Consider the following 57,671-nt stretch of genomic DNA (forward strand, 5'->3'; position numbering starts at 1 on the left):
AGTGGATTTGGACGGGTTACCACCTGACTATATCCATTATAAAGGACTTTTTCTTTGGATAACAGTAAATTAACGAAAATTTTGCCCATTCCTAATTTTTAGTTTTAATTAATGCAATGCTAGTGATTTCCAATGTTCGTAACAAATGTCGTGACTCTTAGAATTTGATCAGCATATGCCTGTGCCAGATAATCACAGTATATAGACGCTAAAATAAAACTGAATGAAGCACTGCGCTCCGGATAAACCGCTTTAAAAAACTTTGTTCTGGCTTCTTCAAAATATTGAAAATGACGGGTATTGTTGACATGCCCTAATGCATCTGTATCACAGAAACGCACGTACGTTTCAATTTCATGTATCTTTCCCATAGCACACCTCCATCCAGGGGATCTGATTACAGCACTCACCCTTTTTTATGTACTCACAGGGCACTCCATATCCATTATCTTTAACTGGAGTGCATAGGTATCCGTGTTATTTAATTCCGTTCAATAATCATTGCAATTCCCTGACCGCCACCGATACAAGCAGTAATCAAAGCGTGTTTCCCTTCCATTCTTTGCAGTTCATATACTGCTTTGGTAAGGAGAATGGCCCCTGTAGCACCGAGTGGATGGCCATGGGCGATGGCGCCGCCATTCACATTCAGTATTTCCGAATTAAAGTTTAATTCTCGGTCACAGGCGATGACCTGTGCTGCAAATGCTTCATTCAGCTCAATAAGGTCCATGTCATTCAAGTCAAGACCGTAATTCCCCATTACCTTCTTAATGGCTGGCACCGGCCCTATCCCCATTATATTAGGATCGATTCCTCCCACTGCGCTCTCTCTGATAAACGCTAAAGGCGCTAAACCCAATTCTTCAGCTTTCTCCTTTGACATAATAACCAATGCAGAAGCTGCGTCGTTAAGACCGGAGCTATTCCCGGCGGTGACGGATCCGTCTGCTGCAAAGGCAGGCTTCAGTTTCGCCAATCCTTTCATGCTGGACTGGGGACGCGGATGCTCATCCTTTTCAAAAATAACCGGCTCTCCTTTCCGTTGAGGGATGGAGATCGGAACAATTTGTTCATTAAAACGTCCTGCTTCCATAGCTGCCGCCATTTTTTGCTGGCTCGCAAGGGCAAACTCATCCTGCTCCTCCCTGGAAATGTTATATTTCTTTGCCAGATTTTCTGCTGTGATTCCCATCGGAGGGTTTCCAATTCTCTCCGGTGACAATTGAGATTTCCGGAATTTTGGAAGAGCCGCATCATACGGCCGTTCAGCACGGTCCATCAGGTAGGGAGCCCGGCTCATGCTTTCAATCCCGCCTGCGATGTATACATCTCCTGCTCCGGATTTAACAGCCTGTGCAGCCAGCATAGCTGCATTTATTCCTGAACCGCACTGGCGGTCCACCGTCAATCCCGGAAAATTCAGAGATAATTCTGTCTCTAAAGCTGTTAACCTTGCAATATTTCCCCCTCCGCTCAAAACGTTTCCAAATATCACATCATCGATCATTTCCGGTTCAAGATTTGATCTGTTTACTACTTCCTTTATTACTTCCGCTCCAAAAACGTGAGCCGGAACACTGGCCAGTGCTCCACCCTGTCTTCCAATCGCTGTCCGTGCCCCTGCAACGATCACTGCCTCTCTCTCCATCTCCATTCCTCCTTGGCTTCATTTACCCTTTAAGATCAGGTTTTTTATAGATTAATATTTTAGAAATCTTATTTTCCCCTTGATTACTTCTTTTTCATGCTGGTTTACCGCTCTCACCTGGAATTCGAAAATATGGTTATCCGTTTTCTCCAATTCCGCCTGCAATGTGATGACATCTTCCAGAAAAACCATGCCGGCAAAACGGATCTGGTAATCCTGAATAAATCCTTCACTGTAATATGGGGTGAAGAGTTTTGCCAGGTTACCCATTGTCCACATGCCATGCGCTATAATACCGGGAAGACCTGCTTTTTCCGCTTCTTCATCAATCGTATGAATTGGGTTAAAATCTCCTGAAGCACCTGCATAACGTATAAGATCCAATCTGCTTACCGGATCCAGCGTTACTTCCAATAATTCATTTTCCTTCAGTTCCGACATACTGTTCATGCTTGCATGGCCTCCCTTACTTTCTCATTAATAATAATCGTGGATTCCTCTGTGAAAATGACATCGCCATCTGTGCTTTCACCGAACCGCTGAATCACAAGAAAACTCATCAGCCCGTTTTTACCTTCCTTTTCAAAGTAATCTTTCACGCGGGTGCAGCAATAAACTTCTTCCCCTACCAAAAGAGGTCTTTCATAATGATAGTTTTGCTCCCCATGGATTAGACCCTTGTCGGGTAGTTGCAACCCCTCTACGGCACCAAAATCGAACGTTCTCGGGAAAGTAGGCGGCGCCACGTTTGCACCATACCTTGACTGTTTTCCTGTTTCTTCATCGATGAAGATCGGGTGCGGATCCCCGATCGCTTCCGCAAATCGTCTTACGAGCGTGCGTTCCACAGCGTTCTTCACTTTATCTGATTGCTTGCCAATCATATTCTTGTACATCATTACTGTCCTCCCATCCTGCTTAATCTTTCGGTCCTCCGGCAACATAAATAACCTGACCGCTCACAAAAGAAGATCTTTCATCTGCGAAAAATGCAACGGCATTCGCAATATCTTCAGGCTTGCCGCTTCTGGCAACCGGAATTTTACTTATTGCCCCTTGAATAAATTGATCAAAAGGAACACCTACCCGCTCTGCCGTAGCTTTCGTCATTTCTGTTTCTATAAAGCCCGGCGCTACAGCATTTGCAGTAATTCCAAACTTACCAAGTTCAATTGACAAGGTCTTGGTAAATCCTTGCAGTCCTGCCTTAACCGTTGAATAATTTGCCTGTCCTCTGTTCCCTTGAGCAGATGTGGATGAAATATTAATAATACGGCCGTATTTTTGATCAACCATATACTTCTGCACAGCCCGTGTTGCGTAAAAAGAGCCTTTTAAGTGAACATCCATTACCTGCTGCCAGTCATCATCCGTCATTTTAAATAATAAATTATCACGGATAATACCGGCATTATTAACTAGAATGTCTATTCTTCCATACTTATTGGCAATGTCCTTCACTGCTGCTTCTACTTCATCAGCCTGGGTAACATTTGCTTTTTTTGTAAAAATCTCATACCCTTTTGCTTCAAACGCTGTCTGAACTTCATTTAATGCTTCATCATTAATATCAATTACCGCTATTTTTGCGCCTTCCTCCGCAAACCTTAATGCAATTCCTTTGCCGATGCCACGGCTGCCGCCTGTAATAAAAGCTACTCTTCCTTCATAATTTCCTGCCATTATTTTTTCCTCCCTGTTATTTCTATATATATTGCCCTATTTTGACATTGTCTTTGATCAGATTTCTTGAGATGATCAATCTCTGAATTTCATCTGTTCCATCATAAATCCTCCACAGCCTGGCCTCCCTGTACCACCGTTCAATCGGGAGTTCTCTTGTATAGCCCATGCCACCATGAATCTGTAACACCCTGTCAATCACCCGGTTACCCATATTAGCCCCGTACAATTTAGCCATGGAAGACAGATGTCTGTTGTCTTCTCCTTGATCAAGGGTGAAGGCTGCATTAAGAACGAGCCATTTTGCTGCTTCAATTTCCACTGCAGAGTCAGCTATTTGCCATTGGATAGCCTGCCTGTCAGCAATTGGTCTCCCAAAGGTTTCCCGTTCATTTGCGTAATCAATAGCCATTTGCAAAAGTCGCTCCGCTGACCCTACTGCACGTGCTCCTACAATCCATCTTGCAAATCCGATCCATTCCAGTCCCAACTGATACCCCTGGTGCAATTCACCTAAAATGTTCTCTTCAGGAACTCTTGTGTTATCAAAAAACAGACTAGCCGGCCCCCATTCCCCCATGGTATAAATATATTCGGAGGTCCAGCCCATATCGCGGTCAGCTATGAAACAAGTAACACCTTCCCGGCCATTTGTTTTTTTATGTAATTTTTTATCGGTAATGGCAATAACCATGACAAATTCTGCTTCATTTCCTCCAGTGATGAAGGTTTTCTCTCCATTTAAAATCCAATCGTCACCATCTCTAACCGCTGTCATTTTTATATTTTGTGTATCCGAACCTGCCCCTGGTTCTGTCATGGCAAAGCAGGACTTTTTATCTCCATTAATTGTCGGGATTAAATATTTTTCTGTTTGTTCCTCGTTTGCATAGTACAAAATATTATCTGCTGTGCCGCCAAATTTAAAAGGGACAAAGGTTTTGGAAACTTCCATCGTAATGATGGCCTGCATCATCTGTCCCAAATCAGCTCCTCCATACGCTGCCGGTGTATTAATCCCCCAAAACCCGGATTCCTTTGCTTTTCTTGTTAATTCTTCCTGTTTTTCTACCGGCAGACTTGGCTTGCCTTCTATTTCATTCCGAAGCACTTCATTTTCAAGCGGTATTAATTCTTTTTCCACGAATTTTCGTATCGTTTCCTGAACCATTTTCTGTTCTTCCGTCAGACGTAAATGCATATATGATCTCTCCTGTTTCACTATTTTTCAAATTTCGGCTGAAAGAGTTGGACTGGATGCTCCAATTTTTTTAAGATAAATTGATTCATAGATATTGCATTCTCTCATAAAAGTAAATTAATTTGCTGATAACGCTCCATCTAGTTTGTCTTTTCTTTTTCTATCAGCATCCGCTTCAATATTTTGCCTACCGTATTTCTGGGCAGCTCATCAATTACCTCAAATTCCTTTGGCACCTTATATGGGGTAAGATTACGGTAACACAGCCCCTTCACCTCTTCCGTGTCCAATATAGCTCCATCTTTGGGCACCAGATAAGCTTTTAACACTTCTCCTTTTTCCGGGTGGGGAATGCCAGCTACAGCACACTCCTTAATATTCGGGTGTTCATAAAGCACGTTTTCCACTTCCTGCGGATACACATTAAAGCCACCGTTAATTACCATCTCTTTTTTTCTTCCGACGATATAAAAGTAGCCATCTTCATCCTGTTTTGCCAGATCACCTGTATACAGCCAGCCGTTTTTCAATGCGCGATCTGTTTCTTCATTATTTTGCCAGTATCCTTTCATCACCTGCGGCCCTTTAATAATCAGTTCTCCAACTGTCCCAGCAGGTACCTCTGCATGCTCATCATCCACGATTTTGCAATCTGTCAATGGAAAAGGGATACCGATGCTGCCTGCCTTTCGCTTGCCTCCGGGCGGATTGCGGTGGGTGGAGGGAGATGCTTCCGATAAACCAAACCCCTCCCCGATCACAGCACCCGTAATTCCTTCAAATCTCCTGATCACTTCCACAGGTAGCGGCGCAGATCCACAGGAGCAGAGTTTCAAGCTGTCAAGTCCGTATGCCTCCACATTTTCATGGTTGACAAAAGCATTATACATCCTGGGCACTCCGGGGAAAAAAGTAGGCTGATATCTTTCTATTTTTTCCAGCACCTTTTCTGTCTCAAATTTTTTGATAAGTAATACTGTTGCACCTATATAAATACCTAAATTCATTGCACTGGTCATCGCATATACATGATAAAGGGGCGTAACAGTCAACACGACTTCCTTACCAAATTCCATTTCCTCTCCATACATCGCATAGCTTTGATACACATTTGCAACTAGGTTATTATGCGTCAGCATGGCTCCTTTCATCACCCCGGTTGTGCCGCCGGTATACTGGATCACCGCCACATCTTCTTTTGGCCTGATATCTATGCTGCCATTATATGGAGATGCTGTCTTTATCAGTCCTTCGATACTTCGATATTTTTCGGATTCTTCATACGTTACAAAAACATGTTCTACTTGAAACATATCCTCAATCTTTATAAATGTAGCCATACTTCTTTTTTCCACCACCATGCTTTTTACGTTGGAATCATTAACAATCTGTATTAATTCCCTCGTGGTGTAAAGAGGGTTTATTTGCACTACAATTAAACCCAGCTTCATGGCAGCATAATAAGCGATAATGTAGCAGGGCTGATTGGAAACCATCAGCCCCACTCTATCTTCTTTTCTTAAACCTGATTGAACCCAGACATTTGCCAATCGATCTGCCCTGTCCTTTAATTCTTCATAGGAAATGCCTTTATCTTCATAAAGTATCGCCGTTCGATTGCCATTCCTTTCTGCGGTAGTTTCCAATAAATTGTATACAGGTATCTCAGGAATCTCCAAGCTTTCTTTCACGTTTTCCGGATATGCGTGATACCATTTGCGGTTTGCCAATCGACTCACTCTAATTCTCCTCTCTGCTTAGATATTATTCCAGCATACCTTCTTCTTCATAATATCTCTTTGCTCCTGGATGAAGATCCTCTTCATTAATTCCATTTAGAGCTGTATCCAGGCTGAAGTCTTTCGCCCTTTCCGGTACTTGCTGTTCAAACAAATCCTGGTTTTCCCAGAAAAATTTAGTAAGATTATAGACATAGTCTTCATCCAAATCAGCTCTTACTGTGATCATCGTCTCCATAATATAAGTTGATATGTCATCGGGGTTTTCGTCATATGTTCCTCCCGGCAGTGCTCCTCCGGTAATTCCCATATCTTTACTTTCAATACTATCAAGTTTGTCTTCATCTATAGACAGCACTTTTATCGGAGAAGTTACCTCCATCTCCTGCAGGGCTGGTACAAAAGGCGCTCCGCCAGCCAAATAAACATCAACATTGTTGTCCTGAAGCATAGAAGCACCATCAGAATAATTTCCATAAGAGATTTGACCGCCTGCTTCTTCAATCGTTTGCTGGTCAATACCGTATTCGGCCATCATATTCCAGAACGCTACCGGACCTCCCCCACCTTGGGGACCAAGAAAAATATGCTTATCCACAATATCTTCTATTGATTGAATGTCAGTATTATTTGCTCTAGTGGCGATTGTTTGATATACCGGATAAATAGCAGCGATAGCAGCAATCTCCTCTATCGGCTCCTCAAAACCATCTTCACCGTTCAAGGCGGCGTTAAAGTCCGGCGTATAGTTCAGGCCCATTTGAATATCGCCTACTTCAAGGGAGTTTAGATTAGAGGTGGAACCGCCCTCCTGCTGCGTTGCATTTAAGCCATTAAACTCTTCAGCGTAAAGTTCCGTCATCGTCGTAGTAATCGGGTACCAGCCAGATCCCATCGGTCCGGAACCAATTGTTAAAAATTGATCAGGCGCGTCGGGCTTATCCGAATCTCCTGACACTTCCTCATCTTCGCCGCATGCCGCCAAGAGTCCAATTAGAAGAGCAGCAACACCAAATACCCATATTATTTTTTTCATATCCATCACCTTTCCAATTCTATTTTTTGATTAGCTTCTTCTATAACATTTCCGTTTTTTCTCTTTTGCCAGATGATCAAACCTATTGCCATCGCTATACCTATAATGTCACCGGCAAAACCAGGCGTAACCAATAATATTGCTACAATAAACATTAGTAACCGTATTACGGGACCAAGCTGTCCAAATAGATGGTCTTCCAATGTAGCTGCAAAGAAAACACAACTCAAGAAAGCAGTTACAATCGCTATTGTAATTTGCACTGTATCTCCACCCTGCATAAGTAATACAGGGTTATAGGCAAATATAAATGGTACGAAGAACCCTCCCAAACCTATCTTCATTGCATAAGCAGCTGTTTTGAAAGGATCCGATCCTGCTATTCCGGCGGTCGTGTAAGCGGTAATCGCCACAGGAGGAGTAAGACCTGACATCACACCGAAGTAAAATACAAACATATGTGCAGCCACTTCATTTACGCCCATTTGAATTAATGCCGGAGCACCTAAAACAGCCAGAATGACATATGCCGAAACAGTTGGCATTCCCATCCCCATGATTATGGAAGCAATCCCAATAAATACAAGAAGAAGAAACAGATTTCCGCCTGCCAGATCAATGACAAATCTGGAAAAAGTAATACCCAGTCCAGTCAGTGAGACCGCGCCCACAATAATCCCGGCAGTAGCACAGGCTGCAATTACAGTTAAAGCACTTCTGGCCCCATTTTCCAAAGCCGCCAATACACCAAGCAGCTTCATCCGGGTTGCTTTTCGGATCCAGCTCAGTACGAGCGCAAAAAGGATTCCATAAAATCCAGCTTTCATCGGACTGTAACCATACAGCAGCAATCCTATAATCAGCAGTATTGGCAAGAACAGATAACCCTGCCTTAATAAAACCCGCCTTACACTTGGCAGTTGTTCTTTTGGAATACCTGCCATATTTAAACGTTTGGCATGAAAATACACAACCATTCCTGCGATAAAGAAATAAATTACAGCCGGTATCAATGCATAAATTGCCAGCTGTATATACGGAATTCCCAGTGTTTCTGCCATGATGAAAACCGAGGCTCCCATGATTGGCGGCATAATTTGACCACCCTGAGATGCAACCGCTTCCACTGAAGCCGAAAATCTTTTGCTGTACCCGAGTTTTTTCATTAAAGGAATTGTAAATGACCCTGTAATTGCAGCATTTGCGGCTCCGTTTCCCGTTATTGTACCTACCAGTGAACTGGATCCAACAGCAGATAATGCCGGTCCCCCCGTCTTATTTCCAAGCAGCCCAAAGGCAAAATCGGTAAAAAACTGGCCACCTCCGGAACGCATTAGGAAAGCACCAAAGATAACAAACAGGATAAGCACAGTGGAACTCACATAAATTGGTTCGCTGAAAATACCCAATGTACCGCTGAACATATGATCAACCATTCGTTCATACCTGATGCCCGGATGGGCAAGAGCTCCAGGGAAATACTGGCCAAAAAGGATATAAACCAAAAAGAATAATCCTATTCCGGCCATCAGAATCCCGTTGGTTCTCCTTGTAGCGTCAAGCACAAGCCCAATAAACAGGGTGCCAAACACAGCATCCACGGTACTAATATTTCCCTGCCTGCTTTGAATTCCTTCTGCATCAATGATCATGTATCCTGCTGTTGATATCGCTATCAGAATAATGATCACATCAATAAAACTGAATTGCTTCCCTTTCCTGAATGGAAACAGCAGAAAAATCAACATAATCGCCCATAATACGTGAATACTTCTGTGCAGCCAGGATGATAAGGTGCCAAATCCGGCAGTGTATACATGAAATATCGAAAGACCTATGGCCAATAAGGAAATAATGGTTAATAGCATTCTTGATTTGCTCCATTTTTCCTTTCTGCTATCCCAGATTTGTTCCACATATGCTTGCTTTTCCACAACTTTTGTATCAATTTTCTTGGTTGCTGCTTGCTCTCCCATTTGTCTACCACCATCCTTTCTTTACATCTTTTAATGCAGCCAGCCAATTACAAAGCTGCAGGACACCCATTAGCAGGTAAAACAGATTCTCACCTCAGCCTAATTCTCATCCAACACTTTTCTAGCTATAATCAGACGCTGTATTTCACTGGTTCCTTCATATATTTTTGTGATTCTTGCATCCCGGTAAAAATGCTCCACAGCGTATTCTCCGATGTAGCCTATGCCGCCATGAATCTGCACAGCTTTATCAGCCACTTTATTAAAGACTTCCGAGGCAAATAATTTTGCCATGGCAGCTTCTTTTATCACCTTTTCTCCTGCATCTATTTTTTCAGCTGCCATCATAGTTAATGTACGGGCTGCTTCTGTTTCTGTAGCCATATCTGCAAGCATCCATTGAATTCCCTGGTTTGAAGCAATTGGTTTTCCGAATTGCACTCGCTCTTTGGAATAGCTCGCCGACAATTCTATTAATTTATCACAGGAACCAACTGCACGGGCAGCAAGTCCGACGCGGCCCTCTCCTAATATTTTCAATGCACTCATATAACCCATGCCAACTTCGCCTATCACGTTTTCCCTAGGTACCTGGCAATTTTCAAAAATCACCTGAGAAGTATAAGAGCCGCGGAGCCCCATTTTTTTGTCCTTTTTACCTATAATAAGTCCAGGAAAATCCCTTTCCACCAAAAACGCTGTAATTCCACCTTTTGCTCCTTTTTCCTTGTCAGTGACAGCAAATACGGTAAACAAATCTGCTATTGGCGCATTGGTGATAAAATGCTTCGTGCCATTGAGAACCCAGTAGTCGCTATCTCTTTCTGCATAAGTTGACAGATTGGTAGCATCGGAACCTGCGCCCGGTTCTGATAATGCAAATGCACCCATTTTGTTGCCACTGGCCATATCCGGCAAGTATTTCTTTTTGAGGTAATCGGATGCAAGTTTTACAAGGCCTGTGCTCCCTATTCCTGTATGTGCGCTGATCAGGGAAACAAACCCATTATGTGTTCTGCCCAATTGCTCAAGAACCACTGCTTTCCCGACGGCATTCAGACCTATCCCCCCATACTCCTCCGGTATACTGATGCCAAACAGACCCAATTCTTTTGCTTTTTCAATTAAATGCTGTGGAATGGCATCTTCATCTTCTATTTGCTGTGCACAAGGGTCTACCTCGTTATCCACAAAATTTTTAATCATTGTTTTCATTTGCTGAAGTTCATCAGCGATGACTGTTGACATGAAAAATCCTCCCAATTTGATGAATTTTATTAAATGTATCCTTACTAATGCAAAGGCCATGCCAACTTTTCAAATGGGAGAAACCAAGATCGGAAAAACTTTTAGAGCAAGCCTAAACACATAAAAAAAAGAAACATTCATTAAAACAAGATTGAATTTTTTTATTCATTTAATTCATCATTGAATCAAGAACGAGGTAAAGCAGAAATCTTCTCGATTCATTTTTGAATCAACAATTTACTTTTGAATTAAAAAACCTTTAGTCCTAAAATCAACTAAAGGTTTTCTTATCAATTGCTGATATGATGGAAGTGATGATGTGAAGGGAATCCCATTCGCCGTTGGATATGTCTGTAATAGCATATTTTATTGGAAATAAACGTTCACGGATTTCTGGTTCTGTGTAGCCCTGCTTATATAAAACTGCAACTTCACCGGACAGATATTCCAAATAATCCAATTTAGATGCCAGCTTTGTTCTGCCCTCCTCAATGAAGCCTGCATGCGAGCAAAATATGGAATGAAATTCATATGTCAATAATTTTCTGATAGAATTTATAGTTTGTGGGATGGATTCACTATCCATAATCACCTGAGGCTTTGAGGTGACAAACAAATCGCCTGTAAAAATGCACCGTGTCTGTTTCTGGTAAAAAGCAACATGGTCACCAGCATGGCCGGGAGTGTAAATAACTTCCCATTCCTCTTCCATGGAATTCACTTTTTTATCGAGTGGCAAAGGATTAAACTTTCCCTCATCCCCCAGGTATCTTGTCTGTATATAGGGTAGGGAGATTGCTGCCGGCAGATTTCCAAACCTTTCCCATGCACAAATATGGGAATCTGCAGATTACTTTCTATCCACGCTGCATTGCCTGAAAGATCTTCATGACTATGTGTCAGCACCACAAATTTTATTTGCGATGCATGTTCTTTAAAAAATGGGATCAGTTCCTTTTCATGCTTTTGCGGGCCCGTGTCAATCAGCATGCCATCAACAAGAAAAAGGTAAACAGGCCTTCCTTTGCCATCCGAACGCATGACTTCCGATCTTGCACAGATTACATCCTCTTTCTTCCGTATTTCTAAAATAATGGATTCGTCCTTTCTTTTTTATTTTTTTACTTCCTGCATTAAAGCCGCTTGTGTATTCATAAAGGTCAAAATGTTGTACAGCGTTTCTATAACCGGAACAGGAATATCCACTTCCTCTGCTTTTCGCATGACATGCCCGCACATGGCCTCTACTTCCATTTGCTTATTATTCAGCCTGTCCTGCAGCATGGAAGTCCGGTGTCCCCTGGCACGCTCTGCATTTTTAAACATGGTGTCCAATATTTTTTCCCTGTCTGTGGAAATACCCTCTTGAATCGCTACTTCCATCGCTTCTCTACATACAGACTCGGCAGTTCGACGCAATGTTTTTTGATCAAGAATATCTCCAATCCCCGCATTTGAGACGGCAGATAAAGGATTAAAGGTAATATTCCAAAGAAACTTCCGCCATTTTTTTTCAAGGATGCTGCTTGTATGCTTTGCATCAATTCCTGATTTTTGAAAAACCTGAACAATTTCTGCACATGTTTCCCTTGCATCAACAATAAGTTCTCCTATGACTAAAGTTACCCTTCCATCCTGCTGGACGATGCCGGGGGCTGTAATGGCAGATTGTATGTAGGTTGCACAGGAAAAAGTGCGTCTTGCTCCGAATATTTCCATTAATTTTCCCTCATTATCGACCCCGTTTTGCATCGTCATTATGAGTGAATCCTTGCTTATGTACTGATCCAGTTCCTTTGCAATTTGTTTCGTATCATGAGACTTTACGCAGAATAAAATAAGCTGTGAATCTGCCAAATCTTTCAGCTGATCTGTAAATGAGCTCTGCAAAGTGAAAGTATCTTCTTCTTTTTTCACGGTCAGTCCTTTTTCTTTCATTTTCCTCAGATGCTGTCCTCTAGCAAGAAAAGTTACTTCGTTTCCTCCTTCTTCAAGCATTGCCCCAAAAAAACTTCCTACTGCTCCCGCGCCAACCACACCGATTTTCATTCTATCATCCTCCAATATCAATGTTATATTTCTTTAATTTCCTGACAACTGTCGGCTGGCTGGATTTCAATGCCTCAGCTATTTCATACGTGTTATTATATCTTTCTGCAGCCAGGCGCAGTACGTTTTTCTCCGCCATTTCCACCGTTTCCTTCAAAGAGTTAATCTTTTTTTCTGTTTCATTCTGTTGTGGCCGATATTCTAAAGGTAGATCTTCCATAGTAATAGTATCCTTCCGGGCTGTCACCACAAGCCTTTCTATTAAATTCGATAATTCCCTGATATTCCCTGGCCAGTCATAAGAAATAAAGAAGCTTTTTAACCCCTGGTCAAAATCTTTATCCATTTGATATTTTTCAATAAATTTATCCAGATAAAAGTTCATCAAAGGAATAACGTCACTACTTCTGTCCCTCAAGGGTGGGATGCGGATTGGAATAACATTAATCCGGTAATACAAATCCTCACGAAAATCTCCATTCTCTACCATTTGCTGGAGATTCCGGTTGGTTGCAGCAATAACCCGCACATTCACTTTCTTGCGCCGGGTGCCGCCGACACGCTGAATCTCCCCTTCCTGCAAAACCCGCAGCAGTTTGACCTGTAAAGTGAGGGATAATTCTCCGATTTCATCCAGAAAAAGAATGCCATTGTCCGCAAGTTCAAACAAACCGGGCTTTCCTTTATTGCTTGCCCCGGTAAAGGCACCCCCTTCATAGCCGAATAGTTCCGATTCCAGCAATTCAGCAGGGATTGCCCCGCAGTTGACCTTAATTAATTCACCTTCCGTGGACCTTCTGCCGTTGGAAAAAATATAGTTTGAAAGAACATCCTTTCCCACCCCTGTTTCGCCCAGTACCAATACAGTAGCATCAATGTCGGATATTCTCTTGGCGGTATCAAATACTACCTGCATTTCTTCGCTTTCGGCAATAATATCATTCGATTTATCCGAGTTATTTTTTAATAGCTGTAATTCTCGTTTATATTTCCTGTTCAATTCATTCATTTTTGCCAGTTCTGCCTGCAATTCATTTAAATCCGATAAATCCCGTATATTGGTCACAATTTTATCTATTTCCCCATTTTCATTATAAATGGGGCTTCCTGTCAGCAGTGTTTCATTACCCCGGTAATTTTTTTGCACAACAGAAACCATCCGTTTATGTTCCAATACTTTTTTCGTTACGGAACTTTTCAGGATACCTCTCTTGATGAGATCGTTTACATTCTTTCCAATGTAATACTTCTTTGGTATCCCTGTAATTCTCTCAATGGCAGAATTGGTTTTCAGCGTTACACCATTCTTGTCCGTAATATAGATGCCGTCATAGGAATTTTCAATGGTTGTATCCAATTCCTGATTCAGTGTCTTTAATTTATTATTTTCTTTCTTGAGCACACTTAAGGCAACTGACTCAATGCCAAGCAATTCCTTATATTCTTTCTGATGATGTTTTCCGGCAATAAAAATGAAAGCACACTTCTCATATTCCGCATGAATTAATTTGCCGCAATCATAAGATTTCCAGACCGAAAATACAGAGTTGATTTTTTTTCCTGTTGCACCCTTGCCGAGAAGAGAGATAAATGCGTCATTGGATTCTACAATCCGGTTCTCTTCATTTAGCATAATGAAAATAAACGGAGTATGTTTCGATAGAGATTTATTTATGCTACTATTCATCGGGAACAGCTCCTTTATGACTATGTTCAATATACTATTATACGCAATATTATTAATTCGTCTAATTATTTTTAATATAATGTCGGATAGGAAACCTTTGAAACTATTATATGTAAAACTGGCATTTCGGTAATATAAAGAAAAAACTGTATGCACATAAGCCTTAAGAACCCCATCCGCATACAGTTTATTTTTATAATATTAACTCGCCAACTTCCTCATCTCCTCCGTCAACATCGGCACAATCTCAAACAAATCCCCAACAAGGCCATAATCCGCCACATTAAAGATATTCGACTCCGCATCTTTATTGATCGCCACAATTACTTTCGAGTTGGACATCCCGGCAAGATGCTGAATCGCCCCGGAAATACCGACGGCAATATACAAATCAGGTGTAACTACTTTCCCTGTCTGGCCGATTTGCAGGGAGTAATCGCAGTATTCCGCGTCACATGCCCCGCGGGAAGCACCTACTGCGCCGCCCAGCACGTCTGCCAATTCATACAGCTGATCAAAACCTTCCTTGCTTTTCACACCGCGGCCGCCTGCAATAATGACATTTGCCTCGGAAAGATCCACCCCTTCAGAAGCTTTGCGGATCACATCCTTAATCACAGTACGGATGTCCGCTACATCCACTTCCTTGGAAGTAACCTCTCCGGAACGGGATTCATCTTTTTCCGGGGCCGGAATATTATTTGGACGAATCGTGAAAAAGGCGATGCCATCTGTCACGATTTTCTTCTCAAAGGCTTTTCCGGAATAGATCGGTCTTGTGAACACTGCCTTATCTTCATCCACATCAATGTCGACCACATCGGATACAAGTCCGCTTCCCAGTTTGCTTGCCAGTTTAGGAGTCAGGTCTTTCCCGATGGATGTATGACCCATAACAATACCGTCTGGGGATTCATCGTTAATCACAGCCATCACTGCCTGGCCATAGCCTTCCGAAGTATAATTTTTCAAGTTATCATGCTTAACAGTGACGACTTTGTCCGCACCGTATTTTATCATTTCTTCTCCCTGTCCGTCCGGGTCTTCTGCACCCAGTACCACACCTACTACTTCATCTGCATTTATCTTTTTTGCTGCTGTGATTGCTTCAAAAGTTACATTCCGCAGTTCACCGTCTTTTAATTCGCCTATTACTATAACTTTATTGCTCATATCGTTTTGCTCCTCTCGTCGGGAAAATGAATTTATTTTTGTCAGTTCTGCCGCTTAATTGCCGGACTTACTATAATACTTTCTCGTCATTTTTAAGGATGGATACCAATTCCTGTACCTGTTCGCTGGCATCCCCTTCCAGGATTCTGCCTGCTTCTTTTTCAGGCGGCAGGAAAATATCGATGGTTTTGGTTGTTGGTTCCACATCATCTTCTTCCAGATCAAGGTCATCGATTTCAAGTTCTTCCAATGGTTTCTTTTTCGCTTTCATAATCCCAGGCAACGAAGGATAGCGGGGTTCGTTCAGTCCTTGCTGACAAGTAACCAGAACAGGCAGGCTTGTCTCCACGACTTCAACATCGCCCTCCACGTCTTTTTCAATTGTTACACTTTCGCCTTCGATATTCAGATCCGTTATGGTTGTCACATAAGGGATTCCCAGGCTTTCTGCAAGTCTCGGGCCAACCTGGCCGCTCGCTTCATCAATGGCCACGTTTCCACCTAAAATTAGATCTGCTTCTTTATCCTCAAAGTAGGTCTCCAGAATTTTTGCCGTCGTGTAGGCGTCTCCTTCTTCCAGGTCATCTTCCGTGTTGATGAGTACAGCTTTATCCGCCCCCATGGCAAGTGCTGTGCGCAGCTGTTTTTCGGCGTCTTCATCGCCGACTGTAACCACGGTTACTTCCCCGCCGTGTGCATCACGCTGGTTGATCGCTTCTTCCACGGCATACTCGTCATACGGGTTAATGATGAATTCTGCACCGTCATCCTCTATCTCCCCATTGGAAACATTAATTTTTTCTTCCGTATCGAAGGTTCTTTTCAGTAATACATAAATATTCATATTCTTTTCCCTCCTGATTTTTATTTTATATTAAACAAATCTATTAAACCCAAAGTTATCCTTTTGGACCACCGGCAACATACATTACCTGACCGTTCACAAAAGAGGATGTTTCATCTGCAAAAAATGCTATGGCATTTGCGATATCCTCCGGATTCCCGCTTCTGCCGACAGGTATTTCTTTGATCCGCTCATTCATAAACACATCAAACGGTACGCCTACTCTTTCCGCAGTAGCTTTCGTCATATCGGTTTCGATAAAGCCGGGAGCGACGGAATTAGCAGTAATACCAAACTTGCCAAGTTCAATAGCAAGTGTTTTCGTAAAACCCTGTAATCCGGCTTTTGCTGCAGCATAATTTGTCTGGCCGCGGTTGCCAAGGGCTGACGTAGATGAAATGTTAATAATTCGGCCATATTTTTGTTGCACCATATATTTTTGTGCTGCCCGTGCAGCGTTAAATGCTCCTGTCAAATGAACATCCAATACTTGCTGCCAATCAGCATCCGTCATTTTAAACAGCAAGTTATCACGGATGATACCCGCATTATTCACGAGAATATCGAGGGTGCCGAACTGATTTACGACCCGCCGTGCTGCTGTTTCCATCTCATGGCTCTTTGTGATATCCACTTTCATGGTCAAGATATCATAACTCTTGGCCATAAATTCATTTTTCGTTTTATACAGATTTTCTTCATCTATATCCAAGATAGCCGTTTTTGCACCTTCTTTTGCGAATAAATCCGCAATTGCTTTCCCAATTCCACGGCTGCCGCCTGTCACCATAGCGACCTTACCAGAAAATCTAAATGCCAAATCCTTCACCTCCCCCATAAAATAATCACTATTTTAGAATGGTGCTGAATAATTTGCTTAACTCCCAAACTTGGAGATTAGCAGAATTCCGATTCCAAATATTACGCTGCAGTCTTTTGCAGTACTGCTGTTTTATAGTTTTATTTCCCGATAGAAACACCGAATTTTTCCCCCAGCGATTTTAATTCATCAAAAATAGCCGGTGTCAGGGACACCCCTTCCTCCAGGTTCTTCTCTCTTTTCATCTGCTCCAGGTCCCCCGGCATGTATACCTGATCAAAACCTTTAGCCGGGTCGCTGTTCCTTGTTTGCTCTACCCTTACATCCATCCTGTCTTTAAAGTCCGCAATATCTACAAAACTCTCCGGATTTATTACCATAAATAAATGGCCAATATTTTGCGGTGCCGGATCGTCATACATTCTTGGGATGTCTTTTCCAAACAGCGCTCCGGTCATCACACCTGTCATAATATCAATCATCATCGCCAGACCCGATCCTTTTGGACCAAGCGGCAGCAGGTATCCTTCCAGCGCTTCTTTTGCGTCAGTTGTATTTTCTCCATCCCGCGTAATTGCCCAACCTTCGGGAACCTCTTCATCATTTTTGACAGCCAGATTAATTTTCCCGCGGGCCGCATTACTGGTTGCCATATCCAATATGGCCGGATGACTGTTAGTCGGGACGGCAATGGAAAGCGGATTGGTGCCAAGTGTCGGCTCTTTGGATCCCCAGGAAACCATGATGGGGGAGGTGTTTGTCATTGCGATCCCGATGCAATTTTCCGCTGCTGCCATGCTTGTAAAATAGGATGCGGTGCCAAAATGATTCGAATTCAAGACACCAACGCTGGAAGTACCGTATTGTTTGGCTTTTTTGATGGCGTGCTCCATGGCAATTTTACCGGCATACTGGCCCCAGCCGTTATGTGCATCATATAATGCCGTTGTTCCGGTTTCTCTAATTATTTCCATTTTTGTTTCCTTCTCGATAATCCCTTTGTCCAATCGGGCGAGATAGTCCGCCATTTTTGTCACACCGTGAGAGCTGACACCGATTAAATCGGCATCTATCAAACTGTCGGCAATCACTTCTGCTTCATGTTTCGGTATGGCATTCTTCTTCAGTATATCCGTGCAGAATCGTTTCAGGCTGTGTACAGATACTTTCATTTTCAGTCTCCTCGCCTTATTTAATCATCAGGTGCATCAAAAAACACGGAGGCATTTCATTCCATGGCAAACTTAGCTATGTACCGGTATAACCAAGCTCCTTCCAGATTCTCTTAACCGTTACTTTCAGCTTGCCTAATAAAAATGCTTCCCGCTCCTTTGTATAGTCAATATCCGGTATAGTGACCCCGATTGCGGCAACCATATTTCCCTGGTAATCATATATTGGATAGGACATCCCGACTGTGGCTTTGAAATTTTCGGAATAACTGATGGAATAGCCTTTTTCTCTTATTTTTTTCACTTCAGCTTTTATCTTTTCCTTATTATCCAGCGTGTTTGGTGTACGCTTTTTCAGCTCAGTTTTATTTAAATAATCCTCCACTTCTTCATCACGCTTGCCTGATAAGAGCAGTTTTGGTGCTGATCCTGCATACAGCGGTGCTCTGGCGCCTACTTTTACAACCAAACGCACCGGCTTGGAACTATTCACTGTTTCCACATAGACCGACTCATCCCCTTCCATAATGGAGACATGGACAAGCTCATCTATTTCTTCATTTAATTTTTGCATGTGAGGAAGGGCAATTTTGTTATACTGTAGCTGCTCGCTTACATGTTTGCCGTACGTGAGAAATTTCAACGACATACGGTAAGTCACGTCATGGCTGGACTTTCTTTCCTTGACAAGTAACCCGGCTTCCTCCAGTCCATTGGCAAGACGAAACACAGTGGTCTTGGGCATGTTGGCCATTTCGGCTAATTCAATAATGGTCATTTCCGGTTTTTTTAAGAAACTATCCAAAACTTTAATCGCTTTATCTAAACTTTTACTCAAGTTTAACACCTCAGTTGCAGTAAATATTTCCGTATTATAGATGCAGTTCTATAAGTCCGGTAAAAACTTTATAGTTTAATGAAAGAGAAACTCCTGTTAAGACTGTACACTTCCTCTCTGCAACGTAGAAATTCTATTATAATAAATTCAAAAAGAAAACATATGCAAAGCCAAGGATAAAAATGGTGAGAAAATACTTCCCGTTCCAGAAAAATCCTACCCTGATTCCATTCGCATGCACACAGGAACTGATAATAATATTTAGCGCATTCAGCGGACTTAAGGAAGAAGAGAACATCCAGGAAAATATACACATAAATGCCGCAGCAAACAGGTTGACATCCACTTCAGGTACCAATAATAAAGGAAAAATAATCGGTACGGCAATAATTTGATGAATCCCAAGAAATGCCATCATCGTAACAAATGTAACAACAAACAGGAAAACCAATAATACTGACCATTGGGATGCCCAGAAAAGAGCATTACCCAGCCCGGAAGTAATCGGCGTATGGAGCAGGGCATTGCCAAATAATCCAGCACTTAAGAATAGTGCTATTTCCATGTTGGAGTTTGTGTTCATCTGTACTTTATATATTTTTATTTGTTCTTTCATCCATCCCCACTTATTCCGGATAAGTGTCCATAGTAATGGAATGAGCAGACAATTTATACTCACCAGTAGAAGCATTGGCAATTTGGTGATGAGCTCCAGCGCGATCAAGAGTCCGACCAAAAAGAGGACTAATGAAATAAGCAAAGCAAAGTCCCTTTTGCTGGCTTCGGTTTCTGCCTGCAACGCTTCCAGGGCAGCTGCTGTTTCACTTTTTGCAGGACGAAGCAGAAAAATGGCAGTCATAAACATTAGCACAGAAAAGAATACGCCGATTGGCATGTAGGTTATATACGGCATTTCCGCAATGGAAATCACAATACCAACAGAGGCAAAAAACGGTGACCATACAATGGCCTGAGTAAACCCGCCAAAATAGGCACGGGATAATAATTTCGATTCTATTTTCAGCCTGCTTACAAATCCATGAACGATTCGAATGCCACCCATATTCAAGATCGGAGCCACTATTACCATAAAAGAACTGACACCATAAAACGTTTTTCGCTCGTCATTTTTAAATTCATTCAGTTTGGAAATAACTGAATTGATTACCCCTTCTCCTTCCAAAGGGAGAGAAATCAGTGGGGCGAGCAAAATAATCGCCAACAATGCAATGTTCTGCGTAATCCCGTCAAACAGCCCAAGCCATTGACTGCCATATATAACATTAATAATGATGCCGGTAACAAACAAAAAGCCGGTAAAAAGTCTGTTTTTCTTGCTTAACATTTGAAATGCCAGTAAAAACGCTAAAATACATAGTAAAATATAAATTGTATTTAATACTTCATTAGATATAAGTTCTTGTGTAATATAAAGTAAACACATTGATGCAAAAGTAATAAAACGAAACATGATAAACCAGCTTTCCTGCATAATTATGGTTCTGATCCTTGGGAGAAATATTTAATTTGCATTGTGCCGCAGAACAAGCGCACTGTATTTGAGCTGCTCATAGAATTTATGAAAATTGTTCTTAAAACTATAAAAGCCCGCTCAAGTTGCTCGTGAATTCATAATTCGCTCCAATCCAATTGGGAACCGCTCGATAAATAATGTTCATGTCTATAGCAAAATGCTCATAGCCTATAAAAGGTTGCTCATAAAACATGAACGTAATAGTAATATTTTGATGGGACAGCGCATAAGTAAATAAATATTCAAAAACAAATAACTCTTCTATATAATAAGGAAGAAACAGGTTTTAAATGATACTGTTTCCCTCCAGTTATATCTACAAAGTTATCTATTATTTTCCGCTTACACAACCCGAAATGTTCCGGTTGAATGAGCTAATCTGTTTCCATCTTCATCAAATAAATCTGCCTCTACCAGCGCCGTAGAACGGTTCTGATGAATAACATTACCTACAGAATAAACTGTTCCATCTTTTACCGCCTTTAAAAAATGCACATCCATTTCCAGTGTAGTCACTGCATCAAACCCGAGTGAACGGGCGGTAAACCCCATCGTAGTGTCTAAAATGGTTGCATAGACTCCACCATGTACGGAATCTTTTACATTCAAAAATTCAGGAATGATCGGCAGCTTTAATTTAACACTGCCTTTTTCTACTGAATCCCATTCCAGTCCAATATACTTCCAAAAGTTACTTCCTTCAAAGTCCTTTATCATTTTTTCCATAGCCATGTCCATTCCTTTCATTTAAGAAAGATCACCCCAGTTAACAATTGTCGATATTTTTTCCCCTTCGATAGCTTTGATCAGATTGGCTGCTATTGTTACACTGGTCTGTCTCGCAGCTTCCAGACTGATCCCGCCAATGTGGGGAGTTTTCGTGATTTCTTCCATTCCAAGAAACGGATGATCTGCCGGAGCTGGTTCTTTTCGGAATACATCTACTCCCGCAGCATGAATTTGCTTATTTTTTAATGCTTCTACAAGATCTTCTTCATTTATAACACCACCGCGTGCTGTGTTAATCAGTACAGCTTCCGGTTTCATCATGTCAAAATAGGTTTTATTCACGCTCCCGTCGGTTTTTTCATTTAATGGAATATGAAGGCTGATGACGTCGCTTTCCTTAAACACTTCACCCATATCTGTTGTAAGATCAACGCCCAACGTATCAGCAGTTTCCTGTCGTTCTTCCGGGATTCTTCTTACATAAGCCATTACTTTCATACCAAATCCATTTTTCATTATTTTGGCTACTTCTTGGGAAATGGATCCAAACCCTACAAGTCCCAGTGTTTTCCCTTTCAGTTCGCTTGTATATTTCCCATCACGGTAGGAATAATTTCCTTTTTCCATTTCCATGTTAAATTTTACAATATTTTTCATAACTGAAAGTATTAAACTTACCGCATGCTCGGCAGTTGCCACTGTATTAATTTTAGGCGCATGAAGAATGCGTATTCCTTTCTGGGTTGCATAATTAACATCAATGTTATCCAGTCCTACACCAGCTCCTGAAATGGCTTTAACATTTCCGCATGCATCCAGAATCGCCGGTGTAATTTTTGCCGGTGCCCGAAGAATGATGCCATCTACTTTATTATTATTTAAAAATGCTATAATTTCCTGCTCATCAAATTCATTAAATTTGGTTACCTTTGCATTCTTTTGTAAAACATCCTCGCCATCTTTATGATACATGGAGAGTATCTGTACAATATGTATGGATTCCAATAAAACTGCACCTCCGTATTTTTCGTCCATTCCCCTTCTTATAAGTCAGATGGTGACTCTTTAGAATCACCATCTGCATTCATCAATCAAGATATTCAATAATCGTGGATATCCCCTGTCCGCCACCGATGCAAAGGGTAACCAGACCATATTTCTCTCCTCTTCTTTCCATTTCATGAAGAAGTTTTGTCATCAGTATGGCTCCTGTTGCACCAATCGGGTGACCAAGAGCAATAGCGCCACCATTCACATTTACTTTGTTGATATCCATTTTTGCCTCTCTGATCACTGCAAGGGACTGGGCGGAAAAGGCTTCATTCAATTCGATCAGACCAAGGTCATCCATGGTAAGGTTGGCTTGTTTCAGTGCTTTATAGGTGGATTCCACCGGTCCGATTCCCATAATATCAGGAGCAACGCCACTGGTTGCCTGAGCAAGAATTCTTGCTTTCGGCTTCAAGCCATACTCTTCTACTTTTTCTTTATTCATCATCAGCACCACGGATGCGGCATCGTTTCTTCCACTCGCATTCCCCGGTGACACCGTACCGTTTTCTTTAAATACGGCAGGCAGTTTTGCCAGTTTTTCCGGAGAAGTCAGGAATGGATGTTCGTCGGTATCAAACGTAATTGTCTTTTTCCGTTCTTTCACTTCATATGGGACGATCTCTTTTTCAAAACGTCCGGACTTAATTGCATCATCGGCAAGTGTCTGACTGCGATGCGCGAACTCATCCTGTTCTTCTCTAGAAATATTATACTGTTCCGCCAGGTTTTCCGCTGTAAGCCCCATCGTCAGGTTCCCATATTTCTCTTGCGGCTGCGAGCATGGCTGGCTTTCCGTGTTTGGATCCAGCAATACGCCATTTCCTGCACGATAGCCAAAGCGGGCGTTTCTTAAATAGTACGGAGCTGTGCTCATGCTTTCCGCCCCACCAGCAACGACCACATCGGAGAGGCCAAGCTTAATTTGCATATCCGCATTATTGATCGCCTGCAGACCGGAGCCGCACTGACGGTGAACGGTATAACCGGGAACATCCACCGGGAGTTCAGCACGCAATGCTGCAAGACGGGCCAGGTTGGATGTGTCTGCACTCTGCTTTGCCTGACCGAGAATGACTTCTTCCACTTTCACTGAACCACCGTTTTTCTCCATCAGTTCACGGATTACTTTTTCAGCCAGATAGTCCACGGTTACATCTTTTAATGTGCCGCCCATTTTTCCAACGGCCGTTCTCACCGAACCAACAATATATGATTCATTCATGCCATAACACTCCTATTTTCATTTTTCTCGGGACAGAGGGACAACTTCTTCGGTGGGACGAGCATTCAGCGCAGTCCCAGGTTTCGTGTCCCCTTGCTCCTATTTCTTCAATTCACGCTTTAATTCGTTGGCGATAATATTTTTCTGAATTTCTGATGTTCCTTCATAAATTTTGGTGATACGTGCATCACGGAAGTAGCGTTCAATCGGATAATCTCTCATATAACCAATACCGCCGTGGATTTGTACAGCAAGGTCTGCCACTTTATTGTAAACTTCAGATCCGTATAATTTGGCAATCGCTGCATCTTTCACGACACGCTGTCCTTGATCCGTCATCCAGGCCACTTTATAAGTTAAAGCCTCCAATGCAGCAATATCTTTACTGATTTCTGCGAGCATATGCTGAATGGCTTGCATTTCGATGATTGGCTGGCCGAATTGCTCACGCTCTGATGCATAATCCAGGCAATGTTCAAGCAGACGTTTACTAGAACCAAGGTTTCTTGCTGCTAGTCCGGCACGACCGTTGGCAAGAATTTTCAAGGCGTTCACATAGCCGCGTCCTTCTTCCCCAAGTACATTCTCTGCAGGTACTTCCATATCTTCAAAGAAAAGCTCTGCGGAATGGGAACCGCGTAGCCCCATTTTGTCTTCCACGGCTCCTACGATGAAACCAGGGAAATCTTTTTCCACTATAAAAGAAGTAATCCCTTTCGCACCCTTGGAAGGATCCGTTACTGCCATTACTGTGAACACATGGCCGTCCACTGCGTTGGTAATATAGTGTTTCGAACCGTTAATAATGTATTTATCGCCTTTTTTCACCGCAGTTGTTTTCATGTTAGCCGCATTGGAACCTGCACTTGGCTCGGTAAGTGCGAAAGAGCCAATCCATTCTCCAGAAGCCAATTTGGGAAGATACTTTTCCTTTTGTTCTTCCGTTCCCAGCTCCACGATACCAACAGAACCAATACCTGTATGCGCACCAATCAATGTGGTATATCCGTTATGCGTTTTTCCAAGTTCTTCATAAATGGCGCATTTCCCTACCATATCAAGGCCAAGTCCGCCGTATTCTTCAGGGATTCCTAAGCTGAACAACCCCATATCTTTGGACTGCTCTACGGTTTTTTCAGGGATCTCGTTGCTTTCCTCAATTTCCATGGCAACCGGCTCTACTTCTTCCCTTATAAATTTTCTTACATTTTGTCTTAGAAATTCAATATCCTCTGAGAAGTTAAAATCCATTATATGACATCTCCTTATCTGTTTTTAAATTCTGCTTGTCGCTTTTCAAGGAATGCTGATGTTCCCTCGTGTTTATCCTCTGTACCAAATGCTACAGCCTGGGACAGCTTTTCCATCCACATCGCTGTATCTTCATCAATGTCATAGCCTTTATGCACGGCGCGTTTTGCAAGCATGGCTGCAACAGGGCCTTTTTTCAACACTTTTTCGGCTACCTTCTGTATTTTTTCCTGAAGTGCTTCCTCTTCCACAAAATAGGATACTAGTCCGATTCGTTCTGCTTCTTCGCCGTCAATAATTTTTCCGGTTAAAATCATATCGAGCGCTCTGCCTTTTCCAACCATGCGGGATAGGCGCTGTGTGCCGCCTGCCGCAGGGACGATTCCCAGGTTCAACTCAGGCAGCCCGAATTTGGCATTTTTCGTTGCCAGACGGATATCGCAAGACATCGCCAATTCACAGCCGCCGCCCAATGCAAATCCGCGAACTGCAGCAATTGTTACTTTTGTGCAACTTTCGATTTTGTTATAAATCCCCTGCATCCCCGGCACGAGTGCTTCGAGCGGTTTTCTTTCATTGAGCTGGCGGATATCTGCGCCGGCTGCGAATGACTTTTCTCCGGCTCCCTGAATGACAATCACTTTTACATCGTCATTAGCTTCGGCTTCCGTTACAGCTTGATCAATTTCACGCAGCATGTTGGCATCCAGCGCATTCCGGGCATCCGGACGATTAAGTGTAAGCCAAAAGATACCCTGCTCCAGTTCTACTTTTACACTCTCATAATTATTTCCCACGTTTTACCTCCTCCTAGTTGTATTGGTAAAAACCGCTGCCAGATTTTTTACCTAAACGGCCTGCTTTCACATACTTAATTAAGAGCGGACATGGACGATATTTCTCTCCAAGCGTTTCATATAAGTACTCCATGTTTCTTAAGCGAGTATCGAGCCCAACAAGATCGGCAAGCTCCAATGGTCCCATCGGGTGATTCAGCCCGAGTTTCATAGCGTTATCAATGTCCTTCGCCGATGCTACGCCTTCCATTAATAGATTCATAGCTTCGTTTCCGATCAGACAGTTCATGCGGGAAGTAACAAACCCCGGGAATTCGTTGACTTCTACAGTCGTCTTATTAATTTTTGCGGCTATATCATGTACAAAATTCACTGTTTCATCGGAAGTTTCCAGTCCGCGAATCACTTCAATCAGCTTCATTTTATGCACAGGGTTAAAAAAGTGCATAGCAACTACTTTGTCCGGTCTGGAAGTTTGTGCACCGATTTCCGTTGGGCTCATGGTCGATGTATTTGTTGCCAGCACAGTTTCCGGACTGCAAATTTCATCAAGTTGCTTGAATATATCAATCTTCAAATTCATTTTTTCGAGTACGGCTTCAACTATAAGCTCAGAGCCTTTTGCCGCTGTTTTCAAATCAGATTCATAAACAAGATTTTTCTTTGCATTATTATAGGCTTCCTCTTTTAAAAACCCTTTTTCAAAACTGCCATCAAGCAAAGCATCAATATCATTTTTGGTCTTTGCCAGAATATCATCATTCAGATCGTTTACATATACTTCAAAGCCGCCGATGGCGAAAGCATAGGCAATTCCTTTTCCCATTACGCCTGAACCTACTACGGTTACTTTACTCATTTCATCACCTTCCACAAATAAAATTTGCTATTCAGTCAATAAGTCTTTCCTGAAGATTTTCTGTGTTATATATACTCCTGCCAGGATGATAACCCCGATAATATCTGTCCAAATACCAGGGACAATCATTAGCAGAGAACCGATGATTAATATAAGCCGTTCATACCAGAAAGCATGACGGAGCAACCAGCCTTCTGCTGCGCTTGCCACACCCATAATTCCGATGATAGCTGTAACGGTTCCCAATAAGATCTCCGGCACACTGCCAATTAATAACAGTTCTTCCCCATATACGAATATATATGGTACGATAAACGCTGCAATTCCCAGCCGTAAAGCTGTCATGCCAGTTTCCATCGGTTTTGAACCTGCAATTCCTGCTGCCGCAAACGCAGCAAGTGCGACCGGTGGAGTAATTGCAGACATAGCTGCAAAGTAAAATACAAATAAATGAGCAGCCATCGGTGCTACTCCCAACTCAATTAAGGCAGGAATAGTCAATGGTACCTGTACAATATAGGCTGCAACTGTTGGAAGCCCCATACCAAGAATGATACTGGTAATCATTGTGAATATTAAAGCGACAATAAGAACCCCACCGGACATGCTGATAATCAAACTGCTGAATTGCAGACCAATTCCAGTGAATCCGATTACTCCGATAATCAGCCCAGCTGCCGCACAAGCAATTGCTGTTTCGAGGGAAGCTTTTGCTCCAAGATCCAACGCTTTTACTATCGATTTAAAGTCCATCTTTGCCACGCGATTTATTAACGCAACAAGAATCGTAGCACCAATTGCAAATAGACCCGCTCTCATTGGAGAAGCACCAGAAACAAGCATTGCAATAATTACAATCAACGGAAGGAAGAATAAAAATCCTTTCTTAAAAACATCCCAAAAGTTTGGCAACTCTTCTTTACTTAGTCCTTTTAGTCCAATCCTCCTGGCGCGTAAGTCAACCTGGAGAAATAAACTGATAAAGAACAACAAAGCAGGAATTAATGCAGCATACGCAATATCTATATAAGGCACGCCCAGGTATGTAGCAATAATGAAAGCGGCCGCTCCCATGATAGGGGGAGTAATTTGGCCACCGGCTGATGCCACCGATTCGACAGCACCTGCAAAATGACTTTTATAGCCTGTTTTCTTCATCAGCGGAATGGTAAAGGCACCGGTAGTTACCGTATTAGCCACCGCACTTCCTGAAATCATTCCCATAATACCGCTGGCAAAAATAGCTGTTTTAGCAGGTCCACCACGGTACTTCCCCATTCCAGCTGTAGCTAAATCAATGAAAAACTTCCCTGCACCTGATACCTCAAGGAACTTACCAAAAAGAATAAATAAAAAAATAAAAGTCGCCGATACTCCAAGCGGTGTACTGAACACACCAGAAGTTGTATAGTACAGATGATCAACAATCCACATCAAGTCAAAGCCACGATGTGCGATAGCTCCTGGAAGCAATTGCCCCCATAAACCATAAACAAGAAAAACAACAATAATAACTACAAGCGCGTTTCCAACTACTCTTCTTGTTGCTTCAACCAAAACTAAAGTACCAACTACTCCTAGAGCTATCTGGAATCCTGACAGATCCTCAATATAAGTCATCCTCGACGAAATATCCTGTGCATTGAACACAAAATAAGTGTAGACTCCGGCAGATAAAAGTATTAGTATCCAGTCATACCATGGCACTGAATCAGATTTAGCAGCTTTCCTTGCCGGCTTGTAGATGGCAAACACCAAAATCAGTGCAAAGCCTAAATGAGCAGAACGCTGTAATATAGATTCAAACACACCAAATAAGGCAGTGTATAAGTGAAATATAGACATTGCTATTGCAGCAATAGATATAATGATGCTGACTGCGCCCTTTAAGGTACGCAGTCTTCCTGCTTTGTTGCCATCATCATCATATTCTGCAGCTTTGCTGTTATTCGTATTTGGGTTTTCCGGCATGAGTTTCCAACTCCTTCCACCCGTATGAATTCGGGCCTGCTTTTAATCCATTGCTCCTACTTCCTGATAATACCTTTCAGCACCAGGGTGCATTTCCCCAATACTGTTTTCCACTGAATATTCAGCATCAAAGTCATCCAGGGTAGAAGAGATCGTACTCCATGTATCATTATTTTCAACTACCATTTTAGTAAGCTCATAGACAGCTTCTTCAGGCATGGTATCGTTATTTACTAACATGACAGTATACGGTGCCACTGTATGTGCATCTTCTTCCTGATTAGGATAAGTACCAGCTTCAATTGTATACGGTACATAACCCGGATTATCATCATACAGGGCATCAATTACTTCATCACTCAGCGAAATCAGACGAATTCCCACGGTTGTGTCCAGTTCCTGCCATGTGGCTGCAGGTGCTGCCAGATTTCCGATCCACGCATCGATATGATTATCACGAAGCAAGTTTGCAGCATCCTCTGTACCGGTGTACTCTATGCCATCCAAATCATCATAGCTCATTTCCAAAATATCCAGTATTCTCAGGAATGACAGTTCTCCACTGTATCCGCGAATTCCCGGACTCACTCTTTTTCCAGCAAGGTCTTCCACCGAATAAATATCCGAGTCTGCTCTTACAACAATTTGTACCGGATTAGGATACATGGTAGCGATCGTACTGAAGTTATCGATTACTTCATCAAATTCACCAGTTCCATTATTTGCTTCAGCTATGGCTTCTCCATTCGTGAAACCGATATCAAAAGTTCCATCACCAAGTCCTAATATGTTTGCTGTAGAACCTCCTTCAACAATCGCAGTGGATGAGTCAGGGAATACATCATTCATTTGATCACTCATCGCTCCTCCAAGGGTATACCATACTCCCCCTTGTGTAGCTGCTCCTATCGTTAGTTCAGAAGGTACTTCTGTTGCTTCCTCTCCACTGGTGCCTTCTCCGCCTGCATCCCCATCTGCTTCCTCACCGGATCCACAAGCTGCAATAATCATCATGGTCAATATGGCCATTAAAAACAGTAAAAACTTTTTCATGGTAGTCCCTCCTTGTAATTTATCAAACTACTTTATTTTTATAGGTAAACGTTGTTCCTGTTATTTCTTTAATTTCTTCCAAACTTAAATCAGACAATTGTTCAACGAGTTCAGTTCCATTTTCCGAGAACTTAAATACTGCGTGTTCCGTAACCAGCATGTCTGCTCTTCCGTTGCCGCTGCTTGGGAAAGTTAATTTTTCTACAAGCTTTGGTGTGCCATCTTTTGCCTGGTGACTGGAAGCGATAATAATTTTCTTTGCTCCGGCTACTAAATCCATCGCACCGCCTACTCCCAGGATATCTTTTCCGGGAATCGCCCAATTGGCAATCTGTGCATATTGATCTATCTGCAGCGCTCCCATTACTGCAACATCAATATGTCCGCCACGGATCATCACGAATGAATCCGAGCTGTCAAATAATGAAGCTCCTTTATCCATTGTAATAGGCTTTTTGCTTGCACTGATCAATTCCATATTAATATTTTCTTCATCCGGAGTCGGACCCATGCCCAGAAGTCCATTTTCTGAATGTAAATCCACCTTTTTATCACCGAGATAATCCGGAATTAATGTAGGTATCCCTACACCCAGATTAATCGAAGCACCATCCGGTAATTCCTTTGCAATTCGTTTGGCAATTTTAATTCGATCCTGTTGGGACAATGTACTTACCTGGTTATCTAAAAAGTATAACAAATCGTATCAAACCACCTTAAAATAACCAGGTTTCACCTCCTTCGTAAAAGTTTATATCCAATAAATCTTATTGAATCTCCATAATACTTTAGCTGAATTCACTCCATATTTCTTAAAGATTTTTCCATCTATTGTTTTCATATCAAATGATTTTCGTTTTGGATTCAACACTGTAATAAAACCCTTGTATTTATCCCCATTACGTTTTGTGTATTGGACGAAATCCCTGTGCTTGAACCCAGCAAAATCCTCTATGTTATTTTTTCTTTTTCTTCGCATTGGTTTAATTACATAGTCTTTCATTTGGCATTGATCTTTTTGAACTAGTAGTCCGGAAAGGACAATTGCATCATTAGAGTGAGACTTTTCAATTTCCCAATCAATTCTTTTATTTGCTGTGTCCCCACCTGTTGTCAGTGTAACAGGTGCTATTTCTTCTAATTCTCTTTTCAAATAATTTTTCCCTTGCATCACATGCATAGCAAAAGTGAAATTTAGCTTTTTTCCTTTAATTAAATCAAAGAACTGCTGGGAGTAATTCAACTCATTGCCTGTTATCTTGCTATGGCAGTCAGGGCACAAAGTAATCAAATTATGAAGGGAATTAGATCCATTTAACCTTTTTGGAATAATATGATGAACTTCTAAACGGCCATTTTCTTTTCCGCACTTCTTACATTGATGCTCATCTCTAAAAATAACAGCTTTTCGTATATTTTCATCCAGGCGATTACTCTTTTGATATTGCCATTTGTAAGGTTTATATCCTGCTTCTATTGTCCGGATATCAATGGCTGCATCTTCTAAATGAATAGAGTTCATGTTTATCCATTTATTTAACTGCTTTGCAACTCGTAAAATAGACTCCTTCTTTTGTAAGATACTTGGTGGTACCCTGCCTGATCTTTTGGATGATGAACGATTATCAAAGCGTGGCTTTCGATAACGTTTATGTGATCTTTTATATCCCCTGTACCCTCTTCTAGTGTCCAATTTTCCTTTAACATCCTGTCTTAATTCGATAGTACCTTTAAACACAGGTTTGTTTTTTGTCTTGCAGTCCTGTACAATCGCAACACCTATATATTTCGCCCCATCATCAATGTTGAAATGCATTCGGGACTGATCCATATCCTCTTCTGGTACTTCTTTCATTAGTTGAATAACCATCGGATACTTATTAAGCAGTTTGGCACGCTTTTTCCGAATTAGAAACCAAGCTTTATTTACTTTTGTCGGGGATAGTTTTCTATCTTTTAAATCAACGACGAAACAGTATTCAGTCATTTCTGACCAACCTCCCATTAGGGAATTTTCCACCTTGCCCATGTCAATGGACGGGATATGTGCTTTTGGGGTTAGGGTTGCCACAACCTAGGCGAACTTTCTTCCTCAGCACTTACAGAGCAGCGGACTGGTAGAACATCCACAGGTGTATCTTTACCCTTCTCCACTAACGTAGTTTATCATGCTGATTCCTTTTCAGGAAACTACACTCACTCGGGCTTGAAAGCACTGAACAGCACATATTAAGTCGAATTGGTTGCGATTTAATATGCTTTTTGATGATTTGTTATGAAATTAGGTCAACTGTTCAGAGCTCCTCTCTTTTCATATTCATTAATGACAATATAATCAACATACACATGCGGTGTGGTGACTTCGTGCGGTTCCAGTTCACCGACTTCCACAATTTCATCCACTTCTGCAATCACGGTTTTACCTGCAGCAGCCATTGCCGGGTTAAAGTTTCTTCCCGTATGGTCGTAGATTAAGTTCCCTCTCGTATCCGCTTTCATAGCTTTGATTAAAGAAACATCCCCTTTAATCGCCTTTTCCAAAATGTAAGTTTCCCCGTCAAATACTTTTTCTTCTTTTCCTTCAGCAAGCTCCGTTCCGGCAGCCGTCTTTGTGTAAAATCCAGCAATTCCGGCTCCCCCGCAGCGAATGCGTTCTGCCAGGGTTCCCTGTGGTATGAGTTCAATTTCCAAATTCCCCTTTGACCACTCATTGACAGCATCACGGTTGGAAGTAAAGTAAGATCCCATTGCCTTTTTGAGGCAGCCTGTATGCAATAGAATACCAAGTCCTTTATCCTTCTCACCGAGGTTATTGCTCACTACAGTTAAATCTTTTTTGTCCAATGCGGCTAGCTCATCAATCAAGGTAAGTGGTGTTCCCGAAAGGCCAAACCCGCCAACAAGTAAAGTATCCCCGTCTTTTATGTATTTCGATAATTCAAACTTATCAATTACTTTACTCACTTTATTCCCTCCTTCATGATCTCCACTAACAAAACTTTTTCTCACAATCTCTAAATCTTTTAAAAATAGAGTACAATGAAAGCTATTCCATTTTACGGAATAGTCATTCTGTTTTCTATTAGGTCATATTATAATCATTGAATTATTAAAAGTCAATAATTTGTCGAAAACTATCTAAAAATTTTCCAAGTAAATGGGGCCGAGGAACAGGTGATCTAAGTAATTCAGTTTAAAATCTTACAATTGAAAAAAAAATTCCACTAGCGTATAGTTTTATATGGACACAAAAGTAAAGGAGATCATTATGAATCAAACAATAAAAACTATGCTCAACCATCGTTCCATTCGAAAATTTTCGGGTGAGAAATTAACATCTGATCAAAAGGAAATGATCCTTAAATCCGCCATGCAGGCTTCTACTTCCAGCCATGTGATGGCATATACGATTATTGGCGTTACCGATGACCACCTGAAATCGGATCTGCGGGCTGTCTCAGGACATCCTCACGTGGAAAATAATGGCCATTTATTTGTTTTTTGTGCCGATCTTCAGCGGAATTACCAGGTAACTGCCGCAGATAAAGAAGAATCGGTAAAACAAAATATTGAAAGTACAGAACAGTTTATTGTAGCCACCATTGACGCTACATTGGCTGCGCAAAATGCTTCTATTGCTGCAGAATCAATGGGGCTTGGTATTTGCTATATTGGAAGTTTACGAAATGATATAAAGAGAGTGGATGAACTGTTGGAGCTTCCGGAGTATGTTATTCCTCTATTCGGTCTGGCAGTCGGGCATCCGGATCATAAACCGGAAATTAAACCAAGACTGCCCCTAGAGGCGATTTATCATGAAAATAAATATGATGATGACAAGTATAAACAGGGGCAGCTGGTGAAAGAATTTGATAGATACTTAAAGACATACTATCAGAGTCGCTCCACCAACAAAAAAATTTCTACATGGACAGAGCAAATGGAGAATAAATACAAAGTGCCTACCCGGATGGATGTCACACCATTTGTAAAAAGCAAAAAGTTAAATTTGCATTAAAAATACGGACAGAAAAAAGTAGCCCTTCAGGTGAAAGGCTACTTTTTTCATGTTCAATTATTAATTTACCCTGCAAAGTGACTGACCACCGTTCAGCACTCCGGCCACCTCTTCGGCAATAAGCATAGCAGTGCGGGACTGTGCTTCGATAGTCAATCCGGCAATATGCGGGGAAAGTCTGATTGACTCTACTTTTGCAAGCGGGGAATCTTTTTGTACCGGTTCCTTTTCCAGCACGTCAAGATAGGCCCCAGCAATTTGATTTTCCTTGACGGCTTCCACAAGGTCCTCTTCGTGCACAATGCCACCTCTGGCCGAATTAATGACATAGGCATGGGATTTCATCAGTTTCATATTTTCTTTATTGATCAGGTGTTTCGTTGCTTTTGTAAGCGGCACATGAATAGAAACAAAATCGGATTCCTTCAGAAGGTTTTCCATTTCTACTTGCTTCATCCCAGTTTCCTGCACGACATGGTCAAAAGGAGCGACAAACGGGTCATAGCCCACTACATTCATTCCAAATGCCCTGGCCCGCTTAGCCACACGATGTGCAATTTCTCCCATTCCTACGAGCCCAAGTGTACGTCCGTTTAGCTCATACCCTGTAAAGAATTTGCGGTTCCAGTTGCCCTGGCGCACATCTGAATCCGCTGCAGACAATGGACGAGAAGCGTCGAGCATTGCCGCCATTACATATTCCGCTACAGAGGTAGCATTTGCATTTCTTGCAGATATTACCGGAATATTCCTTTCTCTGGCTCCCTGCAGATCGATATTATCTAAGCCAACACCAAGACGACCGATAACCTGTGTTTTTTTTGCCGCTTCCAAAAATTCTGTATCCACTTTTGTTTCATTGCGAACAATCAGCGCGTCATAATCGGGAAGCAATGACAGCAATTCCTCCCTCTTCCTGCTCAGTTCCATGTCGTAGTCCACAGTGTATCCTTTTCTCTTCAGTTCTTCTATTCCGTCTTCCCACATTAATTCTGTTACGAGAATTTTCATTTTTGTACTCTCTCCCTGTAGTATGATTTGCTTATTTATGTATCAATTTTTAATTATACTGCTAGCTTTGCATATTGACAATATATTTTCTCTTTCCTGTGAATTTTGACTACTACTTTCTTAGAGATAAAAAGCAGTAACGATTTAATTTTGCTCGTTCAAATAACGGTTGTTTCCTTATGAAGTAAGCGCTTGACTTATTTGGTGGTGTGTTCAAGTACTTGTCTGCATAAAACTATACCTTCATATTCCCAGAATTATAAAATAATTGATTAAAATATGAATTAATGTTAAACTTTCATTCATACAAATTAAAAATAGGATTTTAAAAAAATAAATATTATAAAGGCTGCTAAATCTAAATGACTTTGTTGGAGAAACAGAGCAATACTTGGATTTAAACCAGTTACATTTTCAGAATCTTTAAAAGGTGATCTGTCTTTGTAACTGGTTTTTTGTTTTTGGAATGATTACTCCAAAATACGGAATAATTGAAAGCGCTTTACATTATGCTAAGCTACTTCTTTCAAGCTTATACAAAGGATCATAAGTACTTAGAGAGGAGGTAAACTAAATGAATTTACAAGTAAAGGTGGTGATAAGATGTAACCATTAAACCAGTTATTTATCAGCACAAAGATATAATATGTGAAAAGTTGGGACAAACTAATATATTTTTAGAAAGGAATGTTTCCATGAAAAAACTGCAGAAATTTGGTATGTTTATTTTAATATTAATCATTTTAAGCGCTTGCACGAGTGATGCAAGTACGGATAATGGGTCTGAGGGAACAGGCAATGGAGAAGTTCCCCAGGATATTAGAATTGGTGCTTCAACCATAGGCGGTTTCTGGTACACTTTAGCGGCTTCCATGGGTGAGAAAATGGATGAGCTTTATTCTGGGACCTCTCATACTGTCATAGAAGGAGGTTCCATTTCCAACCTGGCCGGGCTCTCTGATAACACATTTGAGATCGCTTTCAGTTCAGGTCCGATGATTCATGCTGCCAATCAGGGGTTAGAACCATTTGATGAAGAAATAGATAATGTGAGTACCATTGCTACTTTTTATCCTACTGCTATGCATATAGTCGTCCAGGAAGATTCAGATATCTATACAATTGAGGATTTGCAAGGAAAGATTGTTAGTCCTGGCGTGAAGGGTTATGGTTCTGAACTTGCTTTTATAGATATTCTGCAAGTCCATGGCATGAGTTATGATGATTTGGACAGAGTCGAATATGTGGGAACCTCTGATGGTGCTGACCTTTTAAGGGATAGTCATATTGATGCTATCGCTACGATTGCCGGGGTGCCGAACGCTGTATTTCAAGAACTAGCCACCTCTATTGGCGTTCGATTTATTCCTTTGGAAAATGAAACAGTAGAGCAGTTGAATGAGCTGAATGAAGGCTATATTACCCACGAACTGGCCACGGAGGACTATGATTTCCTGGATGAAAGCATCCCAACGATTGCTCCGTATACATCTTTATTGGCAAACGACGATGTCATGAGTGAAGATGCAGTTTACGAATTAACTAAAATGCTGTTTGAGGAAACGGACCGATGGAAAGATATTTCCAGTATCATGGATGATTTTAATGCGGAATATTCCATGGAAAATAATGTTGGCGAACTAAATCCGGGTGCAGAAAAATACTATAAAGAAATCGGTGTTTTGGAATAAGGATTTCAGGTTGTCATCAGGGTTAGTAACACAATAAAATAAGCCTCTTTATTTTAACCGGATAAAGAGGCTTTGGAGATGGAGGATGATTTTAAATTGGCATTGGAAAATACAAAAGAATTCACTGTGGCAGATGCTATCATAAAAGAACTTGTTAAAAATGGAGTGGAAAAAGCTTTTGGTATTGTCAGCGTGCATAATTTGCCTATTTATGATGCAATAGCCCGAGAAGGTAGTATCGAATTGATCACAGCGCGAGGGGAAAGCGGTGCGGTAAACATGGCAGATGGATATAGTAGAGCTAACGGCAAACTGGGAGTGGTAATCACAAGTACTGGCACCGGTGCGGGTAACGCTGCCGGGTCATTGGTAGAAGCCTGGAGTGCAGGGACACCGCTACTACATATAACGGGTGAAATTGAAAGTCCGTATATAAATCAGGGCAGACATTATATACATGAGGCAAAAGACCAACTTTCTATGATGGATGGGGCAAGCAAGAAAGCATACCGTCTCCGAAAACCAGAACAGGCCTATTCTGTAATAAGAAGGTCGATAGATAAAGCGTTCGAAGCACCGACCGGGCCAGTCACCTTGGAAATTCCGATTGATTATCAATCAGCAATCATTAGTGACAGTAATATAAAGGAAGTGCATAAGAATTCCAATTCCGACTTTAAGGAACAGGTATTTGAACCGTCAGAAGAACTTCTTCGTAAAATAACTGCAGCACAGCGACCAGTGATTTGGGCAGGCGGAGGTGTTATAAAATCCGGAGCATCTGAGGAAATAACAGAATTAGCTGAAATGCTTGGAGCAGCAGTTATTACTAGTCAAGCGGGAAAGGGCTCCATTCCTGAAAATCATCCATTATGTGTAGGTTATTTTTCTTCCAATCAGGTAGTCCGTGATTTTGTTCGAAATTCCGATTTCATGCTCAGTGTCGGTACGCAGTTCCGCAGTACAGAAACAGGCCTTTGGGATGCTTTTGTTCCAGAAGAACATATTAGTATCAATACAAACATACATGCATTTAATTTAAATTATCCCGTTACACAAGGTATTGCAGGTGATGCAAAACTAATTTTGAGCAATATTATCTATCGATTGAAAGGTAAAAGCTTCTCCGTGGAGGAGAAATACACTGGTGAAGTGAAACAACTACGAGATCAAGTGCGTAAAAACTTATTGGATACGCTTGGCCCCTATAAACATTTTGCAAGCGATATCCGAAAAATTCTGCCCCGGGAAGGTATTTTGGTACGTGATGTAACTGTACCGGCAAATCTATGGGGAAGCCGTGTGATAGATACACTTTTGCCGGGAACCTCCATATATACTGCGGGAGGAGGAATTGGTCAGGGGTTGCCTTTAGCAATCGGAGCTCAGGTAGCCTGCAAAGAGCATCCCGTTGTATTAATGGCAGGTGATGGCGGATTTTTACTTAATATAGGTGAAATGGCTACAGCTGCCCAGGAAAATCTCCCGATTACCGTCCTATTATTTGATGATGCAGGGTTTGGTGTATTGCGCGGTATTCAGGATGCTACTTATGGAAATCGTGTAGCAGTAGATTTGCAAAGTCCGGATTTTGTCCAACTTGGGGAAAGCATGGGCTTTAATTCGAAACCCGTCAGATCTGCAGCTGAATTTACATCCGTGTTTACTGAAGCAGTTTCCAGTGACAAACCGTCACTGATTGTCGTGGATATGCATGCAGTAGGCCCAGTAACGAAAAAGTATGCAGGAACACCAGGAGCAGTTCCGGATTATCAGCCAAAAAAGATTAAGTAAGAGTTTTTCTTATGGTGGTAAGCCTGAATACTTTTTTAAACAGATAGTCAAAAAATGAAGATTTACTTATTATAAAATTGAAATGATAGTTGACCTAAGAAAATTTGACATTTTCTTAGGTCAATTTCTATAAGCCTGGAACTAACTGAATAAGACTATAGTCTCTCTATAAAAAACTGCAACCTTAACCTGCTAAATCTGTTATCTATAAAATATCAATGTATTTCCGGCTCTTTCACAGGAGCACCAAAGCCTGTTTCCAAGTAATCAAAATCACATCCCTGGTCTGCCTGCAGGATATGCCTTTGATACATCCAACCAAATCCTCGCTCAAAGCGTGGCGATGGCTGCTTCCATTCCGTTTTCCTTTTTTCCAGATCTTCTTCAGAAACTTCCATATGAATGGATCGCTGATCAACATCGATCGATATAACATCTCCAGTCTGTACTAGTGCTAACGGACCTCCAACAAAAGATTCAGGGGCCACATGTAAAATACAGGATCCATAGCTTGTCCCGCTCATCCTGGCATCTGATATTCTAATCATATCCCGGACACCTTTTTTCAATAATTTTTTAGGAATTGGCAGCATTCCCCATTCAGGCATACCAGGACCACCCTTTGGACCTGCGTTTCGTAAAATAATAATATGATCTTCTGCCACATCGGCATTTTCATCGTTACAAAAAGCTTTCAATGAATCATAATCATCAAAAACTACAGCAGGACCGGAGTGTTGTAAATACTTTGGATTGGCAGCACTTGCTTTCATCACACACCCGTCAGGGGCCAGGTTTCCTTTAAGTACAGCTAACGAGCCTTCCTTATAAACAGGGTTTTCAGGATGTCGAATCACATCATCATTATAAATTACCGCTTCCCCCATGACTTCCCCTATAGTTCTCCGGGTAACTGTTTTTTCATGTAGAAACATGTGATCCTTTAACCGGTTAATCATCCCAAGGATACCGCCAGCATAATAAAAATCCTCCATCACATAAGTATCTCCACTCGGTCTAATATTTGCTATCACCGGTATCTCCCTGCTGATACGGTCAAAGTCATCCATGCTAATGTCCTGCTGTGACCTTTTAGCCATAGCAAGAATATGGATGATGGCATTGGTAGAACCTCCCAGTGCCATAGCAACTATGATGCCATTCTCATAGGAATTTTTTGTTAAAATATCATTCGGGGTTATATCTTCCCATACTAAATCCACAACCCCTCTCCCGGCCGCCGCGCACATGCGATTATGTGCAGTGTCTACAGCGGGGATGGAAGAAGCTCCTGGAATGGTCATCCCCATCGCATCTACAACTGAAGTCATTGTACTTGCAGTTCCCATCGTCATGCAGGTACCGGGACTTCGAGCAATTCCAGCACATATTCCTGCAAGTTCACACTCACCTATATTGCCTGCGCGGTATTCATCCCAGTATTTAAAAGCATCTGACCCGGAACCTAGCGTTTCCCCTCTGTAATTCCCCCGTAACATAGGACCCGCTGGCACAAATACAGCCGGTATATTCATACTTATGGCACCAAGCATTAAACCAGGTGTTGTTTTATCGCAGCCGCCCATTAAAATAACGCCATCAATCGGATAGGAACGAATTAACTCTTCTACTTCCATAGCCAAAAGGTTTCGATACAATAAGGCAGATGGTTTATTCATGCTTTCAAAAAGCGACATACAAGGTATTTCCATAGGTAGTCCGCCAGATTGGAGAACACCTCTTTTTACATCTTCTACTCTTTCTTTAAAATGATGATGACAAGGGTTAATATCCGACCATGTATTTAAAATCCCGATGATAGGCTTTCCTTCCCAGTCATCGTAATCAAATCCCATTTGCATCATTCTGGAACGGTGATTAAAACTTCTGAAATCACCTGCATCCAGCCACCTGACACTCCGCAGTTCGTCTTTTGTTTTTTTTATTTTCATAAATATGTCCCCCCCAGTCAATTAACCTATATCTTTATGCTTAAAAATTCCTAGCAATCTCCTTAATAACCTTCCTGCTCTTCCTCGTCGTAAAATCAATCATTACTTTGGTAATTGTAGCCACACATACCTCTTCATCTTTTTCATCCAGTATTTTCTGCTCAAACACAAAACTTGTATTACCCAGCTTTTCAGGTGTCGTCACGACACGCAAGTTATCATGAAGCACCGCTTCTTTTTTATACATGATATCGATCCTCAACACTGCCGTACCTAAATTTGCCTTGTGAAAATCGTCATAGGAATACCCGGCGTGTTCCATGTACCACGCTTCCCTTCCATGCTCCAGATAATTCAGATAAACACTGTTGTTCACATGGTTTAGGCCATCGATATCTTTTTCTTCAACAACTATATTTTTTACTGTTTGCTTCACGTTCCCACTCTCCCCTGACAATCTATGTATTAGGTAAAAGATAATGGAAGAAGTGGACAGAGTCAAGCATAGTTTCACTGACAAATACCTGTCCTCAGTCCAAAAGGCAATAGATATACAAAAAGGCTTTCGTCGGTGGGGCTCACTCCCTTTTTGTAGGGGATGAGCCAGATATGATGAAGGAATTCGAGAGTCTTTGACCCTTCTAATTTCATGCAGCACTTGATCGGAGCAGTACAGTCAATCCATAAAAAATAACCACCCTGCAAGCATATAAATCTGGCTAGCAATTAGGGTGGTTATCTCCGGCTCTGATGTAAGCCGCTCCCTTGATGGGTTATTTTATAATGTTGTACATCAATTTTTTATTCCTAAACTTCTCTTTTTTTCATCCTCCTGCTCTGCCAAATCGTAAACCCGATAGAAAGCACCGCAAGAATCAAAAACACCAATGAAATCGGCCGCGATAAGAAGAGTGTCCAATCCGGATCTGCCATATACGCCCGGCGTAAATTCACTTCAGCAATCGGACCAAGAATAACTCCGATAATAATGGGAGCCAAGGCAAATTTATATTTTGTAAATAAATAACCAACAATCCCGATTACAAACAACAGATAAATATCTGTGATCCGGTTATTTAAAACAAATGTACCTGTCACACACAACACCATGATCAGTGGAACTAAATATTGTGTCGGTACTTCGGTTACCCGGACAAACAGCCGAATGCCCAGAAACTGGGTGATCAACATGAAAAAAGATGCAACCAAAAATGCCAAGAACATGCCGCCGACTAGATTCGGCTCATTCGTAATTAATAGCGGACCCGGATTGATCCCGTGCACCATAAGGGCCGAAAGCAGTACTGCTGTTACCGCTGAACCTGGAATTCCCAGCGCAATCGTGGGAATCAAATCACCGCCAACAGTAGAGTTGTTTCCGGCTTCTGAAGCCACGACGCCTTCATCATGCCCTTTCCCGAACTTCTCAGATTCCTTCGACCATTTTTTAGCCTGATCATAAGCAATGATATTTGCAATGCTTCCCCCGGCACCCGGAATGGCACCGATAATGGCGCCTATTGCTGATGACCGAATCAGGTTGACCGGTTTTCTTATCACTGAGAGAAACGTTTCTTTTGGTTTCAACACAAATTGCATACCTTTTATTTTATCTTCCTGTTTTTGCTGCACATCCTTATTTAATTCCGTCCGTTCCACAGAATTCATTAACCTGGAAATGGCAAACATACCAATCAGTACGACAAGAAATGGTATACCCGCACGCAGTACCCCGATATCAAATGTAAAACGGGTGATCCCTGCAATCGGGTCTGCACCGACTGTAGCAATCAAGAGTCCAAACAGCCCGGCAATTAATCCTTTAAGAATCGACTCTCCCGTCACACTGGCAATTATCGTTAAGGCAGCTATGATTAAGGAAAACATTTCCCATGGACCAAATTCCAATGCGAGATTGGCTATCTGCGGAGCGATCGCTATAAGAATTACAAGACTTACAATCGAGCTTAAAAAGGATGCCCAGATTCCCAGCGATAAGGCTTTTCCGGGCTGCCCTTTCCGGGACATCGGATAGGCATCAAATGTAGTAGCTACTGCTGAAGGGGTGCCGGGGATTCCAAGCAATGCTGCCGTAATAAGTCCGCCAGACATACCTCCGACGAGAACGCCAATCATTGCTGCCACCCCCATGATTGGCTCCATGCCAAATGTTAGCGGGAGTGTAAGTACGATTGCCATGGTCACCGTAAAACCGGGAATCAGTCCTGCCAGGATGCCGGCAATAACACCCAGTAGTATAACGATTAAAATATCTATCTGAAAAATTTCACTTACGCCAAGTACAAATAAATCTGTCATCTTCATCAACCCTTTGTGAAAAACTAAAAGAAAATCCCATTCGGGAATCTGACGTATAATACATTTTCAAAAAAGAAATAAACACCGAATGTCATGATAAAAGAGATAATACTGATGGTAATGACATTCTTTTTCTTTATCGGGCCGATGAGTATGCCCGCTGCAATAATAAATATAATGGTAGATACGATAAACCCGAGGATATCCAAAGATAATATATATAATCCGAGGACAACCAGCATGAAAATGACCAACCTGTATTCATTCCACTGTTTTTGAAGGAAATTCATGAATCCATTTTTGAAGCCAAATTCTTTTGTTTTTACTAAAGTTACAATCTGTTTCATAATCAACATCAATGATAATAAAAATAATAATGCAGCTATCAATTTTGGATAAGATCCGGGATCCAGATGCGTCTCATTCAGCTGCGGAAAATCTCCGGAATTAAAATATATGAGTGCACTCAGCAGGATTAATAAAAATCCGATTACTATTTCACCCATGGTGACCTCCTTAATGCTACTGCAATATAGAACAGGGACGTTGTCAGGAAACCGTCCCCTTCCTTATAGCCTATTCTTCTATATCAATTTCAGCAATAGTCTCTTCTATTAATGTGCTTTGTTCATCTAGATAGTCTGTGTATTCTTCGTGGTTCATAAAGTTAACACTTGCGTTAAGGTTATTTATAGCTTCAATGTATTCATCACTATTTGCAATTTCTTCAAGCTTCTCACTTAAAAACTCAATAATCTCCGGGGCAGTTCCCTCTGGCGCTACATATCCGCGGTTTATTCTCATTGTTATATCATAACCTGATTCTGCCAGTGTAGGAACATCCGGTAAATCCTCTAATCGTTCCTCTGTTCCCACCGCAATAAATTCCATATGCCCTGCTTCGACAAACTCCGCCGCTGATGGATAATCAACGACAACTGCATCCACATGCCCGCCAGCCAGTGCCTGTACTGCTTCACCCAAACCTTCATAGCCAACCAGATTATAGTTAATGTCCAATTCCCTGCCTATCTGTTCTACCCAAATACGCGGAATACCACTTACTGTTCCTCCAAAGTCAATTTGGTTCTCTTTTCCATATTCAACAAACTCATCAAAAGAATCAATACCCAATTCACTTGATACAGTGAGAATCTGATCAGATGCTGACATTGATGCAATTGGTTCAAAATCATCATAATTAATATCAGTGATACCCGAATGATGAGCTACAAGGTGCCCCTCATGTATCTGTCCTATATGGTATCCATTAGCCTCTTTTTCTAATAGTTCTTCAGCTCCAACAGTTCCACCAACTCCTGGTACATTTACAGGTACAACAGATACCTCCAAGTCACCTTCCAAGTGTTCAGCCACTACCCTACCTTCAATATCACTTCCACCACCCGGATCCCATGGAATCACCATCTCAATTTCCCGGTCAGGGTAATCTTCAATAGAATCCTCGTTCCCACATGCAACCATTAGAACACCCATAATAAAAACTACAAATAAAATGCTAATTCTACGAAAAGACCTATAAATCATAACCTCAACTCCTTTCCCTATTCTGTTTTTTCTGACTTTTGCGTTTGTTTAGATATATCTAAAATCATATATTTATAATATTATAACCTACACAAAACTTTCAGTCAACAAACATACAGGAAATTTATGTTTCATTTTGTTTGGTTTTTCATTAATTAACAATCTTTTTGTTTATATTAAAGGAGTTAATAATTTATAATTCAATATAAAATATCCTATGAATTTATTAATATTGGGCGGGCCGACAAGATAATTAATACTGCAGGAATAGAAGAAAATTAAGTATTTCTGGCACTTGTCGGCTCGCACTAATTATATAAATAAATACTTCAGTTTCAACTATTCAACAATTTTTTCTCACAGCTCAAAATAATATTAAAGTTCTATTCTTCTATATCGAGCTCACTAATCGTTTGTTCTATAATTGTATTCTGCTCATCCAAATAATCAGTGTATTCTTCCTGGTTCATAAAATTAACGCCAACACCGAGTGAATTTACCTCTTCAATAAACGCCTCGTCCTGAGCAATCTCCTCGAATTGTTCACTTAAATACGCAATGATTTCAGGATCAGTTCCCTCAGGTGCTACATATCCGCGGTTCAGCCCAAATGTGACATCGTATCCGGCTTCAGTAAATGTCGGTACATCTGGCAAATGATCCAGACGTTCCTCTGTTCCCACTGCGATATAGTTCATGTGGCCTGCTTCAACAAATTCAATGGTAGATGGATAGTCAACAATAACTGCTTCCACATGTCCTCCCGCCAACGCCTGTACGGCTTCTCCCATACCTTCATAACCGACGAGATTATACGCTATATCCAATTCTTGTCCGACTTGCTCCAGCCAAACACGTGGTATACCGCTGACTGTTCCGCCAAAGTTTATTTCATTTTCCTGACCGTATTCCACGAAATCTTCCAGTGACTCAATACCTGTTTCCGATGAAACGGCAATGATCTGATAGGATGTTGTCATGGAAGCGATCGGTTCAAAATCATCATAGTTTATATCAGTTACGCCTGAATGGTGTGCCACAAGATGCCCATCGTGAATTTGCCCGATATGGTATCCATTTGCATCCTTTTCCAGTAATTCCTCCGCCCCAACTGTACCGCCAACACCCGGTACGTTAACAACCACCATTTCTTCTCCAATCTCTTCAGAAGCATAATCAGTAACAATCCGACCTTCCAGGTCACTTCCACCACCCGGATCCCACGGAATAATTGTCTCTATTTCACGATTTGGATAATTTTCAGCAGAATCATCATTCCCGCATGCTGCTAGAAACAGCAATAGCGAGGAAACGATAAGTAGTCCGGTAATGAAACGAAATTTATTTCCCCCCATATGTAAGCTCTCCTCTTTTTTAAATTCTTCACCTGTTTTCCATGGTGTATATTCAATTTTTATTGCTTTATCGCATCAAAGCAATTTGACAATTTATGATATTATAACTCATCAATAACTTACAGTCAATCAGTATTTTGTAAAAAATTCATTCTTTTTGTCTGGTTTAATTACATAAATGCTTACATCATGTTGTAAGCGAATACAAGATGCTATTATCGGAGCGTAAAATTAGTATTCACTATTTACAATTCGTTTATCCAACCGTTAAAGAAGAAAAGAATTAATTGACAATAAAACAGAAAAGCTATAAGACACCAATTCATAATATTGGAAAATTTTGAATCAGAATATTAAATATATTTCGTCTAAAACAACTTAATTGTAATTGTCATTTATTATGAGATAAATGTCAAATTCAAGTTGTCACCTGTAATAAATTTAATTTCTTTTTATTCCGTTACATCAAAACTTAGTGTATATTTTATCTATATTTCCATAGCTTTTTCATTATCCAGGTCATTATAAAGTATTCGTTTTTTTGTACAAATTGTATAAAAAATTGATTCAGCAAAACCTATATTGACAAAAAAATTCGGGGGAGGGTGGTCACAGGCACTTCTAAAAAGCAGACTACCCTAATTTCCCAAATATTCTTCCACTCCTTCTGCCGCGCTGTATGCCAATGCACCAACGTACATATCGGGTGATAATTTGGAAAATGATGAAAAGCAGAAACACCTCTCTTACACAATCGACCGTAGAGTTGGGCATAAACAGGAATGAGCCAACAAATCTAGCAACAAAAAAACACAGCACTCCAAACTTTAATGAAGTACTGTGCTTAACAATCACTTTCTTTTTATCGAAGGAAAACTGGAACGCTTTTAGAAAAACATCCCTGCTATAGCTCCACTCATCAGGTTTGCCAGCGTTCCTGCCAACACGGCACGGATCGCATATTTAGCTACAGTGGAACGCTTTGGCGGGGCGATTCCTCCTAGCGTTCCCAGTAGAATAGCGGTCGATCCAATATTGGCAAAACCACATAAGGAGAAACTGATGATCATATTTGATTTGGCAGTCATATTCACCATTTCCGGTGCAAATGCAGTATAAGCAACCATTTCATTCACAACCAGTTTTTGACCTAAGAAAGAACCGGCCAGAACGGCATCCTGCCATGGAATACCCATCACAAATGCAATTGGTGCCAGAATAACCCCGAATATGTTTTCAATGGTTAAGCCTTCCAGGCCGAACATTCCTCCGGCGCCACCTAAAATTAAGTTAAGTAATGCAATCAGAGAAATAAAAGCGATCAGCATACCACCAACACTCAAAGCAATTTTCAGCCCGTCGGAGGCTCCTTTGGCTGCTGCATCAATCACATTTTGCGCGTCTCTGTTCTTCTCCAGTTCTATTTTGTCCGTTGTTTCGCTTTTCTCTGTTTCCGGTACAATTATTTTTGCCATCAAAAGCCCCGCAGGAGCAGCCATAAAACTTGCTGCCAGCAAATAATCCAATGGGATCCCGAGCGCATAAAACCCGGCCAGATTGGCGCCCGAAACAGTTGCCAGTCCACCTGTCATAACCGTAAATATTTCTGAATTCGTCATACGGCCGATATAAGGTTTTACTACCAGCGGAGCTTCAGTTTGACCGACAAAAATATTTGCAGCAGCAGAAATAGACTCCGCCTTACTTGTTTTTAACAGACGGGAAAACATTCCGCCCAGCCATTGAATGATAACTTGCATAATTCCTATGTGATATAAAACGGCTATTAATGAAGCAAAAAAGACAATAACAGGCAGTACCTGGAAAGCAAAAACAAAACCAATACCTTCCCCTTCAAGAACGCCACCGAACACAAAATTAATACCTGCTTCAGAAGTTTCGATAACGCTTCCAACTATATCCGTGAACCACATTAATACATTGTTTCCGACTTCCCATTTAAGTACGATGAATGCAAATGACACTTGGATTGCCAAGGCAATGAGAATAGTCCTAAACTTAATTGCCCGTCGGTTAACAGAAAATAAGAATGCTATACAAAGAATAGCGACCATCCCTGCAAGCCCCCACAAGATATTCATTATATTCTTCCCCCTTTCAGGTTACTTTGAAGAAAATATCATTAATCATACAGCTCAAAATCACTGTGCATAATTTTCACTAAAAAACTTTCCGTTTGTCAGGCGGGTGCATCCCATCAAAAATAAAATGAAGGGAATGTACTGCCCACGTTCGGCACATCGTTAACACATTTAGCTTTAATATATACTATTTAACCAACTTCTGTAATTTGAACCTCAATTAGTATGACGCCATGAATCAAAAAGTTAAAATATATACAATGCAAAATGGTGAATTTTGGCGATTGTGCTTCAGAGATTGTAAATAAATGTTTAATAGGCTCACGTGCCGAATGTGGGGTACTGCTCCACACCAACGTTTTTTTATAAGACTCGTCTTTATTATTCGGGTAATGCACCGAAATAAGTAACTGTATGAGATGAAACTGCTATAGCACGTTTCGCTGATTCTACAACATCCTTTGTCTTCCAGTACGTAGCTAGAAAACTTCCGGCAAATGAGTCTCCTGCAGCAGTCGTATCTACTACATCCACTTTAGGCGGAACTAATTCCTTTAACGCATCGCCTTGATAAAAAAGGCAGCCTTTATTACCCATGGTCAGTATAGGCACAGACACATATTCCTGGAGATTTTCAATAATTTTTTTCGGCTCTTTCTCACCTGTAAGTAGGACGCCTTCATCATAATTTGGGAAAAAGAAAGTGACACCCTCCAGAAAATCCAGAAATGCTTCTTTATTTTCTTTCAAAAAGTAAGTGGAACTCGGATCGACACTAATTGGAATACTGGATGCAATAGCTTCTTCCTTTACCTTCAACGCAGCTTTTTTGGTCGAATCCGAAAAAAAACTATATCCCGACAAATAGACAAGCTCACTGTTGTCCAATCCCTGAATATCCGCCTCGGCTAGATTCAGATTGGCGCCTCTGTCTGTTATCATCGATCTTTCCCCATCATTACTGTCAACCATCAGCACAATAGAGCCGGTTTTTTCACTTCCATCCTTTGTAACTAGCGGGGTGACCCCTTGTTTTTTCGATTCCTCAATTAAATAATTACCAAAAGGATCGTCGCCAACTTTACCGACTAACTGGCAATCCACACCTTCACGCCGAACAAAGGAGGCCACGTTGTTCGCCTGGCCGCCCGGACGGAAATGAATATTTCCATCCGTATCCGTGCCGAGATTGGTTTTCTCCTTTTTCACCAGAATATCGATTACTAAATCACCGACTACTGTAATCATTTATAATACTCCTTTGCAATCTGTGCAGCGGTTCTAGCATTATTAATCATTAGCGCAAAGTTTGCTTTGACACTCTTTCCTTCCGTCTGGTCTTTAATACGGGAAAGCAGGAATGGTGTTACTTGTTTGCCGGATATCCCATTTTCATCGGCTTCTTTCAGCGCTTCCTTAATCGTTTTATCAATAACTTCCGGTTCCAGCTCTTCCTCTTCCGGGATAGGGACAACTACGGAAACCGCATGATTCATATTCAGGTCATCCTGTGTTTTCAGCAATTGGACCAGGGATTGCTTGTCTATTTTTTGTACTGGCAGACCGGAATCCCTTGTATAAAAGCTTGGATATTTATCTGTCTCATATCCATATACAGGGACACCATTTGTTTCCAAATACTCCACCGTCTTCGGTATATCAAGGATGGATTTAACACCGGCACTGACCACACATACTTTTGTTTTTGCCAACGTTAGCAAATCTGCTGAAATATCATAACTTTCATTTACACCATAATGGACACCGCCGAGTCCGCCAGTGGCAAAAAAGCGCAGGCCAGCTAATTCAGCTGCATACATTGTTGCTGCTACGGTAGTTGCTCCGGTTTGTTTACTGGATAATACCTTTGGAATATCATGAATACTTGTTTTGAATGCATCCGGGGATTTACCCAACAACTCAATTTCATCCTCTGTCAAGCCGACATGGATATGCCCATCTATTATAGCAATGGTTGCAGGTATTGCTCCCTCTTCTCGAATTGTTTTTTCCACTTCCATTGCTAGCTCCACATTTTGCGGATAAGGAAAACCGTGGGAAATAATGGTGGACTCAAGTGCTACAACCGGCTTTCCTTCATCCAGCGCTGTTTGAACTTCTTCATTGATTTTTAAGTATTGCATAGTAATAATACCTCCAATAAATGATTTATAGTGTTTATATAATGATTAACGGATAAAAATACAAATAATATGGTTCACCCTCTTCAGCAGGCAAGCAACCGTGTTTGAGTTAGAGGGATTGTCTTTTAACCAGTTTAGGGTAATGAATTTTTTGCTCCGATTCATGCTGTTTTTCCATAATTTGATCAATAAGCAGGGTTAATGAAGATTTGGCAATATCCTGTTTCGGCTGAGCAATCGTTGTTAAGCCTGGAAAGAGGTAGGCACTCATTTTCAAATTATCAATGCCAAGTACACCCGCTTCTTTCCCAATTTTGATTCCCTTCTCCTGAAGTGCTAGATATACCGCAATCGCTCGCTCATCACCAGAAACAAAGAAAGAATCCGCATGGTTTTCATCCAATAATTCCAATGTTTTAAGGTATACTGCTTCCAGGGTGGATAACCCGAAGAAAACGCCGCCGGTCTGGCCTTTTTCCTGAAAAAACTGTTGAAACCCTTTGGCCCGTTTCTGATTAATGATGGAATCCTCTTTTCCTAAAAATAACTTTGTGGATGCATAGCCATGTGTATGTATCGTTTGGGCACCAAGGTATCCTACATGAAAATTATCAACCCCGACATAGGAAAAATCAACCTCATGCTGACTGTCGCCTATTAATACAAATGGCGTATTACTTTCCTTTAAATAGCTGACACGCTGATCATTATTGATAGGGTCAAAGATGATTGCACCGTCACATAGTTTATGTTTCACAAGATAAAACCCATCATTATCGTCATGCTTAAAACTATCCGGTGACGAAGCGGATATAACCACCCGATAATTGTAGTGTTTCGCAAGAAGGTGGATTTCATTCAAAACTTCATTATGGTAGGCACCCCAATATTCCCCGTGACGCCAGTCAATAAATACCACAATCTGATTCGTTTTTTGCTCCTTTAAACTTCTGGCTACAAAATTCACCGTAAAACCCAATTCTTCAATTGCATTTTGTACTCTTATGCGTGTGGATGGTTTCACATTTGGATGTTGATTAATCACGCGTGAAACGGTGCGTACAGAAGTCCGGCTTCGCTCTGCGACATCTTTTATCGTAACTTTCAGCATTCATACCTACTCCCAATAAAAAAATGACTTATGATTTTGCCATCGTTGGCAAAATATTATACTTTTACTATATTATATTTCTCATTGTTTGTAAACCCTTGCAATGTGTGATTTTTGCATGCCCGTTATTTCTTGTTTTCGTTTGTTCCAAAACAATATATCACGGCGTTTCGAGCTACTGCTTATAAAACAGTAGATATTATATTCTGTGCTGTGTTTCTTCATTATCCACCTCAGAAGGAATCTCTGCTGCAACGCTCTTCGCCCCTTCCACTTCGCGGGCAGCCTCTTCCCTCTTCTGGCGATGATTTGACCCGATGCCCGACCCTGGGCTTTCTTCACCATTTTTGCTGGTTTTAGATATTGGGTAAGGAATCTAAAACACTCAGTTCTACAGTCGAAAGGATAATTCTTGAAACCTAATTCAGTGCAAGTAATAACAACCGGGACGACAGATTCCAATTCGACAAAATTCGAGCTTTTTCGGAGTGACAGTGGTAGACCCCCTCAGCTATTTTTTTATCATATCTTTTAATAGAACTGGTCTGACTGGGGTTTGTGCACGCTGGAGCACGGGCTTTGTATCTTTGCCAAGTCTTGATTCCAGCATGTCGCGGACGATTGGCTGGCAAACCCTTCCCTGGCAAAATCCCATTCCAACCCGGACTCTTTTTTTTATTCCGGGAATACTGCTGGCACCTTCATCTATCGCTTCTAAAATATCTGAAAGACGAATACCTTCACACCTGCAGATTATCATGTCCTTCATCTTATGCCTTCTTTCTCCCAAATTGTATTCATTTTTTCTCTGCCCGCATCAATTTCAGGCAAAAAGCGCAGTGGAGCTATTTTTCGTGCTTCTTCCACTTTTTTCATCGCTTTATCCACAGTCATCGAACCTGATGTCCCAAGTGATTCCAGGATGGATATGGCTGAAAGCTTCCCCTGGGCCATCGCGACCTTTGCTCCTTCGATTCCGGTTATATTCCCTGCTACAAATAACCCATCTACCTGTGTGGACATATCCTCGCCATGCAATGGGACAGTCCCTCCCAATTCAGGAATGTCAACAAGCCGGCAGCCTGTTGTCTGTGCAAGATCAACGAGTGGGTATAAACCAGCCGATAAACATACTGTATCTACCTCAACCCGCTCCACATCCCCTACCGGTTCCCCATCTACAGTCACAGATTGTAGCAAAACTGCTTCAACTTGCCCTTCTCCTTCAATCTTCACCACGGACTTGCGCAAGTGAATAGGTACCCCGTTCACCTTTAGAAAGTTGAACCGCAATGTGCGAGCGATTAATCGGGGAAATCGTGCCAATGCAAATTTGCCAAACCTGCGCACAAATGCATTCGGTGCCAGCCCGGCAACATCAGTTAGCAGTAATGTTGTATCTGCCGGAGAATGACGGTAACCCAAAGCAGGGGTAAATGACGGTAAGGCCATGCCAGCTACATCGATGCCAGCATTTTTCATCTCGATCATGACAGATAGAGAAAGCGGGTCGACTCCTGCTATCATCACCCGCTTCCCCACAGCAATATGATGTAAATTCGTAAATGTTTGGGCAGCTCCTATACTTATCGCACCTGGCAACGTCCAGCCGGGAATCGGCAACGCTTTTTCTATCGAACCTGTCGCTAATAATAATGCGCTGGCGGAAACTGTATTTACTTCTGCACCGGTTATAGCTATTTCCCATTTCCTACTGACAGACCATGCGGTCACCCCGGTAAAAATTTGAACCCCGAGTGCACGCGCTTTTTCTGCCAATTGTTCTGCCACTTTCTTTCCGTTCCAGACCCTTTCATCAGGCGGGGCATTGGGATCTTCATAATGCTGTCCCAGTAATCTCCCGCCCGGCCGGTAATATTCATCTATCACAGCTACCGATAAACCGTTCTGCATGATTTCTATGGCAGCGGTTAACCCAGCGGGGCCTGCTCCGATAATCGCCACATCAACTTTCATCTTCCATTTCTCCTTCATGCACAGAAGCGCTGCCTGAAAATACTTCTATTCCTTGGCTGTTTGGTGTCAAACAAGTACGAACGTTGGGAACCCCGTTCACTTCAGCACGACATTCGTAGCAATGACCAATGCCGCATAATATCCCCCGGTTTTCTCCTGTTATTTCACACGTACGTATTGTTCTGATCCCATTGGCAAGCAAGGAAGCCGCGATAGGTTCCCCTTCATAGCCGGTTAATTTTTTATGATTAAAATAAAATTCAATGGTTTTTTGTTTTGCTTCCGAATGCCCCAGCCTGTATGTATTTGCCAATATGTATCACTCCTTCAATACCATAATACGCGGCTAAAAACGACTGATGGAAAATGCACTGATATCCATTTCCGGCTTTTCATCGCATACGATCTGTGCCATAATTTTTCCCGAAATAGGAGAAAGCGCTACCCCATCCCCTTCATGTCCGGCTGCAATATATATGCCTTCCAAGCCATCAATCGGACCTAAAACAGGCATGCCATCCGGTGTATAGGGACGAAGCCCGGAAAATGTTCTGATAATCCGTACGTGTTCCAATGGCGGAAAAGCACGAACGGCAGCTTCTCCTATTTTTCTGGTAATCTCAGGATTTATTTCTGTGTTATTATATCCGGCAAATTGGCGTGATCCCCCGATTAGCAGCGAGCCACTATGGGTTTGTCCAATCGCTAAGCCTACGCCAAAGGGATCAGCCATTCCAGGGTCATGTTCGCTTCTTAATTTGTTCGCTATATAAGAAGCGCTAAGGATGCCAGCATGCAGAAACGGCTTCATTCTTTCAGAAACGAGGATCTGCCCTTGCCGTGGGATGATAGGCACCTCTACCCCTAATGGTTTAAACAACATCGGGGTCCATACACCTGCCGCCACGACAACTGCGTCAGCATATAACTTTTCCCCTTCGATATCTACCCCTGTAACACGGTTACTCTCTGTAATAAGACTAGTTACAGGGGCAGATAGTTTTATCTCTGCGCCGCGTTTTCGAGCTGCATTCGCATAAGCAAAAGAGACCTTTAATGGGTTCACCTCTGCATCATTTTCCCACCAGGTGGAACCGATGACATTTTTGGATAATCCAGGCTGACGTTCTCTGGCTTCCTCACCGGAAATCAGCTTAACACCTACGCCTGCTTGCTGCTGGCGTTCCACCATGGCCTCCATCGCTTCCATTTCTTCCTCGGTTTCAATGATAATCATTCCGCCGCTTTGCCTGTATTCAAGATTAGTTTCCAGCTCCTCATCAAGGTCGCGATACATTGCAGCACTCTTAATGGCAAGATCCAACGTAGGGCCAGGCTTTTTCGATTGGAGCATAATGGCACGGTCACAAGCTCCTGATGTTCCTGACGCAATGTCTTTTGCCTCAATCAGCTTTACTCGCGCCCCTGACTTTGCCAGATAATAGGCCGCAGATGTTCCAATAAGACCGCCGCCTACAACAATTACCTCATAGCTCACTGATGGCCTCCTCGTCTTTTCTAAATCAATATATTCATATTCCTTAGTATTCAATTTTTAACTTACAATTAGTTTATCAGAATCATCACTTTTTAAAAAACTGCATACATTTCATTCACACACCAAGCTGAATTTAAATAAACCATGCAATTAAACCAATCGCTAAAAAGTACAGAGAGTTGGGCAGAGCAAGCATCATCACTTTGAGCGGATCCACTTTTTTGCTTAAAATCCCGCCGATTAATCCGCACACTACAAACGCAGTTAATCCAACCGGTGGCATATTTTGACCGGCTGCAGCAATATGAGCTGCACCGAGTGTGATTAAATTCGGATCGACATCCAAGTTTTCCAGCATCGGTCCGAGAAAAGTAACGTTAACCGTTTGGGCAGTTGTTTGGGAGCCTGTCAGCATCCCGACAACAATGATGGATAAAGCACCGCCAGCTTTTATCATGGAAGCAGCCAAGCCTTCTGTCATCATAGCAACCTTATCAATGAGGCCGGATGCGTAAAAAACCCCAACCATCACGCCGGCACAAAGCTGAATTTGCACCGTTTGATTCACTTTTGACAAACCGCCTTTAAAAACTCCCTTTGCTTGATTTCTGACCACCGGAAAGAAGAAGCTGACAATAATGGCAATGATTATCGCACTTACCACCTGGAAAGTGATGCCTTGCAAGATGGGGATTTCCATTAAAGGATCTAAAATAGCCGAAAAGAAACCCCACTCCGCGAAAATATTATATTCAAAGAGTGTATTTGCAATCACAATGGCAGCCAGTACCGCAAGTGGAATGAGTGTAGACCAGCTTTCTTTTAAAATTTGAAAAATCGACTTTGTTGTCCTTAAATGTTCCGGCATCTTCTTTCCGCGTACAAACCGGAAAGATTCCAAAATGGCGATTATCCCGGCAATTCCCACCGTTACAAAGGCCATATTAATCGCCGGCGTTGGATCAACCCCAACTAAAGAAGCGGAAAGAAAGACGCCTTGCGTAATCGGTGGCATGATAGATCCTATCGATGCGCCAACTAAAATGATCATACCAATTTGTTCCGGCTTTAATTTTAACTCATGCAACGCGTTAATAACCAAAAATCCGATAACCGTCGCAGCTGCAATCGCATCCCCCAAAAGAGATCCTGCAATAATCAAGGTAATAAATATGGCTGCAATTAATCCTTTTGGCGAATTCCCAAATATAGAACGGAGACTGTTTATCGTTGTATCTATCGCTCCAAGCTTTACTTGCGACTCCGCATACAAGGCACCAAAGATAGACAGCATGATTACCCAGGATAAGCGATCAATGCCATCGATAAATGCCAGTAAAGTTTCACCCGGACCAAGCCCGGAAATAATCGCCGAAGAAACAGCAGCAACAAGCAGCGCTACCTTGATATTTCCGCCGATCTTCGGTATTTGTTTTACAAGCGCAATGATAAATAATAATAACAGCGGAATAATGATATCCAGCATCGCGGATCCCCCTTGTTTTTTAGACTTACCTTAAACAGGACATGTCGATTAGATAGTTAGATGTATATAATTCACCAGTGTCGTAATATCAAAGATTGGCAAGTCTGTCACTTCTCTTAATGCGTGTTTGTATGGAGGCAAATTGGTACATTCCAAAATAATTGCTTTCAATGCCGGATGAGTTGCAATCAATTCCGCAGTCACCTGTTTCATTTCTTCTGCCATATCTTTTTCATTTACATCAATTTCTTCTTTAATAATAGCCCCGTAAAATGCCGGCATTTCATCCATGCCCTGAATGATAGTCTGATAGTCTAGCGCATCCACTCCTTTTAGGTGAGCTGCTGTTAAATGAGATTTTGAAGCGGTAATGATACCGACTGGCCCGCCTGCAGCAATACTTGCTAACGGGATTTGCAATAAGCTGGATGAAAAGAAAGGAACTGCTAACTGCTGCTGGATTTCCTTTTGATATAAAGCGAGAAATCCGCAGCTCGTTGTAATGGCATGAATCCCTTCTTCTTGAAGTTCTTTTGCCGCTTGCACAAATGGTTCAATTAAATTCGCATCCCCAGCTTTTACCACCCTTGCAATACTTGCATTTTTTACTATTTTATAAACAACTGGAAAGGAAAATGTGTCCTTATTACCAATATCTCCCACCGGTCTATGAATCTGTGTATCTAACATAAGTATTCCTATATTTGCATTTGTCATATGGGCACTACCTCGCAATCAAACTGCCTTATAAATTGGGAATGCATATTAAATCAAGGTGCTTTTGTAAATGAGTGATCTTAAGTTTCCTTTTGCATTTTAACTTTAATAATTTTTAGTATATTTTTCTTTATATATGCATAGAAGATGATAGTTATAACTTTTATGTGATGGAAATTATCTAGATTTTCTAAAAGGGAGAATTGAAAATACTGTTTTGTTTTTAATGTTATTATTATACAAAACAGTACATACTTTTGCAAAAGGAGAAAGTAAGGAAAGGAGTACAATATGTAGAACACATTGCTCCGCCGGTTCTCACTATAAACAAGTTTCTATCAGCCAAATTAGCAGTAATCCCTAATAATCGTATACCTGCCAAAAAGGATAGTTAGGTACTGACCCATACAAAACTCAATCAATAAAAACCGCCCCCGCAAATTGAATCAGCGGGGACGGGATCTATTATAGTTATTCGACAAAAATTTGAAAAAATTACTTTTAATCAACTCATTATAATCAGGCGTCCAGACATCAACCTCTAAACCTTTTGATTTTAATCTCTCTGCGACGATCGTTTGTGCTTCCAATTCATTGCCTGTAGTACTTGGCTGCCGTACAATTTTCTTTAAAAGTGCTATATATTCATCTTGACGGTTTTTAATATTTTCTTTCACTTTTTCACGAAAAGGCATGTATTTCTCCTCCTGAAACTGAAAAACTATTAAAATACATAACTGGTTTATTCCTATTTTCAGTACGTCAATATAGATAGACACAGTGGATTGCTGATTCCCCACGCTAAGATGTAGTTATTTATCTTATACGACACGATATGACATGTCAATCAATCTAGTTTTTGTTCTGAATTTTTGATATTATTATGGCGAAATGCTTCCTTTAAAAAGGATGTGACGATGAAAACATGTTTAACATCATTTAAATGCTTCAGGGTGTGAGACTTCAGAATCTTACAAATACCCACCGACAACCAAAAATTCTTGTTCTATCAGGAAAGCGGGACGGGATGGAAGTTTACCCGTTTGACATAATTTAATAATAACCAGAAAGTGTTAGCGGAGAACAAACACCCCTGTGACCATGTCTCACAGGGGTGCTTTTTTATTGCTAAAATTTTACTGTCGCTGTGCAACCAGCTGTTCAGCACTATATGTCAACACATCATAAGCCCTATCGGAAATCAGGTTTTGTTCTTTCTGATGTTCCAGCAAAAGTTTAAAGCTCTCTAAGTGCCTTACTACTTTTTCATACAATTCCTGTTCTTCATATGCATTCACTGCAACCAAATGAATACTTAAGGCACGGACAGTTTCATCGTCTGCAAATTCTCCTGATTCTTCA

At 41.5% G+C, this 57,671-nt stretch carries 53 protein-coding genes (1 of these 53 running past the window's edge); 3 read left to right on the forward strand and 50 right to left on the reverse strand.

Going from position 1 to position 57,671, the window contains the following annotated elements; translation table 11 throughout:
* Positions 1-119 precede the first annotated feature (119 nt).
* From ACDX78_RS15035 to ACDX78_RS15185, 31 genes are all read right to left on the reverse strand, one after another.
* Positions 120-371: an acyl-CoA thioesterase gene (locus ACDX78_RS15035; RefSeq protein WP_486028974.1), complete on the reverse strand. Its 252-nt coding sequence runs from the start codon at positions 369-371 to the stop codon at positions 120-122.
* A gap of 110 nt (positions 372-481) precedes the next feature.
* Positions 482-1,651, reverse strand: coding sequence for a thiolase family protein (locus ACDX78_RS15040; protein WP_486028975.1), 1,170 nt, complete (start codon positions 1,649-1,651; stop codon positions 482-484).
* A gap of 51 nt (positions 1,652-1,702) precedes the next feature.
* Positions 1,703-2,101, reverse strand: coding sequence for a MaoC/PaaZ C-terminal domain-containing protein (locus ACDX78_RS15045; protein WP_486028976.1), 399 nt, complete (start codon positions 2,099-2,101; stop codon positions 1,703-1,705).
* Positions 2,098-2,547 (reverse strand): MaoC family dehydratase N-terminal domain-containing protein, encoded by a 450-nt coding sequence (locus tag ACDX78_RS15050; protein WP_486029047.1) that lies wholly within the window; start codon positions 2,545-2,547, stop codon positions 2,098-2,100. Before ACDX78_RS15050 ends, ACDX78_RS15045 begins: the two co-directional genes overlap by 4 nt.
* Before the next feature lie 22 nt (positions 2,548-2,569).
* The gene (locus tag ACDX78_RS15055; protein ID WP_486028977.1) at positions 2,570-3,334 is read right to left on the reverse strand and encodes a beta-ketoacyl-ACP reductase; all 765 of its coding nucleotides are present in this window, start codon (positions 3,332-3,334) and stop codon (positions 2,570-2,572) included.
* A gap of 22 nt (positions 3,335-3,356) precedes the next feature.
* On the reverse strand, positions 3,357-4,535 hold the full coding sequence (locus ACDX78_RS15060; protein ID WP_486028978.1) for an acyl-CoA dehydrogenase family protein: 1,179 nt from the start codon (positions 4,533-4,535) through the stop codon (positions 3,357-3,359).
* Positions 4,536-4,675: 140 nt separating this feature from the next.
* Positions 4,676-6,274, reverse strand: coding sequence for a long-chain-fatty-acid--CoA ligase (locus ACDX78_RS15065; protein ID WP_486028979.1), 1,599 nt, complete (start codon positions 6,272-6,274; stop codon positions 4,676-4,678).
* A 25-nt stretch (positions 6,275-6,299) separates the two neighbouring features.
* Positions 6,300-7,310 carry a TAXI family TRAP transporter solute-binding subunit gene (locus ACDX78_RS15070; protein WP_486028980.1) on the reverse strand — a complete coding sequence of 337 codons (1,011 nt, stop codon included), beginning with the start codon at positions 7,308-7,310 and terminating at the stop codon, positions 6,300-6,302.
* A 5-nt stretch (positions 7,311-7,315) separates the two neighbouring features.
* Positions 7,316-9,286: a TRAP transporter permease gene (locus ACDX78_RS15075; protein WP_486028981.1), complete on the reverse strand. Its 1,971-nt coding sequence runs from the start codon at positions 9,284-9,286 to the stop codon at positions 7,316-7,318.
* 99 nt (positions 9,287-9,385) lie between these two features.
* Positions 9,386-10,534: an acyl-CoA dehydrogenase family protein gene (locus ACDX78_RS15080; RefSeq protein WP_486028982.1), complete on the reverse strand. Its 1,149-nt coding sequence runs from the start codon at positions 10,532-10,534 to the stop codon at positions 9,386-9,388.
* A gap of 271 nt (positions 10,535-10,805) precedes the next feature.
* Positions 10,806-11,273: an MBL fold metallo-hydrolase gene (locus tag ACDX78_RS15085; protein ID WP_486028983.1), complete on the reverse strand. Its 468-nt coding sequence runs from the start codon at positions 11,271-11,273 to the stop codon at positions 10,806-10,808.
* Entirely contained in the window at positions 11,252-11,575 is a 324-nt protein-coding gene (locus ACDX78_RS15090) for an MBL fold metallo-hydrolase (RefSeq protein WP_486028984.1), read from the reverse strand. Before ACDX78_RS15090 ends, ACDX78_RS15085 begins: the two co-directional genes overlap by 22 nt.
* A gap of 72 nt (positions 11,576-11,647) precedes the next feature.
* Positions 11,648-12,583: a ketopantoate reductase family protein gene (locus tag ACDX78_RS15095; RefSeq protein WP_486028985.1), complete on the reverse strand. Its 936-nt coding sequence runs from the start codon at positions 12,581-12,583 to the stop codon at positions 11,648-11,650.
* 4 nt (positions 12,584-12,587) lie between these two features.
* Complete coding sequence (locus tag ACDX78_RS15100; protein ID WP_486028986.1) at positions 12,588-14,270, reverse strand: sigma-54 interaction domain-containing protein; 1,683 nt, start codon at positions 14,268-14,270, stop codon at positions 12,588-12,590.
* Positions 14,271-14,471: 201 nt separating this feature from the next.
* Positions 14,472-15,443, reverse strand: a complete 972-nt coding sequence (locus tag ACDX78_RS15105) for an electron transfer flavoprotein subunit alpha/FixB family protein (protein ID WP_486028987.1) — start codon at positions 15,441-15,443, stop codon at positions 14,472-14,474.
* Positions 15,444-15,513: 70 nt separating this feature from the next.
* Positions 15,514-16,287: an electron transfer flavoprotein subunit beta/FixA family protein gene (locus ACDX78_RS15110; RefSeq protein WP_486028988.1), complete on the reverse strand. Its 774-nt coding sequence runs from the start codon at positions 16,285-16,287 to the stop codon at positions 15,514-15,516.
* A gap of 55 nt (positions 16,288-16,342) precedes the next feature.
* Positions 16,343-17,107, reverse strand: coding sequence for an SDR family oxidoreductase (locus tag ACDX78_RS15115; protein WP_486028989.1), 765 nt, complete (start codon positions 17,105-17,107; stop codon positions 16,343-16,345).
* A 140-nt stretch (positions 17,108-17,247) separates the two neighbouring features.
* Positions 17,248-18,279 carry an Ldh family oxidoreductase gene (locus tag ACDX78_RS15120; protein ID WP_486028990.1) on the reverse strand — a complete coding sequence of 344 codons (1,032 nt, stop codon included), beginning with the start codon at positions 18,277-18,279 and terminating at the stop codon, positions 17,248-17,250.
* Between the two features lie 76 nt (positions 18,280-18,355).
* Positions 18,356-19,117, reverse strand: a complete 762-nt coding sequence (locus tag ACDX78_RS15125) for an IclR family transcriptional regulator (protein ID WP_486028991.1) — start codon at positions 19,115-19,117, stop codon at positions 18,356-18,358.
* Positions 19,118-19,253: 136 nt separating this feature from the next.
* Positions 19,254-20,588, reverse strand: a complete 1,335-nt coding sequence (locus ACDX78_RS15130; RefSeq protein WP_486028992.1) for a hypothetical protein — start codon at positions 20,586-20,588, stop codon at positions 19,254-19,256.
* 405 nt (positions 20,589-20,993) lie between these two features.
* Positions 20,994-21,398, reverse strand: coding sequence for a PaaI family thioesterase (locus tag ACDX78_RS15135; RefSeq protein ID WP_486028993.1), 405 nt, complete (start codon positions 21,396-21,398; stop codon positions 20,994-20,996).
* Positions 21,399-22,415: a hydroxyacid dehydrogenase gene (locus tag ACDX78_RS15140; protein WP_486028994.1), complete on the reverse strand. Its 1,017-nt coding sequence runs from the start codon at positions 22,413-22,415 to the stop codon at positions 21,399-21,401.
* A gap of 52 nt (positions 22,416-22,467) precedes the next feature.
* Positions 22,468-23,655, reverse strand: coding sequence for a thiolase family protein (locus tag ACDX78_RS15145; protein ID WP_486028995.1), 1,188 nt, complete (start codon positions 23,653-23,655; stop codon positions 22,468-22,470).
* A gap of 99 nt (positions 23,656-23,754) precedes the next feature.
* Positions 23,755-24,906 (reverse strand): acyl-CoA dehydrogenase family protein, encoded by a 1,152-nt coding sequence (locus ACDX78_RS15150; RefSeq protein ID WP_486028996.1) that lies wholly within the window; start codon positions 24,904-24,906, stop codon positions 23,755-23,757.
* Positions 24,907-24,920: 14 nt separating this feature from the next.
* On the reverse strand, positions 24,921-25,703 hold the full coding sequence (locus ACDX78_RS15155) for an enoyl-CoA hydratase/isomerase family protein (RefSeq protein WP_486028997.1): 783 nt from the start codon (positions 25,701-25,703) through the stop codon (positions 24,921-24,923).
* Positions 25,704-25,716: 13 nt separating this feature from the next.
* On the reverse strand, positions 25,717-26,562 hold the full coding sequence (locus tag ACDX78_RS15160) for a 3-hydroxyacyl-CoA dehydrogenase NAD-binding domain-containing protein (protein WP_486028998.1): 846 nt from the start codon (positions 26,560-26,562) through the stop codon (positions 25,717-25,719).
* A gap of 27 nt (positions 26,563-26,589) precedes the next feature.
* Positions 26,590-28,533, reverse strand: a complete 1,944-nt coding sequence (locus tag ACDX78_RS15165) for a TRAP transporter permease (protein ID WP_486028999.1) — start codon at positions 28,531-28,533, stop codon at positions 26,590-26,592.
* 42 nt (positions 28,534-28,575) lie between these two features.
* Complete coding sequence (locus tag ACDX78_RS15170; protein ID WP_486029000.1) at positions 28,576-29,586, reverse strand: TAXI family TRAP transporter solute-binding subunit; 1,011 nt, start codon at positions 29,584-29,586, stop codon at positions 28,576-28,578.
* 22 nt (positions 29,587-29,608) lie between these two features.
* A complete protein-coding gene (locus ACDX78_RS15175; protein ID WP_486029001.1) occupies positions 29,609-30,286 on the reverse strand; it encodes a 3-oxoacid CoA-transferase subunit B in 678 nt (225 codons plus the stop codon).
* Between the two features lie 51 nt (positions 30,287-30,337).
* Positions 30,338-31,573, reverse strand: coding sequence for an RNA-guided endonuclease IscB (gene iscB, locus ACDX78_RS15180; protein ID WP_486029002.1), 1,236 nt, complete (start codon positions 31,571-31,573; stop codon positions 30,338-30,340).
* A gap of 299 nt (positions 31,574-31,872) precedes the next feature.
* Positions 31,873-32,550, reverse strand: a complete 678-nt coding sequence (locus ACDX78_RS15185) for a CoA transferase subunit A (protein WP_486029003.1) — start codon at positions 32,548-32,550, stop codon at positions 31,873-31,875.
* Between the two features lie 304 nt (positions 32,551-32,854).
* Here ACDX78_RS15185 and nfsA point away from each other — a divergent pair, with 304 nt between their 5' ends.
* Positions 32,855-33,604: an oxygen-insensitive NADPH nitroreductase gene (gene nfsA, locus ACDX78_RS15190; RefSeq protein WP_486029004.1), complete on the forward strand. Its 750-nt coding sequence runs from the start codon at positions 32,855-32,857 to the stop codon at positions 33,602-33,604.
* Between the two features lie 60 nt (positions 33,605-33,664).
* On the opposite strand, the gene ACDX78_RS15195 is transcribed toward nfsA, so the two are convergent.
* Positions 33,665-34,615 (reverse strand): hydroxyacid dehydrogenase, encoded by a 951-nt coding sequence (locus ACDX78_RS15195; RefSeq protein ID WP_486029005.1) that lies wholly within the window; start codon positions 34,613-34,615, stop codon positions 33,665-33,667.
* Between the two features lie 695 nt (positions 34,616-35,310).
* Here ACDX78_RS15195 and ACDX78_RS15200 point away from each other — a divergent pair.
* A complete protein-coding gene (locus ACDX78_RS15200; protein WP_486029006.1) occupies positions 35,311-36,306 on the forward strand; it encodes a TAXI family TRAP transporter solute-binding subunit in 996 nt (331 codons plus the stop codon).
* Between the two features lie 78 nt (positions 36,307-36,384).
* A complete protein-coding gene (locus ACDX78_RS15205; RefSeq protein ID WP_486029007.1) occupies positions 36,385-38,100 on the forward strand; it encodes a thiamine pyrophosphate-binding protein in 1,716 nt (571 codons plus the stop codon).
* A gap of 215 nt (positions 38,101-38,315) precedes the next feature.
* Here ACDX78_RS15205 and araD read toward each other — a convergent pair whose 3' ends face one another.
* The 18 genes from araD to ACDX78_RS15295 all read right to left on the reverse strand — a co-directional run.
* Positions 38,316-40,052, reverse strand: a complete 1,737-nt coding sequence (gene araD, locus ACDX78_RS15210; protein WP_486029008.1) for an L-arabinonate dehydratase — start codon at positions 40,050-40,052, stop codon at positions 38,316-38,318.
* 40 nt (positions 40,053-40,092) lie between these two features.
* On the reverse strand, positions 40,093-40,488 hold the full coding sequence (locus tag ACDX78_RS15215; RefSeq protein WP_486029009.1) for an acyl-CoA thioesterase: 396 nt from the start codon (positions 40,486-40,488) through the stop codon (positions 40,093-40,095).
* Positions 40,489-40,859: 371 nt separating this feature from the next.
* Positions 40,860-42,371 carry a tripartite tricarboxylate transporter permease gene (locus ACDX78_RS15220; RefSeq protein WP_486029010.1) on the reverse strand — a complete coding sequence of 504 codons (1,512 nt, stop codon included), beginning with the start codon at positions 42,369-42,371 and terminating at the stop codon, positions 40,860-40,862.
* A 23-nt stretch (positions 42,372-42,394) separates the two neighbouring features.
* Positions 42,395-42,877, reverse strand: coding sequence for a tripartite tricarboxylate transporter TctB family protein (locus tag ACDX78_RS15225; protein ID WP_486029011.1), 483 nt, complete (start codon positions 42,875-42,877; stop codon positions 42,395-42,397).
* 70 nt (positions 42,878-42,947) lie between these two features.
* Positions 42,948-43,919, reverse strand: a complete 972-nt coding sequence (locus tag ACDX78_RS15230) for a Bug family tripartite tricarboxylate transporter substrate binding protein (RefSeq protein ID WP_486029012.1) — start codon at positions 43,917-43,919, stop codon at positions 42,948-42,950.
* Between the two features lie 383 nt (positions 43,920-44,302).
* Complete coding sequence (locus tag ACDX78_RS15235) at positions 44,303-45,274, reverse strand: Bug family tripartite tricarboxylate transporter substrate binding protein (RefSeq protein WP_486029013.1); 972 nt, start codon at positions 45,272-45,274, stop codon at positions 44,303-44,305.
* Positions 45,275-46,161: 887 nt separating this feature from the next.
* Positions 46,162-47,376: a NupC/NupG family nucleoside CNT transporter gene (locus ACDX78_RS15240; RefSeq protein WP_486029014.1), complete on the reverse strand. Its 1,215-nt coding sequence runs from the start codon at positions 47,374-47,376 to the stop codon at positions 46,162-46,164.
* Between the two features lie 381 nt (positions 47,377-47,757).
* Entirely contained in the window at positions 47,758-48,624 is an 867-nt protein-coding gene (locus tag ACDX78_RS15245) for a carbohydrate kinase family protein (protein WP_486029015.1), read from the reverse strand.
* A complete protein-coding gene (locus tag ACDX78_RS15250; RefSeq protein ID WP_486029016.1) occupies positions 48,621-49,520 on the reverse strand; it encodes a pseudouridine-5'-phosphate glycosidase in 900 nt (299 codons plus the stop codon). The genes ACDX78_RS15245 and ACDX78_RS15250 overlap by 4 nt, the downstream gene beginning before the upstream one ends.
* Positions 49,521-49,629: 109 nt before the next feature.
* Complete coding sequence (locus ACDX78_RS15255; RefSeq protein WP_486029017.1) at positions 49,630-50,631, reverse strand: LacI family DNA-binding transcriptional regulator; 1,002 nt, start codon at positions 50,629-50,631, stop codon at positions 49,630-49,632.
* Positions 50,632-51,142: 511 nt separating this feature from the next.
* Positions 51,143-51,400, reverse strand: coding sequence for a (2Fe-2S)-binding protein (locus ACDX78_RS15260; RefSeq protein WP_486029018.1), 258 nt, complete (start codon positions 51,398-51,400; stop codon positions 51,143-51,145).
* The gene (locus ACDX78_RS15265; RefSeq protein WP_486029019.1) at positions 51,397-52,608 is read right to left on the reverse strand and encodes an NAD(P)/FAD-dependent oxidoreductase; all 1,212 of its coding nucleotides are present in this window, start codon (positions 52,606-52,608) and stop codon (positions 51,397-51,399) included. Before ACDX78_RS15265 ends, ACDX78_RS15260 begins: the two co-directional genes overlap by 4 nt.
* Positions 52,598-52,921 carry a (2Fe-2S)-binding protein gene (locus ACDX78_RS15270; protein WP_486029020.1) on the reverse strand — a complete coding sequence of 108 codons (324 nt, stop codon included), beginning with the start codon at positions 52,919-52,921 and terminating at the stop codon, positions 52,598-52,600. The genes ACDX78_RS15265 and ACDX78_RS15270 overlap by 11 nt, the downstream gene beginning before the upstream one ends.
* 33 nt (positions 52,922-52,954) lie before the next feature.
* Positions 52,955-54,106, reverse strand: coding sequence for an NAD(P)/FAD-dependent oxidoreductase (locus ACDX78_RS15275; protein ID WP_486029021.1), 1,152 nt, complete (start codon positions 54,104-54,106; stop codon positions 52,955-52,957).
* Between the two features lie 133 nt (positions 54,107-54,239).
* Positions 54,240-55,592: a TRAP transporter large permease subunit gene (locus ACDX78_RS15280; RefSeq protein ID WP_486029022.1), complete on the reverse strand. Its 1,353-nt coding sequence runs from the start codon at positions 55,590-55,592 to the stop codon at positions 54,240-54,242.
* A 48-nt stretch (positions 55,593-55,640) separates the two neighbouring features.
* Complete coding sequence (locus tag ACDX78_RS15285) at positions 55,641-56,309, reverse strand: aspartate/glutamate racemase family protein (protein ID WP_486029023.1); 669 nt, start codon at positions 56,307-56,309, stop codon at positions 55,641-55,643.
* A gap of 446 nt (positions 56,310-56,755) precedes the next feature.
* Complete coding sequence (locus ACDX78_RS15290; RefSeq protein WP_486029024.1) at positions 56,756-57,004, reverse strand: hypothetical protein; 249 nt, start codon at positions 57,002-57,004, stop codon at positions 56,756-56,758.
* A 441-nt stretch (positions 57,005-57,445) separates the two neighbouring features.
* Positions 57,446-57,671, reverse strand: partial view of a M14 family metallopeptidase gene (locus ACDX78_RS15295; protein WP_486029025.1) — the final stretch only. The gene runs 2,753 nt beyond the window's last position; 226 of the gene's 2,979 nt are visible here — the last part of the coding sequence; the start codon falls outside the window, past its right edge — the gene reads right to left on this strand; it ends in the stop codon at positions 57,446-57,448.

The sequence above is a fragment of the Virgibacillus oceani genome, from assembly GCF_041521345.1.
Lineage (GTDB): Bacteria > Bacillota > Bacilli > Bacillales > Amphibacillaceae > Virgibacillus_N > Virgibacillus_N oceani_A.

What these genes read in the sequence shown, in the direction of transcription:
- ACDX78_RS15035 (WP_486028974.1), bottom strand. Translation starts at nt 371, where the DNA reads ATGGGAAAGATACATGAAATTGAAACGTACGTGCGTTTCTGTGATACA.
- ACDX78_RS15040 (WP_486028975.1), bottom strand. Translation starts at nt 1,651, where the DNA reads ATGGAGAGAGAGGCAGTGATCGTTGCAGGGGCACGGACAGCGATTGGA.
- ACDX78_RS15045 (WP_486028976.1), bottom strand. Translation starts at nt 2,101, where the DNA reads ATGAACAGTATGTCGGAACTGAAGGAAAATGAATTATTGGAAGTAACG.
- ACDX78_RS15050 (WP_486029047.1), bottom strand. Translation starts at nt 2,547, where the DNA reads ATGTACAAGAATATGATTGGCAAGCAATCAGATAAAGTGAAGAACGCT.
- ACDX78_RS15055 (WP_486028977.1), bottom strand. Translation starts at nt 3,334, where the DNA reads ATGGCAGGAAATTATGAAGGAAGAGTAGCTTTTATTACAGGCGGCAGC.
- ACDX78_RS15060 (WP_486028978.1), bottom strand. Translation starts at nt 4,535, where the DNA reads ATGCATTTACGTCTGACGGAAGAACAGAAAATGGTTCAGGAAACGATA.
- ACDX78_RS15070 (WP_486028980.1), bottom strand. Translation starts at nt 7,310, where the DNA reads ATGAAAAAAATAATATGGGTATTTGGTGTTGCTGCTCTTCTAATTGGA.
- ACDX78_RS15075 (WP_486028981.1), bottom strand. Translation starts at nt 9,286, where the DNA reads ATGGGAGAGCAAGCAGCAACCAAGAAAATTGATACAAAAGTTGTGGAA.
- ACDX78_RS15080 (WP_486028982.1), bottom strand. Translation starts at nt 10,534, where the DNA reads ATGTCAACAGTCATCGCTGATGAACTTCAGCAAATGAAAACAATGATT.
- ACDX78_RS15090 (WP_486028984.1), bottom strand. Translation starts at nt 11,575, where the DNA reads ATGCGTTCGGATGGCAAAGGAAGGCCTGTTTACCTTTTTCTTGTTGAT.
- ACDX78_RS15095 (WP_486028985.1), bottom strand. Translation starts at nt 12,583, where the DNA reads ATGAAAATCGGTGTGGTTGGCGCGGGAGCAGTAGGAAGTTTTTTTGGG.
- ACDX78_RS15100 (WP_486028986.1), bottom strand. Translation starts at nt 14,270, where the DNA reads ATGAATAGTAGCATAAATAAATCTCTATCGAAACATACTCCGTTTATT.
- ACDX78_RS15105 (WP_486028987.1), bottom strand. Translation starts at nt 15,443, where the DNA reads ATGAGCAATAAAGTTATAGTAATAGGCGAATTAAAAGACGGTGAACTG.
- ACDX78_RS15110 (WP_486028988.1), bottom strand. Translation starts at nt 16,287, where the DNA reads ATGAATATTTATGTATTACTGAAAAGAACCTTCGATACGGAAGAAAAA.
- ACDX78_RS15120 (WP_486028990.1), bottom strand. Translation starts at nt 18,279, where the DNA reads ATGAAAGTATCTGTACACAGCCTGAAACGATTCTGCACGGATATACTG.
- ACDX78_RS15130 (WP_486028992.1), bottom strand. Translation starts at nt 20,588, where the DNA reads ATGTTTCGTTTTATTACTTTTGCATCAATGTGTTTACTTTATATTACA.
- ACDX78_RS15135 (WP_486028993.1), bottom strand. Translation starts at nt 21,398, where the DNA reads ATGAAAGGAATGGACATGGCTATGGAAAAAATGATAAAGGACTTTGAA.
- ACDX78_RS15140 (WP_486028994.1), bottom strand. Translation starts at nt 22,415, where the DNA reads ATGGACGAAAAATACGGAGGTGCAGTTTTATTGGAATCCATACATATT.
- ACDX78_RS15145 (WP_486028995.1), bottom strand. Translation starts at nt 23,655, where the DNA reads ATGAATGAATCATATATTGTTGGTTCGGTGAGAACGGCCGTTGGAAAA.
- ACDX78_RS15150 (WP_486028996.1), bottom strand. Translation starts at nt 24,906, where the DNA reads ATGGATTTTAACTTCTCAGAGGATATTGAATTTCTAAGACAAAATGTA.
- ACDX78_RS15160 (WP_486028998.1), bottom strand. Translation starts at nt 26,562, where the DNA reads ATGAGTAAAGTAACCGTAGTAGGTTCAGGCGTAATGGGAAAAGGAATT.
- ACDX78_RS15165 (WP_486028999.1), bottom strand. Translation starts at nt 28,533, where the DNA reads ATGCCGGAAAACCCAAATACGAATAACAGCAAAGCTGCAGAATATGAT.
- ACDX78_RS15170 (WP_486029000.1), bottom strand. Translation starts at nt 29,586, where the DNA reads ATGAAAAAGTTTTTACTGTTTTTAATGGCCATATTGACCATGATGATT.
- iscB (WP_486029002.1), bottom strand. Translation starts at nt 31,573, where the DNA reads ATGACTGAATACTGTTTCGTCGTTGATTTAAAAGATAGAAAACTATCC.
- nfsA (WP_486029004.1), top strand. Translation starts at nt 32,855, where the DNA reads ATGAATCAAACAATAAAAACTATGCTCAACCATCGTTCCATTCGAAAA.
- ACDX78_RS15195 (WP_486029005.1), bottom strand. Translation starts at nt 34,615, where the DNA reads ATGAAAATTCTCGTAACAGAATTAATGTGGGAAGACGGAATAGAAGAA.
- ACDX78_RS15200 (WP_486029006.1), top strand. Translation starts at nt 35,311, where the DNA reads ATGAAAAAACTGCAGAAATTTGGTATGTTTATTTTAATATTAATCATT.
- ACDX78_RS15205 (WP_486029007.1), top strand. Translation starts at nt 36,385, where the DNA reads ATGGAGGATGATTTTAAATTGGCATTGGAAAATACAAAAGAATTCACT.
- araD (WP_486029008.1), bottom strand. Translation starts at nt 40,052, where the DNA reads ATGAAAATAAAAAAAACAAAAGACGAACTGCGGAGTGTCAGGTGGCTG.
- ACDX78_RS15220 (WP_486029010.1), bottom strand. Translation starts at nt 42,371, where the DNA reads ATGACAGATTTATTTGTACTTGGCGTAAGTGAAATTTTTCAGATAGAT.
- ACDX78_RS15225 (WP_486029011.1), bottom strand. Translation starts at nt 42,877, where the DNA reads ATGGGTGAAATAGTAATCGGATTTTTATTAATCCTGCTGAGTGCACTC.
- ACDX78_RS15230 (WP_486029012.1), bottom strand. Translation starts at nt 43,919, where the DNA reads ATGATTTATAGGTCTTTTCGTAGAATTAGCATTTTATTTGTAGTTTTT.
- ACDX78_RS15235 (WP_486029013.1), bottom strand. Translation starts at nt 45,274, where the DNA reads ATGGGGGGAAATAAATTTCGTTTCATTACCGGACTACTTATCGTTTCC.
- ACDX78_RS15240 (WP_486029014.1), bottom strand. Translation starts at nt 47,376, where the DNA reads ATGAATATCTTGTGGGGGCTTGCAGGGATGGTCGCTATTCTTTGTATA.
- ACDX78_RS15245 (WP_486029015.1), bottom strand. Translation starts at nt 48,624, where the DNA reads ATGATTACAGTAGTCGGTGATTTAGTAATCGATATTCTGGTGAAAAAG.
- ACDX78_RS15250 (WP_486029016.1), bottom strand. Translation starts at nt 49,520, where the DNA reads ATGCAATACTTAAAAATCAATGAAGAAGTTCAAACAGCGCTGGATGAA.
- ACDX78_RS15255 (WP_486029017.1), bottom strand. Translation starts at nt 50,631, where the DNA reads ATGCTGAAAGTTACGATAAAAGATGTCGCAGAGCGAAGCCGGACTTCT.
- ACDX78_RS15260 (WP_486029018.1), bottom strand. Translation starts at nt 51,400, where the DNA reads ATGAAGGACATGATAATCTGCAGGTGTGAAGGTATTCGTCTTTCAGAT.
- ACDX78_RS15265 (WP_486029019.1), bottom strand. Translation starts at nt 52,608, where the DNA reads ATGAAAGTTGATGTGGCGATTATCGGAGCAGGCCCCGCTGGGTTAACC.
- ACDX78_RS15280 (WP_486029022.1), bottom strand. Translation starts at nt 55,592, where the DNA reads ATGCTGGATATCATTATTCCGCTGTTATTATTATTTATCATTGCGCTT.
- ACDX78_RS15285 (WP_486029023.1), bottom strand. Translation starts at nt 56,309, where the DNA reads ATGACAAATGCAAATATAGGAATACTTATGTTAGATACACAGATTCAT.
- ACDX78_RS15290 (WP_486029024.1), bottom strand. Translation starts at nt 57,004, where the DNA reads ATGCCTTTTCGTGAAAAAGTGAAAGAAAATATTAAAAACCGTCAAGAT.